Below are 57,671 nucleotides of genomic sequence, written 5' to 3'. Positions count from 1 at the left end.
AGGCGGCTCTCGTCGGTCTGATTGGCGAAGAAGAGACTGAAGCGCTCTGGTCGCCGAGCAGCAAGCATACCGGAAAGTGGTCTTGAGGGCCTGATCCGCCCTCCTCTCCCGGACCCAGGCCGATCGGGCTGCGGCGCAGCCGCGCCGGTGCTTGCTCGAGTGCCGGGGGCAGTCGCGATCGCGCGCAGTAGGCGCGCTAGAATGCGGCCTCTCCGGCGCGACCCCGCCGCGCGACCGCCAACGACCTTCCCGAGGACCCGTCATGTTCTTCACACCCAATCTGGTCGACGAACTCAACACGCTGGCCCGCTTCGATCTCGGCAGCACCCAGCAGGGAATCAAGATCCACAAGACGGCTGACCCGGCGGTGATCGCTGCGACCCGCCGGCTGCATGCCAAGGGATTGCTGACCCAGCCGGATGGCGGTTATCTGACCGGGCTCGGACGCGACGCGGCTGAACATGTCCAGGCGGCGCTGACGATACTCTGCTCGGTCCCCTCGCCCAGCGCTGCTCAGCCGCCCACCTGATCATTGCCCTGCGGCCGGGCCCCTGCTCGACGCGCAGTGTCGGCTCGACGCTGGCCTTGGGGCGTACGCTTCGCCTGAACGAGGAGAATTGAAGGATGGACACCCGTCACTGGCTGTGCAGATTGATCTGCGTGCTCGCGACCAGCGGAATTCTTGCCGGCCCGGCCGGCGCGGCAAACGCGGCAAAGCCTGTAGGGGGTTCGGGCAACGCGCCGGCGTTGCCCAGCCAGGCGGCAGGTGCCCCGGACCAGCCGCTGGCCGGGCGACCGCGGGTCGGCCTCGTCCTTGGCGGCGGCGGCGCGCGCGGCGCGGCGCACATCGGTGTCCTCGAGGTACTCGAGAAGCTGCGCGTGCCGGTCGACTGTGTCGCCGGGACGAGCATGGGTGGGCTCGTCGCCGGCGTCTACGCGGCAGGTCTCTCGCCGGCGACGATGCGCCACGAACTGGCAAGAGCCGACTGGGACGATCTGTTCCAGGACTCCCCGTCGTTTTCCGACCAGAGTTTTCGCAAGAGGGCGCTGGACAAGCGCTTCCTGCCCGCTTCTGAAGCCGGTATCGGGCCGGATGGCGTCAAGTATCAGACCGGCGTGGTCACCGGACAGAAGATCAAGCTTTTCTTCAACCACCTGGTTGGCGACTACCTTGGCGAGCGGCGGATCGAGGAACTGCCGCTGCCGCTGTCGATCATTGCCACTGACATCGTCAATGGTCACCGCGTCGTCTTTCGCGAGGGTGGCCTGTCACGGGCAATGCGCGCGAGCATGTCGGTCCCCGGACTGATGTCGCCGGTCGAGATCGATGGCCAGAAGCTCGTCGATGGCGGCCTCGTCGACAACGTGCCGATCAACGAGGCCCGCGCGCGTTGCCGTGCGGACGTGGTGATCGTGGTGAACGTCGGCTCGCCGCTGCTCAAGGCCAACGAGATCGGCAGCCTGCTCAGCGTTTCGGCGCAGATGGTCAACATCCTGACCGAGCAGAACGTCACCCGCTCGCTGGCGACCCTGACGCCGCGCGACATCTACATCAAGCCCGATCTCGAGGGGATCACCGCCGGCGATTTCAAGCGCACGTCGGAAACCGCCGATCGCGGTGCAGCCGCGACCGAAGCGGTCGCCGAACGGCTGCGTGCGCTGGCGGTCGGCGAAGCCGAGTATGCGGAGTGGACCGCGAAAATCCAGGTCGCCCGGCGGGAGCCGCCGAAGATCGACGCGATCGAGATCAGCGGTCTGAATGTCGTCAACCCGGCGATGGTCGAAAAGCACATTCGGACCCAGCCCGGCGAGCGCGTCGATCCCGAGGCGCTGCGCTCGGATCTGCTCAAGGCCTTCGGCGACGGGTACTACGAAAACGTCGACTACTCGCTCGACACGACGTTGCGCGAGCGGGACATCCTGCGCGTCACGCCGCTCGAGAAGAGCTGGGGAGCCGATTACCTGCGCTTCGGGCTGAATCTGGAGAGCAACTTCAAGTCCGATTCGACCTACAGCCTGCGCGGCGCGTATCACCGGACCTGGCTCAACCGGCTCGGCGGCGAAATGATCTTTCAGGGCGAGATCGGGTCGCAGACCGGTGTCGCCTTCGACTACTACCAGCCGGTCGACGAGAGGCAGCAGTACTTCTTCGAGACGAAAATGAGCTACATGAGCAAGCTCAGCGCGATCTACCAGAACAACCAGAAGCTCGCCGAGTATCGCGTCCTCGACGGCGACGTCAAGGTCGGCGGGGGGATCAACGTCGATCCGCTCGGGCAGCTGCGGGCTGGCTGGCAAGAGAAGTGGTGGAACCCGATTCTCGACACTGGGTCGCCTTTCTGGCCGAGCGTCTCGAAGCGCTACGGCGGCTGGTTCGCGGGCGCCGATTTCGACCAGACCGACCGGCTCTACTTCCCGACCAGCGGCTGGGCCACGACGCTGCGCTACTTCGACTCGCCGGCCAACGACTTCAGCCGCCTCGACGCCGACGGATCGGCGTACTTCAGTCTCGCTGACTGGGTCATTGGCGCGCGGGTGTCGTACCAGGGCTCGCCGATCGGTCATCTGCCGCTCTACGACGCCGGCAGCCTCGGCGGCATCCTCAACATGACCGCTTTCGCTCCGGGACAGCTGCGCGGCGACGACATGCGCTACGGCGGCGTGCGCGCCGAGCGGATCATCGGCCGGCTGCCGCTCGGACTGCGCGGCGACATGCGCATCGGCGTAGCCATCGAAGCGGCGAAGATCGGCCGGCCGTATACGGAAACCGAACTCCACGGGTTGATCAACTCGGCGGCGATCTACCTCGGTGGCGAAACCCCGCTCGGTCCGGTCTATCTCGGCTATGGCCACTCGACGTCCGGGTCGAACGGCGGCTATTCGAATTTCTACCTGTTCCTCGGCACCCCCTGAGCGGCGCCGGCCCGACTGTCCACCCCTGCTCCCGGGTCTTCAGGACGATGGGGCAGGCGGCCGCAGGCCGCCGAGGATCTCGCGGATCACCGCCTCGGCGACGCGGATGCCGTCGACACCCGCCGAGAGAATCCCACCGGCGTATCCGGCGCCCTCCCCGGCCGGATACAGCCCGCGGACATTGACGCTCTGGAAATCGTCGCCGCGGGTGATGCGCAAGGGCGACGAGGTGCGCGTCTCGACTCCGGTGAGGACTGCGTCGGGCAGCGCGAAGCCGCGGATCTGGCGGTCGAAGGCGGGCAGCGCCTCGCGAATCGCGGCGATCGCGTAATCGGGCAGCGCCGCTGACAGGTCGGTCAGGCGCACACCGGGCTGATAAGACGGGATCACCGAGCCGAGCCGGGTCGATGGCCGTCCGGCGAGGAAATCGCCGACGAGTTGCGCCGGCGCTTCGTAGCTCCCGCCGCCGAGTTCGAAGGCTCGCGCCTCGAGCCGCCTCTGCAACTCGATTCCCGCCAGTGGTCCGCCCGGATAGTCGAGTGGCGTGACCCCGACGACGATTCCGGCGTTCGCGTTGCGCTCGTTGCGCGAGTACTGGCTCATCCCGTTGGTCACCACGCGCTCGGCTTCGGAAGTCGCCGCGACGACCGTGCCGCCCGGGCACATGCAGAACGAGTACACCGAGCGCCCGTTGCGGCAGTGATGGACGAGCTTGTAGTCGGCGGCGCCGAGCAGCGGGTGCCCGGCCCAGGCGCCGAAGCGGGCGCGGTCGATCAGCGACTGTGGGTGCTCGATCCGGAAGCCGATCGAGAAAGCTTTCGCCTCGATCGCCACGCCGGCCTGCAGCAAGCTCTCGAAGGTGTCGCGCGCGCTGTGGCCGAGGGCGAGGATCACCTGATCGGCGCGCACTTCGTCTCCCGAGGCGAGCCGGACGCCGCGCACCTGGCCGCCTTCGCTCAGCAGCCCGGTCACGCGCTGCCGGAAGCGAACCTCGCCGCCGAGCCGCTCGATCTCGTGGCGCAGGCGCTCGACGATTCCGACGAGGCGGAAAGTGCCGATGTGCGGTTTCGCGAGCCAGAGAATCTCGGGCGGGGCGCCGGCGCGGACGAACTCCTCGAGCACCTTGTGCCCGTAGTGCCCCGGATCGCTGATCTGACTGTACAGCTTGCCGTCCGAGAAGGTGCCGGCGCCGCCTTCGCCGAACTGGACGTTCGATTCCGGGTCGAGTACTTTGCCGCGCCAGAGCTTCCAGGTGTCCTGCGTGCGCTCGCGCACCGCCTTGCCGCGCTCGAGGACGATCGGCCGGAAGCCACCCTGGGCGAGGATCAGCGCGGCGAAGATTCCGGCCGGGCCGAAGCCGACGACCACCGGCCGTGCGCTCGGGCCAGCCGGTGCCCGGCCGACGGGGTGGTAGCAGAGGTCCGGACTGCGCTGGACGTGGCGGTCACCGACGAGCCTGGCGAGCACGGCGGCCTCGTCGGGCAGTTCGACGTCGACGCCATAAACGAAACAGGGGCTACCGCGTTTGCGCGCGTCGTGGCTGCGCCGAAAGACCCGTAATCCAGAGATTTCCGAGCACGCAACCTGCAGCCGCGCGGCGACCGCTGCCGCGAGTTCGTCGGCTCGATGCTCGATCGGCAGACGGATCTCGCTGACCCGCAACATCGTCCGGTCCGCCCGTTGCCGGTCCGGGTCAGTCCTGGCCGGGCCTACGGCTGCCCATAGCCGGCGAAGCGGTCGCTCACCGCGGCCATTTCTTCAGGTTCGAGGAGCACTGGCGGACCGAGCTGGCACGCACGCCAGTACTGCTCGCAGAGCGCCTCGAGCTCGATCGCCAGGTCGAAAGCGTGACGCAGATCCTGGCCGGCGACGATCATCCCGTGGTTGGCCATCAGGCAGCCACGGCGCTTCTCGATCGCGCGCAGCACCGCGTAGGAAAGCGCCTGGGTGCCGAAGGTCGCGTAGTCGCTGCAGCGGATGTTGTGCCCGCCGAAGCGCGCGACCATGTAGTGGAACGGCGGAATGTCGCGGCGCAGGCAGGAGAGGCTCGTCGCGAACGGCGGATGCGCGTGCACGATCGCCCCGGCGTCAGGGCGCGTCGCGTAGAGGTCACGGTGAACGCGCCATTCCGAAGACGGCTTGCGCACCCCCTCGCAGCTGCCGTCGAAATGCACCGTGCAGATGTCTTCCGGCGTCAGCGTGTCGCAGGCCATTCCGCTCGGGGTAATCAGAAAGTCGCTTCCGGATCCCTCGGGAGCGCGCACGCTGAGGTTGCCGGCGGTTCCCCGGCTGAGGCCGGCAGCCGCCGTCGCGCGCGCGATCTCGATGAGCTTGACAGTCAGTTCAACCACTTGTTTCCTCCGGATAAAGCTCCAACAGGCCCGGTCGGGTCGCCGGACAACAGCCTCGCTCGGTGATCAGGGCACTGATCAGGCCGCCCGGTGTGACGTCGAAAGCCGGGTTGGCCACCGCGACCTCGCCGCCGGTCAGCCGGACCTCGCCGCACTGGCCGCCGGCGGCGAAGCCGCGGACGACGAGCAGTTCGTCGGCCGAACGCTCCTCGATCGGAATCCCCCTCCCGTCCGGGCAGGCGAAGTCGATCGTCGATCGTGGGGCAGCGACCAGGAACGGCACGCCAGCGGCGCGCGCCGCCAGCGCCTTGAGCCAGGTGCCGACCTTGTTGGCGACGTCGCCGTTGGCCGCGACACGATCGGCGCCAACGATCACCGCGTCGATCGTTCCGCGGGCGAGCAGCCAGCCGGCGGCGTTGTCGGCGATCAGCGTATGCGGCACGCCGTGCGCGCCGAGCTCCCAGGCGGTGAGGAGGCCCTGGTTGCGCGGCCGGGTCTCCGAGACCCAGACATGGACCGCGATTCCGGCATCGAAAGCGGCATAGACCGGCGCCAGCGCGGTGCCGTGATCGACGGTCGCCAGCCAGCCGGCGTTGCAATGCGTCAGGATTTCCAGCCGCCCTCCTCCTCGACGGCCGGCGAGCAGCCGATCGAGACCCGCTTCGCCGATTCGCCGGCACTGCTCGACGTCCTCGTCGGCGATCGCCGCCGCCTCGCGCCACGCCGCGTCGGCCCGCTGGTCCTCGGGCAGTCCGGCGACCAGCGCGCGCTGGCGGGCCAGGGCCCACCGCAGGTTGACCGCTGTCGGGCGGGTCGCGGCCAGTGTCGCGAGAGCCGCGGCGAGCATCGCATCGTCGGGGTTCGCGCGCAGCGCGAGCGCCACGCCGTACGCTGCGGCGACGCCGATCAGCGGTGCCCCGCGGACCTGCATGGTGCGGATCGCCTCCGCGACCTCGCCAACGCTGCTCAGCCGGAGCAGACGGAAGGCATGCGGCAGCGCCGTCTGATCGATGATCTCGACGGCGTGGTCCTCGTCGAGCGGACGGATCGACCGCCGCGCCACCCCATGGACTCTCATGGGAATGCATTGTAGCAGCCCGGGCGACGGGCGCTGCCGTGCGCCCGGTCCGGCGATTGACCGGCGTTCACGCAAGACACTATACTCGTTGCGCTGTCGGCACCCAGCGGGACCCAGCGGGACCCAGGCGACCGCCGGGTGGCAGCTCCCCCTGCTGCGTTTCGTCGAGGAGAAGGCCATGGGTTCACTGCGCGAAGGTTCGTCAGGTCCTGAAGTCCGGTCCCTGCAGGAGGCGCTGAGAAAGCGCGGGTTTTCACCGGGGCTCGTCGATGGCGACTTCGGACCCGGCACCGAGGCAGCGCTGATCGCCTTCCAGAGGAGCGAGGGCCTTAGACCCGACGGTCTCGCCGGCCCGCTGACGCTGCGCGCGCTCGGCCTGGTCTCTGGCGGAGGAGCCGCGCCGCCAGCGCCGGGCAGCGGTTTCTGTCTCGCCGAGGTCACCGCGGTCAAGGTGGCCCGGATGTTCCCGGCGACGCCGATGGGCAACATTCGCGACCACCTACCGCACGTGCTCGAGGCGCTCGATCAGGCCGGCATCGGCGACAAGGACATGGTCCTGATGGCCCTGGCGACGATTCGCGCCGAAACTGCCGGATTCGAGCCGATCAGCGAGGGTCGGTCGAAGTTCAACACCTCGCCCGGCGGACATCCCTTCGATCTCTACGACTCGCGCAAGGACCTCGGCAATCGCGGACGGCCCGACGGCGACAGCTTCAAGGGCCGTGGCTTCATCCAGTTGACCGGCCGCGCCAACTACCTGACACACGGCCAAGCGATCGGCCTCGGCAGCCAGCTCGTCGATCGTCCCGAACTGGCCAACGATCCGGACATCGCTGCGCGGCTGCTGGCCAGTTTCCTGAAGAGCAAGGATAGCCGGATACGCCAGGCGCTCGACGACGACGATCTGGCGCAGGCCCGCCGGCTCGTCAATGGCGGTAGCCACGGACTCGAGCAGTTTTCCGAGGCCTTCCGGATCGGTCAGAAGCTGTTCTGAATGCCCGTCGCCCGGCTGACGGACGCCCGTTCGTCGGGCTTCGACGACCAGGCCGCAGCGTGCTGCGCGGAGAGCCCGGATGCGTCCCGGTCCGGCGACGCGCGGCGCGATTCGCGGCGCCGTGTCGGCTGCCCGCGCCCGATCGTCGTCGCGCTGCTCGCCGCGTCGGCTGCCGGGCCGGCCAGCGCCGTCGGGTCGCTATGCACCGCCGGCGAAGTGATCGTCTTTTCCTGCGCGACCAGTCGGAAGCTCGTCTCGGTCTGCGCGTCGCCCGATCTGTCGCCAGGGCGAGGCTACCTGCAGTACCGCTTCGGGCGCGAAGGGGCGCCCGAGATCGTCCTCCCGGCGCAGACCGATCAAGGCCCTTCCGGCGTGCTTGCCGGAACGCTGACCTTTGCTGGCGGTGGCGGCGCGTACCTCCGCTTTGCTGCCGCCGAATACCGCTACGTGGTGTACAGCGCGTGGATTCGCGGCAGCGGCTCCAGGGACGGGGTCGCCGTCGAGAAGGCCGGCGAGCGGGTGAACTCGCTGCGCTGTGCCCGACCCGTGGTGTCCGAACTCGGGCCGGATTTCTTCGCAGCGGCCGGTCTGGCCGCCGACAGCGGCGATTTCAACGTTCCCTGAGCCGGCTGCCGCGCGCACTGCAGGATTCGCGCGACTTGTCAGGAAAGGACCGTAAGCCGCGAATATAAAGCGATTAGCGTTCCCTGAATGAGGCGCCTTCGAGAATCGCCGGAATCGCCGACGTCGAGCACCCCCGACAGCTCGCCCCGTTTCTCGATTTGCAGGCCCAACACGCTGATAAACAATCGGATTCGTGGTCGGTCAGAGGCCATGCACAGGCTTCACCCGACTTCTCGGAAAAACGATCCAAGCCCCGGCTCTACATCGTATTCCGTCATCGCGACGGACCCATGCGGCGAGCGATCCGCCGGTGTCACCGTGGACGAGCGCAGCGAAGATGGCCGACGGGATGCCGCGGCGAGAGGCGGCGGTCGTCGCCGGCGCCGATCGGGCTGATCGACCGGCCGGCTGGCGCACGGCGCCACGGGAACTTTTTCATGACTTTCATCGGGAGCAGCACGCGAAGCGCTCGAGGTGACCAGCAAGCAGCCCCTGGCGCTCGCGCAACCCGGCCGCGTCCCTGCCCTCCCTCACCGCTCGGTCGCCGAGCAGGCGGTGGCGGGACGACGGGGAACGGACGGCACTGGATCAGCGCGCCGTTCCTTTGCCGTGCCGCGCGTAGAGGTCGACCGCCTCGCGCGCGAGATCCTCGGGCGCAGCATCGCGGCCCAGGCAGTTGAACGCCTCGGTGATCGCCGCCTGGAGGGCCAGCGCCTCGGGAGCGTCGCGGCCTGCTGCTGCCGACTGGGCAACGTCGTAAGCAGCCAGACCTTCGGCTGCGAGGCGTGGGCCCAGACCCGAGGCGAGCCAGTCGAGCGAGACCCCGGCAGCGGCGGCCATATCTCGCGCCTTGTCGAGCGGCGGCATCCTGCCGTCCCGCAGATAGGTCCGCAACACCGACTCGGCGAGGCCACAGCGGCGCGCAAACGACGACACCGACTCGCGGCCGATCATCGCCTGCAGGCGCGTCGCGAGTGCCCTGGCTTGCGGCGGTTCGGCGGCCTTCGTCGCGGCGCTCATCTGCCCGTCGTCCTGCGCGTCGGTCGGGTTCTCGCCGCTGCTCCGCTTTTCTTGCGCTGCCTTCATCTCTTCCCGCCTCGCCGGCTTGCGCCGGTCGGCTGCTCAACTGCCGTCTGCGGGTGACCCGGCGTGGACACCCCCGACTCGATCCCTGAGCCGGCGACTCGGGAACGCAGCCGACCCGCTTCGCCGGCCGAAGCGAATCCGCGAAGGCCGATCCGGCCAGCGGTCAGCCCTCCTGGCAAAATTCTCAGCATTCGTTAAATCAGTCGCCTCGGCCACGGCCGCCGGCCGATTTGCGGGTCTCGGACTGATCGAAAACCCCCTGTGGCATCTTGACATATCGCAACATCTTGCGGAAAATTTCAGTCGATAGCATAGCAGGAAAGGTTCTTCGGCGGCGATCGGGCACGTCCCGTGTGACGAGCATCGGCGACCTCCGGTCGCCCTCTTCCGGGAGAGGGCCAGGGCACTGCCCGGTCGAGGAACCTGGAATCCGGCTCTGCGCGCTGCGCGTTCGCCGGGTCTTGTTGTGCCTTTCCGGGGAGGGAAATGGCCATGGACAGTTGCGCAGGAGGAAGCGCCGGCAAGCCGCGCCAGACGACTTTCGCCTCGTCGCCGCTGTTTCGCGCGCTGCGCCGCGTCTACGATGTCCTCGCCAACGGGCGTCGACCACCGACCAGCGATCCCCCGCCGCCCTCGGCGCCGCCGATCGCCGGTCCTCGCGAGCCGCGCTTTCCCTTCGAGCCCCTCGAGCCGCGGGTCCTGCTCTCGGCCGACCCGGTCGCGCTTTCCCCGGACGCCGATTTCCCTCTGGACTCGCCGAGCGAAGTCGTCGCTCAGTCTCTGACCCCCGATTCGACTCCCGGCGTGCTGATCGACAGACGGATCGACGCGATTGCCGCAGATCGTCCGCCGCGCGGCGTGGTCACGCAATCGATCGAGACGGAGGCTGGCGAAGCCGTCGCGATCCGGGTCCTCGAAGGACGTTTCGACGGCGATTCGCCGAACGATCTCCTCGTCGTCGGCCGTTCGGTCGACGGCAGCGCAGTCGCCGGGCTCTGGCTGGCCGACGACCGGCTCTATCGCGAGAGCGCCAAGCTGAGCCTGGGCGTCTGGCAGACCGACGCCCGCTACCTTGCCGGGGACCTCGACGCCGACGGGCAGTCCGACCTCGTCGAGGTCCGGCAGGACGAGACCGGAGCGACGCTCGTTCGTTCGTGGCTGATCGGCGACGGACGGTTCTCGCCAGGCCCTTCGATGACTCTCGGTCCCTGGGATTCGAGCGCCGAGTACCTGCTCGGCGACGTCGCCCCGATGCCGGGCGCCGAGCTTGCCCGCTGGAGCATCGGCACAGCGGATCACGCGGCGCTCGAGATCTACGCTTTCGCCGACGGTCAGCCGACTTCGGCGCGCGGTCTGCTCAGCGGCGGCGCCTGGTCGGACGCGGACCGCGTCGGTCTCACCGACGCCGACGGCGACGACTGCCTCGAGTTCGTGCGCGTGCAGCGACGCGAGATCGCCGGCCGCGACCACGAGTTGCTCGGTCTGCTCGACATCGACTCGCTGTTGCCGACCGAGAGCGTGCTCAGCGACCTCGGCGAGTGGGCGATCGGGAATTGCCTGCTCGGCGCCGATTTCGCCGGCGACGGCCAGTCCGGGCTGCTGCGTATCGTGCCCGGCACAGGCGGCAGTCAGCGGGCCGAAATGTGGCAGCCGGCGGGCGATGCGCTTTCCGGCTACCACCTCGCCGGCTGGAGCGACCTCGGCGACGCGCTGCCGGGAGCGACCTTTCAGGCGACCGACCTCGACGGGGACGGACGCGACGACCTCGCGCGAGTCGGCGAGACCGAGGGCGGTCAGACGGTGTTCGACCGCTGGCTGCTGCGCGGCGACCTCGCGTCCGGGACGCTGCACTACGAAGGCCAGCCGGTGCAGCTTCTGGAAAGCGCGCTCGCCGCTCCGACCCATCGCCTGGTCGACCACGACGGCGACGGACTCGCCGATCTGGTGGCCGTCGGAACGCGGTCGACCGGCGAAATCGGGGTGATGCTCTGGCTGAGCGACGGCGGAAGCTTCACGGCTGCCGGAGAACCCGGGCCGACCGGGGGCGGTGAGCCAGCGCGGGTGACGCAGGTTCTCGGGGGCGACTTCAACGACGACGGGCGCAGCGACCTGCTGCAGATCGTTCGCCAGGCCGATGGCCGGACCGCTGCGCGACAGCTGATCGCCAGCCCGGGGGGTACGTTCACCGACGGTGTCGTCGTCGATCTCGGGAACTGGCAGAGCGACGGCGAGTACTTCGTCGCCGACGTCGACCTCGACGGGCGGAGCGACTTCGTGGCCATCGATCGGCAGCCGGACGGCCATCGCCGGGCGACGACCTGGCTGTCGGCTGCCGTCGCCTCGCCCGTCGGACAACCCGCCGACGGCCGAGGCGACGGGGTGACGCTCGTCGCCGGGGCGCAGAGTGATCTCGGCACCGCGGCCGCCGACCGCCGTCACCTGCTCGCCGACTGCGACGGCGACGGCCAGCCCGACCTCGTCGGTTACTCGCTGGTCGCTGGCAGCCGGGCGGCGTTGACCGCCTGGCACGGCGATCGCGGGCGCTTCGCACCCTCCGCAGCCGACGTGGTTCTCGAAGCAAGCTGCGAAGACTTCACGCCGTTCGCCGCCGACCTCGACGGCGACGGGCGCAGCGAGATCCTGGTCGTCACACGCAACCCGGACTCCGATCCGGACGCCAGCCCGGGAAGCACCCGCCTGGTCGTCCTCTCCGCTCAGAGCGACGGCTCGTGGCAGGCAGTGGCGCAGCGCGATCTCGGCGCCTGGGCCGGCAATCGGCAGTTCCTTGCCAGCGACGCTGACGGCGACGCGCGAAGCGACCTGATGCAGGTCTGGAGCGACGTTGACGGCAGCCTCAAGATCACCGTCTGGCACAGCAACGACGGCGAGACGCTCGACGAGTGGACCAGCAGTGACCTCGGTCCCGATGAACCGGGGCAGCGCTTCCTGAGCGACGATTTCGACGGCGACGGGCGCAGCGATCTGCTGCAGCTTCGGCCTGACGGATCCGGTGGGACGATCGCCCAGTTCTGGCTGGCGACGCTGATCGACCAGCGAGTCCGCTACCTGCCGGCTGCCGGAACGTGGCTCGGCGGGTGGACTGCGGACACGCTCTGGGTTACCGACGATCACAACGGCGACGGGCGCGCCGACCTCGTCGCCGTCCCGCCGGGCGCCAGTGCCTCGCCCGAATGCAGCGTCTGGCTCAGCGACGGCGAACGCTTGCTGAGCCAGCGGGTCGAGGCGCGTGAGATCCGCGTGTTCCCCGCCGACCTCGACGGCGACCTGCGTGAGGACTTGATCGAAGTGCGCAGCGAGACCGACGGATCGGCCACGGTGATCGCCTGGCGATCCACCGGCGCCGCCTACACTCCGGGAAGTGCGGTCGATCTCGGCCCGGCAGACCCGGACACGACGTGGCTCGTCGGCGACGTCGACGGCGATCTGGATAGCGACCTGCTGGTCGTCGGCCGGAATTCCTACGGTGATCGCAGCGCGACGCCGTGGCTCGCCGCCTCGGGATCATTCGTCGCAGGCGACGCGACCGTACTCCCCGACGACGAGGAAGGAAGCCGGTACGCCGAAAGCCGATTCACGCTCGCCGATGTCACCGGTGACGGTCGCGCCGACCTCGTCGTCCAACAGCCTGTCGGCCGGAACTCGACCAGCACGACGGTATGGCGAGCCGACGGCAGCCGCTTCCAGCGCGTCGAGCCGAGCGAGCAGGCGAGCGGCGGGATGTGGGAGAGGACGACGCGGCTGACCGGCGACGTCGATGGCGACGGGACGAGCGACCTGATCGAAGTCTGGCCGAGCAAAGGCGGCCCGGGCGACGAAGCCGATCGTGCTGCGCTCTTGCTGCGCTTTGGCCGCACCGACGGCACGGCCTCGACTCTGACGCAGGACCTGGGCAACTGGCTCGGGGATATGCAGTTCCTTGCCGGCGACGTCGACGGCGACGGTGCGCACGACGTCCTGAGCGTCTCGGTCGATGACCAGGAGGTCGTTCGCGTCACCGTCTGGAGCGGTGGAGCGACCGGCCTCGCCGAATGCGGCACGAGCACGCTGGTCGGCGCCAGCAGCTGGGAACCATTCTTGACCGGCGACGCGAACGGCGACCGATGCAGCGACCTGCTGCAGGTCTCGCGCAGCGACGAGGGGATGATCGTCGCCCGCCTCTGGCTCGCCGAGCCCGGCGCTCAACAGATCGCCTATGAACTGGCCAGCGAGCGGATCGTCGGCCCCTGGCCCGACACCCACGGCGGGATCGAGCATCGCTTCGCCGACCACGACGGCGACGGGCGCGCCGACCTCGTCTCGACCTGGCAGGAGCCGGACGGTCGCCTGACGATCAGCGTCGCGCTTTCCGATGGCAACGGGCTGCCCGGCGAGCGCAGCCGGCGCGAGGATTCGCGCTATGTGGCGATCGACCCCTCCGGCCAGGGCACGGCCAGCTTCGTCGAAATTTGCGTTCCCGCGGGCGGCACGGCGATCGCCCGGCACTGGTCGCTGGCTGTCGATGGCGTCAGCACGGGTGGCCGCGTCGAACTCGGCGAGTGGCATGCAGCTTCGCTGGCCCTTGCCGGGGACCTCGACGCTGACGGCTCGGCCGACCTGATCGAGCTCAGGCAGAGATCCGACGGCCGGGCGATCGCCCGCGAGTGGCTGGCGCGCAGCGAGGGCCTGACCGCCGGCGCGACCAGCGAACTTGGCGACTACCCGGCGAATGCCCTGTGGACGCTGATCGACGTCGACGGAGACGGCCGGGACGAGCTCGTCGTCGCCGCGGAGGCGCCCGACGGTCTGACCCGGCTCGCTTGGTGGTCGGATGATTCCGGAGCGCTGGTCAGCGGAGGCGAACAGGTGCTCGGCGCCTTCGCGGGCAGCGTCGCTTTGACCGGCGCCGATGTCGACGCCGACGGCGATGACGACGTCGTCCTGGTCGTCGAGGACGGCACGGGAGGGCTAAGGGCGAGCAGCTGGCGGTCGTCGATCGACCCGCTCGGCGGACTTGCCTTCCAGGGTGGCGGCGATCATCCGCTTGGCGAAGCCCAGCCCGTTCAGCAGGTGGTCGCTGTCGACCTCGATCTCGACGGTCGCAGCGATCTGCTGCACGTCTGGCGCGGACCCGGCGGCGAAGCGCTCGGCGAGGTCTGGCTGGCCGTAAGTTCCGGCTACTGGTCGGCGGGAAGCGGCGCCCTCGGCCAGTGGATCGACGGCGCACGGTGGCTGGCGAGCGATGGCGCAACCGGCACCGCGCAGCTGGTTCGCGTCGTCGCCGATGACGACGGATGGCTGGCGGTCGACGGCTGGTGCTTCGACTCGGCGAGCACGCTCAACGGCATTCCGCTGCTGCCGGTACTCGCGCAGGGAATTCCGCCCGATCCGCTCGTCGACCGCCCGGCGTGGGGCCCCTATCTGACCCACGAGCCGGAGTCGCTGCACGCCGACCTGACGGTCAGCGATCTGCGCATCGCCGGCGACCCTTCCCCCGGCGAAAGCGTGCGCGTGAGCTGGAGCGTAGGCAACGAGGGCAACCAGGCGATCGCAGGCCAGTGGAGCGAGCGCGTCGAAGTGCTCAACGCGACGACCGGCGAGGTCGTCGTCGACCAGACGCTGGTCGACAGCTCGGGTGGTCTGGCTGGCGGCGGGACGATCGCGCGCTCGTTCTCGTTCGTCTGGCCGGCGGGCGAAGCCGGAGTCGGGCGTTTCCTCTGGCGCGTCGTCGCCGATTCTGACGACAGCATCCGCGAGAGCAACGCGATCGGCAGCGGCGAACGGAACAACGAGGCGCTGCGCTGGACGACGCACGGCCCCGATCTGCGCGTACGCCGCCTACACGCCTCGCCGTTGGCGATCTCGGCGGGCGATCAACTGTTCATCTCGTGGGAGGACTACAACGCCGGCCACAGCAGCGCGCTCGGCGCGTGGAGCGACCGGGTGCAGGTGGTGAACCTCGACAGCGGCGAGACGCTGCTCGATACGCTGGTCGCCGGCGATCCGTCGCAGGTCCTCGCGGCGAGTGCGAGCGTCGAGCGCCACCTCGCGTTGCAGCTTCCGGATGGTCGCCGCGGTGCGGGGCTGCTCGAGGTCCGGGTGACCGCCGACGCCGACGATGGCGATCGAGGAATGGTTCTCGAAGCCAGCGTCAACGACGACGCCGAGAGCAACAATGAGGCCATGCTCCAGGTCTTCTCGGAAGCCGGTCGCTACGCCGACCTGGCCGTGGATGCGTTCTCGGTTCCGGCGAGCGGAGTCGCCGGCGAGCCGATCACCGTCGGGTGGACGGTCAGCAACCGCGGATCGACCGGCAGCGCAGCGGGCTGGGACGACGAAGTCGTGTGGAGCGGCGACGCGCTGATCGGCAATGCCGACGACCGGATTCTCGCGAACATCGAGTACGGCGGTGCGCTGGCCGTCGGCGACAGCTACTCGCAGACGGCGAATGTCGTCCTGCCACCCGGGCAGGCCGGCCGCTTCTTCCTGGCTGTACGCAGCGACGCCGCGGGGCGCGTCGTCGAACCCGACACCCGCGCCGACAACGCCAGCGCCGCGCAGCCGATCGACGTCCGCGAGCCGACGATCGACCTCGAGGTGTCGGCCATCGTCGCTCCGCAACGAGCGCTCAGCGGCGACGAGATCGAGGTCGGCTGGCGGGTGACCAACCACGGCGAAAGCGCGACTCCGGCCGACGGGTGGATCGAGCGCATCGTGCTCTCGACTGACGAACTGCCGAGCGCCGACGACGTGATCCTGGTCGCTTCGCTGCCGCGCGCTGAAGCCCTCGATCGCGGCGACAGCGGCAACGCCCGCGCCCGCGTCACCCTGCCCCGCGATCTTGCCGGGAGCTTTCGCATCGTGGTCATCGCCAACCCCGGCGGCAATCTCGACGAAGCGGGGCGGACGAGCAACAACAGCAGCGCGAGCGCGCCGCTGCAGATCGACCTCTCGCCGGTCGCCGACCTCGTCGCCAGCGAGCTCAACGGCCCGGCGATCGTGCGCCCCGGGCAGACCGCGACGCTGACCTACACACTGGTCAACGCCGGCGGCGCGACGACCGCCGCGGCCTGGCTCGACCGGCTGCTCATCGACCTTGGCCCGCAGCTCGCACTGCTGCGCCTGGCCACGGTCTTCAACAGCGATCCACTGGCCCCCGGCGAACGGCTCACCCGCAGCGTCGACGTCGTCGTCCCGAGTGGCCTGGCCGACGGAGACTACCGCTGGCTGGTCGAAGTCGATGGCGACGACAGCATCGACGAACGTGCCGGCGAGGGCGACAACCGCGCCAGCGCGCCGCTGTTGATCGAGCGCCCCGACCTCGCCGTCGGCTCGGTCAGCTTTCCGGCTGCAGCGAGTTCAGGCGACTCGCTGCATGTCGACTGGCTCGTCGAGAACCACGGCGGCGACGCTCCCGGAGACTGGGTCGACAGCGTCTGGCTGGTCGCCGGAGGCACGCGCCAGCGGCTCGCCGAAGTCGCGCATACGCGCGGCCTGCTCGCTGGCCAGAGCTACCTCGCCAGCGCCGAAGTCCAGCTTCCGCTCGACTGCTCGGGGCCGTACGAGTTGCTGGTGGTCAGCGATTCGGGCGAGCAGGTCGACGATCGCAAGCGCGCCAACAACCAGCGAGCTGACCCGATCGACGTCGAGCTCGCCCCCTACGCCGATCTGGTCGCCGGACCGGTCGTCGCGCCGGCGAGGATCATCGGCGATCCGGCGCGGTTGCCGCTGAGCTGGACGGTCGGCAACCAGGGCAGCGGAACGGGGCGGAGCCACGCATGGACCGAGCAGATCGTGCTCTCGAGCGACGCGCTGCTCGGCAACGACGACGACCGGATCGCCGGCAGCTATCGCTACGACACCTTGCCGGAAGTCGGCGAATCGGTCACGCACAGCGCCGAGATCGTTCTGCCGCCGGGCACTTCGGCGCGCTACGAGGTCTTCGTCGTCGTCGACGCGCTCGCCGAAGTCTTCGAATACACCGGCGAGAGCAACAACGTCGGCCGCTCGCCGCAGGCGCTGGAGGTGATGCCGATCCCCTTCGCCGACCTGCGGGTCGACGAAGTCCAGGTGCCGGACTCCGGGGCGAGCGGCCAGCCGCTGCGCGTCGACTGGCAGGTCAGCAACTGCGGCATCGGGATCACCGACCGCAGCGACTGGGTCGACCAGCTGTGGCTGAGTCGCAACCCGGACGGCAGCGACGTCGTCGCCCGGTTCACCGTCAGCCCGCACGTTGGCCAGATCGCCGCGGGGGCCTCGTACCGCAGGAGCGTCGATCTGATCCTCCCCGATGGGATCGCCGGCGACTTCTACCTCAACGTGCGGACCGGCGGGCCTTACGAGTTCATTCACGACGACGACAATACCGCGACCTCGTCGGTGATCGCGGTGGCGCTTTCCGAATCGGCGGACCTCGTCGTCGAGAGCGTCGCTCTGCCGTCGAGCGCCGACGAAGGGTCGCTGATCGACGTCTCGTGGACCGTGCTCAACCAGGCCGCCGTCGCAGCCAGCGGCGGGTGGACCGACTCGCTCTGGCTCGTGCCGGCTGGCGGAGCCGGACAGTCGATCGCGCTCGGCAGCTTTGCCACCGTCGGGGGGCTTGGCGCGGGCCTGCGCAGCACGCGAACCGAGCAGATCCGCTTGCCGCAGCGGGTCGAAGGTGCCTACCGGCTCAGGGTGCTGACCAACAGCCCCGACGCGAGCTCGGGACGCAGCGTCTATGAGTCCGCCGTGGCGCGTGCGAATGACGCTTTCGATTCGGCCGATCTGCTGCACATCGCGGCCGCCGGGCGGCCCGATCTGCGCGTGACGCGGGTCGGCGTCCCCGAGCGGATCGCTGCCGGCGCGACCGCGCCGGTCAGCTACACGATCACCAATCTCGGCACGACGGCGACCAACGGCGCCTGGACGGAACGGCTCTACCTCTCGCTCGACGCGACGCTGAGCAGCGACGATCGCCTGATCGCGGAGTTCCCCTGCGCCGGTGCTCTGGCCCCCGGAGAGTCATCGACGCAGGGCGAAGCGATTGTCGACGTCCCGCTCGAACTGCGGGGAAACGCCTACGTGATCGTCGTCGCCGACGCCGGCCGAAGCATCGACGAGTACCCCAACGAAGCCAACAACGTCCTCGCTGCGCCGTTGGCGATCGACGCCGCGGCATTTGCCGACCTGGTGACCACTGAACTCGGCGCGCCCGACGAGTCGGTGCACGGAGCGACGATCGAAGTGCGCTGGCGGGTCGCCAACCGCGGCGCCGCGGCGACCCGCGGCCAGGACAGCACGGCGGCCAACTGGACCGACAGCATCTGGCTGGCCCGCGACCGGCGGCGCCCGGGAGCCGCCAAGGGCGACATCCTGCTGACCACCGTCAGCCACAGCGGCGTGCTCGACCCGGGCGGGGACTACCTCGCCACCGCCCGGGTGCGGATTCCCGACGACGTCGCCAGCGGCCAGTACTACCTGACCGTCTGGAGCGACAGCTACGATGTCGTCGTCGAGGATACGCTGGCCACCGAGATCAACCCCGACGACGCCCAGCAGATCGACAACAACAACTACCGTGCCCGGCCGATCGGCATCCTCGGCCCGGCCCCGGCGGACCTCGCCGTCCAGTCGCTCGATGCACAGCCGGCGGCGAGTGCCGGAGGAAGCTTCGCTTACCGCTACACGGTGGTCAACTGCGGCGAACGCGTCAGCGGCGAATGGGTCGACTCGGTCTACCTCAGCGACAGCCCAACGCTCGAGGACGCGCGTGAGCTCTGGCATCTCGCCGATCATCGGCAGACTCGCGCGCTCGACAACGGGGCAAGCTATTCGGTCGACCAGACGGTGACCCTCGCGCCGTCGGTCCGCGGGAGCTACATCGTCGTGCGCAGCGATCTGCTGAATCAGGTCGCCGAGTCCGACGAGCGGAACAACCGCCAGTCTGCTCCGGTTGTGCTGAGCACGACGGCAGCCGACCTGCGGGTCACCGATCTGCGCAGCGGATCGGCTGCCCTCTCGGGAGAGGAGACGACGGTTTCCTGGACAGTCGGCAACTTCGGCGACGCGGTCTGGCCGGCGACCCGGAGCTGGGTCGACTCGCTCTATCTGAGCCGCGACCCGGTGCTGATCCCGGCGCGCGCGATCCATCTCGGCGACTTCGTACACCTCAACGGCAGCGGCCTGCCGGCCGCTGCGAGTTACACCGGCACGGCGACGATCCGTCTACCCGAAGGTGCCGAAGGCGACTACTTCATCCACGTCATCGCCGACGCCGAGAGCGACCTCGCCGGCTTCTCGCAGCCGCGGGCGCGAGTCGAGCTCACTTCGGGTGGAGACAATGCCGGCGCTGCCGGCGACTACTACCGCGCTTCGGTCTGGGAAGCGGCGCGCAACGACAACAACATCGGCAGCGTGCCCCTCGCGATCAGCTACCGCGAGCCCGATCTGCAGATCGACTCGCTGGTCGTCGACACGCCGCTCGTCCAGGCCGGTGCTCCGCTGAACGTCGCGTGGACGGTCACCAACCGTGGCGACCGCGCGACGCGGACCAGCCAGTGGTTCGACGGCCTCTATCTCTCGCGCGACACTTCGCTCGACCAGGGCGACTACCCGCTGCTAAACCGTGGCGGGTCGGCGGGAGCCGCACTCGGCGTGTACAGCGTCGCACTCTCGGGCAGCGACGGTCCCCGCTTCCTGCAGCCCGGCGAATCGTACACGGCGACCGCGACCGTCGACCTGCCGGATGCGATCAGCGGCGACTTCACGCTGATCCTGTGTACCGACACCGCGCTCGGCCGGAATCCGCGGCTCGCCGGCACGATCCGCAGCGAGCTCCCCGGATTGTCGACGCTCGGCAACGCAGCCGGCCGGGTCCTCGAGTTTGGCGGCGAAGGCGACAATCAGGCGACGACTGCGCTGCACGTCGTGCCGAACACCCCCGCCGACCTGCAGGTTGCCGAAGTCGAGGCGCCAGCAGAGGTGCTCTCCGGCCAGCGCTTCGCGGTCGAATGGCGCGTCGTCAACGCCGGCGGCGAGCTCCCGGCGGGCCAGAGCAGCTGGAACGACCTGGTCTACCTGTCGCGCGACCGCTTCCTCGATCTTCGACAGGACAGCTGTCTCGGCTTTCTCGAACATCGCGGTGGCTTGGCCATCGGCGCGAGCTACGATGCGCGGCTCGAGGTCGCGATACCGCCCGATCTCTCCGGGGCGTACGTCGTCTTCGTGGTCGCCGATCCAGCTGGAGTCTGGGGAAGCGGTCCGGCGGGCCATGTGCGCGAGGTCGGTCACGAAGACAACAATGCCCGCGCCGCGCTCGCGCCGACTCTCGTGACGATTCCTCCGCCAGCCGACCTGCTCGCCGACGACACGCTCGTTCCCGCTTCGGGCGAAGTCGGCGAAGCCATCGCGGTCCGCTTCGTGATCCACAACGACTCGGCGAACGCGGCGCGTGGCCGGTGGACCGACGCCGTCTATCTTTCTCGCGATAACCTGTGGGATGCCGGTGACGTGCTGCTCGGCAGGGTTGCGCATGCCGGTGACCTGGCCGGCGGCGAGAGCTACGAGGCGACGCTGACCGCGCGTCTGCCGGCGCTCGCCGAAGGAGACTGGCGGCTGATCGTCCGGCCCGACCTGTACGACGAGGTCTTCGAGGGCGGAGCCACGCGCGACGCCAGCGGCCTTCGGCTTTCTCCCGGTGAGGCGAACAACCGCAGCGCGTCGGCTTCGACGGTTCGCGTCAGCGTTCCGGAACTGCGCGTCGGCGATCCGCTGGCCACCACGCTCGGCTCCGGCGAAGAGCGGCTCTATCGGATCGCCGTCGCCGGCGGTGAGACGCTGCGCGTGCGTCTCGATGCAGCCGCGCCCGGCGCAAGTCACGAGATTGCGCTGCGCTACGGCGCACCACCGTCGGCCGAACTCTTCGACGCCTCCTCCTCGGGCACACTCTCCGCCAGCGAGCAGGCGATCGTCGCCAGCACACGGGCCGGTGACTACTACCTGCTCGTACGCTGCACCCAGGGTTCGGTCGACTCGCCGATCGAACTGCGCGCCGACCTCCTCCCGCTGTCGATCACCCGGATCAGCCCGGACCGGGGAGGCTGCGGCGACGAGACCAAGCGCTGGCTGACCGTCGACATCGAGGGCTCGCACTTCGCGCCGGGCGCGCTCGTCCGACTATCCCGGCCGGGAGTCTTCGAATGCGAACCCGAGCGCTGGCAGGTGCTCGACGCGACGCACATCCGGGCGATCTTCGACACCGGCCGGATGCCGATCGGGCTCTACGATTTGACCGTCGTCAACCCCGACGGACAGCAGGTTTGCGAAGCCAATCGCTTCCTCGTCGAGCGCGCCAGCGGCGCCGGGATGAGCATCGGCATCAGCGGCCCGCGCAGCCTCGACCCGGGCGCAGGTGCCGCGTACGGGGTGACGCTGCACAACCTGGCGAACGTCGATGAGCCGTACGTCCGCTTCGCTTTCGGCGCTCCCGAGATGGGCTACAGCGCCGACCTCCTCGAAGGCCTCGCACTGCCCTACCTGGTCTTCGGCGGACCGTCGGGCGGCGCGCCGGGTGGCCGGACGTTCGACGCGGCCGGGAACACGCTGACCTGGGGAGCGACCCCGACCGATCATGGCGGGCGCAGCGACATTCCGTGGGCCCGACTCGACTCGGTCCTCAACTCCGCCGGCGCCAACCTCGCGCCGGGCTACGCTTTCGACGTCCCGGCGAGCGGCTACGCCGGGACGAGCTTCACGCTGCAGACCTATCCGGGCCTCGCCGAATGGCTGTCGAGGGATTTCGACGGCCTGCGCGAGCGGCTTTACGCGCTGCATCCCGAGTGGCAGGCGGCCGGGTTGCTCGATCACGGCGTGACCGACCTCGATCGTCTCGGCGAAAACCTCGACCAGAGGTTCCTCGATCCCGAGCACCGTCTGACCCCGCTCGAGGCGCTGGCGATGCCCTTCCGCTTCGACGTCGCCGGAGCGGTCACCGCGCTGACCCGTGAAGAGTTCGTCGCCGAGCAGCGGAAGCACGCGCTGCGTCTGCGCGCGGCGATCCTCGACGACCAGACGGCGCCCGCCGCACTCGCCGTGCTGGCCGCCGATGCGCAGCAGTGGCAGGCCGGCTGGCTGGCTGCGCTCGAAGCGGGCGGGATGCTGCGCCCGGCCGGCGAAGCGCCACCGGTGCGCGAGAGCGCGGCGGTGCTGAGCCTCAACGCGACGCTGGCCAGCGGCATCCTGCTCGCTCGCGCGGGCGAGGCGTTCCGCACGCAGGGCGATCTGGTCGACTTCTTTTCGCGCGTGCAGTCGTGGTACGGCGACACCGCGCGCTACGCCGGCGACGAAGCAGCGGCCGGCGCGCCCATCGATTACCACGAGACGCGCCAGAGTTCCGAAGGTGTCGTCGAAGTGCCGGTGCCGCTGCCGATCAGCCCGGGGAGCCTCGATCCCTCGGGCAGTTCGGGGACCCGGCTGGTCGACGTCAACGTCTTCGTCGGCGGCCTTTCCGAACTCGAGTATCTGCGGCACGTCGGCGTCCTCGATGACCAGTTTCGACCGCGTGCCGGGCAGGCGCTCGACCTCGCCCGCCATCTCGGAGCGAGCGCCGATTCGGGCGGGCCGGTCCGCGTCATCGCTCCCGCTGCGCTGCGCGGCGAAGACGGCCTGAGTTACGTTCCCGCGGCGATCGCGCTGCCCTGGAGAATCGCCTTCGCCAATCCGGGAAGCAGCCCGGCTGGCCAGCTGCGCGTCGTCACTCGCTTCGATGAAAATTTCGACTTGCCGTCGTTCCGTCTCGGCGACCTCCGCGTCGGCGACATCGACCTCCACCTCCCGGAAAACCGGACGAGTTTCCACGGAGACTTCGATTTCACGGCCAGCCGTGGCTTCATCCTGCGCGTCAGCGCCGGAATCGACGCCGGCGAGCGTGTCGCGACCTGGCTGTTCCAGGCGATCGACCCCGACACCGGCGAGGTCGTGCACGACCGGACCCGAGGTTTGCTCGTCCCTGAAGCTGCAGAGCAGCCAGAAGGCCGTTCCGCTGACGACCTCGTCCTGGCGCGGGGCAGCGGCCGCGGCTTCGTCAGCTACACGATCGAGGCTGCCGGCGGCCCTGGTCCAGCGAGCGAACTGGCCAGCTCGGCGCGGCTGATCATCGACGGAGCACCACCGATGGCCAGCGAATCGGCGTCGGTTCGCCTCGACGACACGGCACCGCAGACCCGGCTCGGCGTCGACGCGTCGCCGCCGGCGGCGGCCGCTGACCAGGCGCCGACCTATGCGCTGCGCTGGACGGCGACCGACGACCTCTCCGGCGTCGAGTCGGTCACTCTCTACGTCGCCGAGGATGGCGGCGACGTCCACATCTGGAGGCGGGAGCCGGCACCGGGTGCCGGACAGGCGGTGTTCATCGGCGAGCCCGGGCGACGCTACGAATTCTTCGCCGTCGCCACCGACCGGGTGGGCAACCGAGAGATCACGCCTGCCGGGACGGCACCGGTTCCCGACGACGGCAGCCGGCAGCGGATTCTCGACGACCTCGGTGGTGCCGGTGTCGTCAACCAGACCCCGGTCACTCCGCTGGCACCGGCCGACCGCGAATATCCGCCGAGCGCAGTCTTCGCCGAGGCGCTGCGCGGGCTGCCGGGTACGCTGATCAACAACCGCAGCAGCGATCTGACTGCGGTCGCCGCTCCCTTTGCACTGCGCGGCTTTGCTGGCGGCTTCACGGCGAGTGCCAGCGAGATCGGCGTCCAGGCACTCGTAGAGTTGCCCGACGGAAGCATCCTGGCCAGCTCCGGGGCACAACGCAACGAGGTTCATCGCTTCACCCGCGACGGCCTTCCAGCCAGCGTGCATGGCGCTTCACCGCTGTTCGTGCTCGACGCACCGGTGCTCGACATGGCCGTCGATGGCCTGGGCCGCCTCTGGGTGATCAGCGGAGCCGAGCTGCTCGAGATCGACGCCGAAGCCGGCGCGATCGTCGGGCGCGTACAGGCGCCGGGTGGACATCCGCTGACTCACGCGCTGGCCGTCGACCCGCGCACCGGCGAGATCTACGTTTCGTCGGGTGACGGCATCGAGGTTTTCGATCCTGCCGAAGAGCAGCCGGCACGCGCCTGGCGCCACTTCAGCAACCAGCGCGTCGTCGACCTCGCCTTCGCTGCCGACGGTCGGCTCTGGGCTGTGCCGTGGACGGCCGGGCGAATCCTCGCCGCCGATCCCGAGGCGATCACCGAAATCGTCAGCTTCCCGCTGACCGGGCGCCTGGCCGGCCGTGCCGAACTCGAGTATCGCCTGCCCGGAGTCGTCGACAGCATCGCCTTCGGTGCTGCCGGCACCCCGCTCGCCGGCTTGTTGCTGGCCAGCAGCCAGCCCGCCCAGCACCCGGTCCATCCGGCGGACGGTGAACCGGTGCATCAGGGCCGCGTGTGGATGATCGAACTGGCCAGCCGGCGGATCCTGCCGCTGGCCGGCGGCGGTACGCGCAGCGAGGCGATCGTCGCCACCGGCGACGGGCGCCTCCTCGTCGGCCAGACCCGGCACATCGACGAGATCGCCCTGGCCCGAGCGCCGCGAGTTCAGGCACTGACCGTCGCCGACGGCGCATTCGTGCCGCTGCCGCTCAACGAAATCGGCGTCGTCTTCGACCAGCCGATGCGCACTGGGGTACCCGGCGATCGCGGCAGCGTCATCGACCCTGAGCACTTCAGCCTCGTCCGGCTCGACGCGAGTCCGCCGGCCGACCCGCGAATTCGCCCGGTCGCGGTACGCTGGGACGAAGAAACCAACACCGCCTGGCTCGACTTCGCGGGGCTCGGAGTCGGTGACTACCGGATCGAGATCGACGCGCAGCTGGAAAGCGCCAGCGAAATGCGACTGGCGAGCGCCTTCGTCTCATCCTTCACTGCGCTCGAGGACTTCAGCAACCGGGTGCGCATCGACTTCGCGCGCACCCGCGCCGACCGCGCGCACGGCGAGATCAGCTACGAACTGGGCGTGACGAACGTCGGCGACGAGGCGATCGGTGGCCCGCTGCTCCTTCTGCTCGATCCCGGCCGCTACTCCGGAGGACTTGTCGCAGGCGCCGCCGAGGGCGCCGGCGAACACGCCGGCCTGTGGACGATCGACCTCGGACCGGCCCTGCAGGCACTCGGTGGCCGGATCGCTCCGGGCGAGACGATCGCCGGCCCGACGATCACGATCGCGCCGCTCGAAGCGCCAACGCTGCATGCATCGGTAGCCGACCTGGTCGGTTTCGACCCCGGCCACCGCGTCTACGCGGCTCCGCCGGCAAATCGGGCGCCGGCGCTAACGGCTGCACTCGGCGACGACGGGTCCGCACACGCGCGGGTCGGCGAGTCCTGGCATGGCGAGATCGAGGCCGTCGACCCGGACGGCAGCCGTATCTACTGGCAGCTGCTCGAAGCGCCAGCGGGAATGACGCTGACGCCGATCACGTCCGATGCCGGCCTCGCCGGCCACCATGTGCTCGCCGCGCTCGACTGGACACCGGAGGGAAGCGACGCGGCGAGCAGCCCGGTGCTGATCCGCGTCGAGGACAGCCGCGGGGCCTTCGCCCTGTACCGGTTCACGATCGCCGTCGACGGAGGCAACCACCCACCGGTCGTCGAAATGCCACGGTGGCCGACGATCGCCGAGGGCGAGACGCTGATCCTGCCGATCAGCGCAAGCGATGCGGATGGCGAACCGGTGACCGTCGCGTTCTCAGGGCTGCCACCCGGCGCTGTCTTCGACGCGTCGGCGAGCCGGCTGATCTGGACGCCAGGATACGATCAGGCTGGGCTCTGGGAAGGGATCGAGATCGTCGCCAGCGACGGCACGGCGAGCACCCGCGAGAGCCTGTCGATCACCGTCGAGGAGTCGGTGCCGGCGCCGCAGATCCTGCCGATCCGGCCGCAGGCGCTGCGCGAAGGCGAGCCCTTCCGGCTGCGGGTCAGCGGCCGGGTCGCTGGCACGACGGCCGGAATCGGCGACGTCGACGCCCCCGTGCTCGAATACGGCGCGCGCTGGCTGCCTGCCGGCGCGACGCTCGACCCGACGACCGGCTGGCTGAGCTGGACGCCGGGCTACGCGCAGCACGGCCAGCAGGTCGTTCCGCTGCTCCTGACCGCGCGCTGGACGGCGGCTGACGGCTCGGTCAGCGAAAGCGCCAGCGAACGCGACCTGGTCCTCGAGGTCGCCGACGCCGACGCGGCACCGGTTTTTCCGCCGGCCGCGATGTGGACGGTCTACGAAGGTCAGCCGCTGCGGGTCAGCGTCTTCGCGGTCGACCCGGACCACCCCGATCTGACGCCGCCGGTCCGCTGGTGCAGGGGCGCCGCGGCGGTCGGCCTCGGAGAGACGAGCGCGGCGATCCGCTACGAGGTCAACGGCCTGCCGCCTGGCGCAATCTTCGACGCCGAGACCTTCGAGATCGTCTGGACACCGGCTTACGACCAGGCCGGCAATTACCTGATCGAGGTCATGGCGACCGACAGCGGCGACGCGAGCGGCCAGCCGATGACCAGTCACCTCAGCCTGCCGGTCAGCGTCATCGACAGCAACCGGCCACCGGTCCTCGAAGCGATCGGACACACCGTCGTCGGCCGGGGCGAGGTCGTCGACATTCCGGTCGTCGTGCGTGACCCCGACTCGGCCGCGAACGCTTCTCCGCTCCGCCTCGAATTCGCCGAATTGCCGCGCTTCGTCAGCCTCGTTGCCGCTCCGGACGATGCACCCGGGATGGCCTCGACGATCCTTCGCGTCGCTCCCGGAAACGGCGACCGCGGTGACTACCTGATCCGTGTGACGGCGACCGACGGCGGAAACGGCGATCCGGCTGCAGCACTCTCGACAGGCGCAAGCTTCATCGTCAGCGTGCGCAGCACGACCGAAATCCCGCTGATCCGCGCGGCCAGCGAGGTCGTCGGGGTCGTTGGCGAGCCGCTCGTCGTCGCCCTCGAGGCCAGCGACCTGGACCAGGATCCGCTGACCTGGAGTGCTTCCGGCCTGCCCCCCGGCGCGACGCTGAGCGCCGGCGCGCGCTACGGCCAGGCAACCCTCGAGTGGCTGCCTTCGGCCAGCGATCTCGGCAGCCACGAGATCGAGCTGCAGGTCACCGACAGCGGCTTGCCACCCGAGGGCGACCCACTGCCGGCCACCCCGGTCGCCAACACCAGCGCTCACCGTCTGCGCGTCACCGTCCGGACGTCGAACAGCGCACCCGAGCTGATCGGCGTGCAGAGAAACGGACAGACCGTTGCCGACGCAGGCGACGCGCTGCGCATTGCCGGAAGCGAAGGCGAGCCGCTGACCCTCGACCTTTTCGCCAGCGACGCCGATGCGGACCGCGTCTACTGGCAATGGGAGGGGCTGCCGCGCGGCATGTCGGTGCAGGCTTCGACCGGGAACCGGCTGACGCTGCACTGGACTCCCGATCACTTCGCCGCGCAGGACGGCTCTCCAGGGGCCGGCGATCCGGGAACCTGGCGCTTCACGATCCACGGCAGCGACGGCCATGCGCAGTTCGTGCGCCCGGTCGAGCTGATCATCGGCGACACGAACCAGGCCCCGGCGATCGTGCCGCTGCCACTGCAACTCGTCCGCGAGGGCGAGACGCTCGCCTTCTCGCTGATCGCCGGCGATCCCGACGGCGATCCCGTGGCCATCGCCTGGCTGCGTGATGCGCAAACTCCGCCCGACGCCAGCTTCGACGAGGCCACCGGCCGCTTCAGCTGGACACCGGAGCATCAGGTCGTCGACAACCTGAGCAGCGAAAGCCGCGACTTCGCCTTCGCTTTCCGCGCCAGCGACGGCCGATCGAGCGGCACGCAGACCGTCCGTGTGCGGGTCCTCGACGTCAACCGCCTGCCGCAGATCAGCGCCGCCGATCACCGCGTGCTCGCCGGAACGACGCTGTCGCTGCCGCTGATTTCGGGTACCTCGGCCGGTCCGGGGATTGCCGTCTTCGATCCGGACGGTGCCGCGCAGACGCAGGCGCTGCGCGTCGAGTTCAGCGATCTTCCCGAGGGCGCGGCTTACGACCCGCTGACCCGGCGTCTCGAATGGACGCCGACGGTCGCGCAGATCGGCAGCACGCTGGTCACCGCCCGCGTCTACGATGGACCGGGGCCGGCGGGCGCCGGCGACACGCAGCGCTTCGTCCTCCGGGCGGTGGCCAGCGTCGCCGACGACGCGCCCCGGGTGACCATTTCGGCGACTCCGGGACGCCCGGTGACTCCCGGGGAGACGGTCATCGTCAGCGTTCGCGCGAGCGCCGCGAGCGGCATCGCGGCGCTGACCGTCGAGCAGCGCGAACAAACGGGCGCGCCGTGGTCTCCGGTCGCGCTCGACGCCGCCGGGCGTTTCCGGGTCACGCCACGCGAGCCGGGCCTGATCGAGGTGCGCGCGACGGCGACCGACCACGACGGCTTCTCGGCCAGCGAGGCGTACACGCTCGCCGTTCGCGACCCTGCGGACAGCGCGGCGCCCGAACTGGCGTGGAGCGGTCCACTGGCCCGGGCGCTCGGCGACAGCGCGGCGAACTCGCCGATCGCGCTGCATGCGCCGCTGACCCTCGGCGCGACGCTGCGCGACGCCCAACTCGCTGGCTGGCGGCTGCAGATCGCTGCGGCTGGTTCCGAAAGCTGGACGACGCTCTCCGAGCAGACGCTCGGTGCGAGCCGCATCGACCAGGCGATCGACGTCGGGCGCATCGATCCGGCGACGCTGGCCAACGGGCTCTGGCGGCTGCGCCTCAGCGCCTGGGATGTCGCCGGCAGAACCAGCGAGATCGGCGGCCGGCTGCTGATCGACAGCACGGTCAAGGCGCCGCCGCTGGCGCTGGCAACCGACGCGCTGTTCACGCTCGGCGGCCATGCGTTCGCGCTGACCCGGCTGGTTCCCGCGCTGCTCGATGCGGCCGACCAGCAGCACGCGGCCCGCGAGCCCGGGCGCGGCCAGCTCGGCAACTGGACGCTGTCGCTCTTCGACTCGCGGCTCACCAGCGATCAGCCGGGGACCGACGACTCGGGAGCGACGGCCGCGTGGCGCGACGGCGCACGCGTCTGGATCACCGTTCCGGCGAGCCTGGCCGACGCGGACACCGGCCCGCTCGAACTCGCCTTCTCGCTGCGCGCGACGGCCGAGCGCCTCGGCGCCGAACCCGGCGCACCGCTCGTCTGGCACCCGGCGTTCACCGACAGCCAGGGCTGGCGGCTCGAAGCTCAGGCGAGCCCCGCAGGGTCTCGCCCCGACGCGCTCGTCCGTCTCGGCGAACGCCTCTACGAGCAACAAACCGGGCTGCCCTGGGCCCCCGAGTCCTTCACGCTGACCTCGCCCGGCGGCGATCGCACCCTGCTCGACTCGCAGGGGCGAGTCGGACGAGTGGCCTTCGCCGACGGCGCTCAGTGGCTGGTCTCGGATGCCGGCATCGCGGCGATCGGCGCCGACGCTCACCCCGCCGGACGCCTCGACCTGCTGCGCGACAGCCAGGGGCGCGTCGTCCGCGCGACCCATCTCCCGGAAACGCCCGATCCGCCGGAGAGCGTGGTTTACCTCTACGACCAGGCGGGCCGCCTGGTACTCGCTCGTCGTCCCGGGGAGGATGGCGGCGCAGCGGTCGGCTACGCGGCCGATGGCCGTCCGCTCGCCGGGGCGCTGACCGCAGACCTCGGCCCGATCGCCGGGTGGGCCCGCGGCGCCAGCTGGACCGGCGAACTGGCCGGAAGTGCCGTGTTCGGGCTGACGATCCGCGACAGCGAACTGCGCTCGGTCGCCGGTGCGAGCGGCAGCCTGATCGTCCGCGTCGAGAGTCGCACCGACGATCGGGCGACGCTCGAATGCCTCGGCAGAGGCTGCGCGATCGTCGGCAGCGAGCAGTACGGCGAGGTGCGCACGACGCTTCTGCGCATCGAAGAAAGCGGCCGGAAATTGCTGCGACTCGCTGGCCAAGGCCCGGCGAGCGTACGCGTCTCGGTCGCCGGCGACCTCGACGGTGACGGTCGCGTCGACGCTCGCGACTCCGCCCTCTGGCAGGCCCTGGCGGCTGCAGCGGACGATTCGGCCGATCTCGATGGCGACGGAACGGTCGATGCGGCGGACCGCCGGATCGTCGAAGCGAACACCGGCTTCGCCGCCAATCTTCCGCCGATCGCCGGGGCACCTGCGGCAATCCGCGCGCATGGCGGCCTGGCCACGAGTAGCGACCTGTCGACGCTGGCCGAGGACCTCGAAGGCGACCCGGTCTTCTGGCGGGTCGTCGCTTCGCCGAACGGCAGCGCGCGGCTCGCCGCCGACGGCCGGACGCTGGTCTTCACTGCCGATCCGGGCTTTGCGGGAACCGCGCATTTGAAGCTGCAGGCCGACGACGGCTACGCCGCCAGCGCACCGCTCGACCTTTCCGTCGAGGTCAGCGATGCACGCCTGCTGGCCATCCATCTCGCGCCTCCGGCCGAACTGATGACCGGACAGGCGGCGACCATCGAGGCGACGCTCGACTTCGCCGACGAGGCCGGTGTGCCGGTGATCGACCCGGCGTATCTGACGCTTCGCGCCGAGGACCTGACCACGATGGGCTTCGCCGGACCCGCGCCGCTGCTCGTCGACGACGCACTCGACCGGGTGCGCACGACGCGCGAGGGCCCGGCTCTGCTGGCCGTCAGCCGTGTCGACGGTGACGGCCAGCTGGTCCAGGCGGTCACCGCGATCAACGTGCGCAGCGCTGGCCGAGGCGCTGACGCGGCAGCGGCGGAGGTCGAACCGGTGGTCTATCCGGGAACGCTGACGCTCCTGCCCGGGGCGAGCAAACAGTTGCAGGTCCGGGTCATCGACCCGGACAGTGGCGATCGCCGGGATGTCCGCCGGGCGAGCCGGATCGCCTTTGCCGGGGTGCCCGAAGCGCTGGAGACGCTGATCGATCCGGAAACACAGCAGGCGCTGATCGACCCGCTGACCGGCCAGGTGGCCACCGACCCGCTGACCGGCGAAGTGCTCCTCGATCCGGCCAGCGGACAAACGTTGACCGTCGTGTATCCGGCGATCCCCGAGGTCCGCGATGGCACGCGCTACCTGATCAGCGATCCGACGGTCGCCAGCGTCGGCGACGACGGGCTGATCACCGCCAGACGCAGCGGGCAGGCGACGATCTCGGTCGTTCACCTGCTCAATCGTGTCGATCAGTGGGGAAACGTGCATGGCACGGTGATTGGCCAGACCGACGTCAGCCTGGTCGTCGAGGACGCGCAGCTCACCGACTCCGATCCACAGACCAGTGCGCCGGAGGCGATCGCCGTCGCTGCGCACAGCGGCGGGGTCATCCAGGCCGCGACCGGGGAGACGGTGCTGATCGGCGCCGGCGCACTCGCCGAGGACGCGATCGTCTCGATCCAGCGCATCGAGCTCGGTGAGCTGCTCCAGCGCACCGGACTCGACTCCCCCGCACCGGGGCTCGTGCAGCCCCTCGGCGCGTGCCATATCGAGCTCGGCGACCAGCCTTCGCTGGCTCCCGTCCAGCTGACGCTGCCGTTGCAGCAGACGGCCGGCGTACAACCCGGCGACGAGGTCCTGTTCCTGCGCCGCGGACTCGCTCCGTCTGGCGACGGCGAGTTGCGCGACGCCTGGTGGATCGTCGACAACGGCTTCGTCGAAGCCACGGCCAGCGGCTCGCTGGTCGCGCGAACGGCGAGCCCGCCGTACAGCGGGGTGCACGGCTCGGGCGACCTGCTCTGCGCGCGCACGGCGGTCGACGCGCAGACTGGAGCGATCCGGATCAGCGGCTCGCGGATCGACCCCTTGGCCCTGGTCGTGGACCAGATCGCGCTGCCCCTCGGCGGCAATCCGGCGTTCGGCGGCATTGCCGAGGCGCAGGCCGCGGCCGGGCTGATCGGGGCGATCTCGGCGCAGACCGGCCTGCTGGCCGTCGAAATGGGCTTCGGCGGGACCTATCGCGTCGTCCCCTGCGTCCGCGATGTGGCCGGCGGCGACCTGACGCTGACCATCGACCCGGGTGAGGCAGCCGCCGAGAGCGAAGCGAACGCGCCGCGGATCACGCGTGTCGAGGCCCTGTCGTCCGGCCGCCTGCGCATCACCGTCGAGAATCTCCAGGCGGCCGGTGCGGCGCCCGGCTCCCAGCCGCTCGCCCTGCGCGTCTGGATGTCCCCCGATGAGCTGACGATCGACGAACTCGGGCACGCCAGCTCGCCCTCGTGGACCGACGACTCGCTCGCGCAGCACGACCGGCTGCGCGTCTGGCAGAAAGCGATCGACCTCCAGCCGGTCGCCGCCGGACAGACCAGCCTGACATTCGAAATCGACGTTCCCGAACAGACGGCCAGCGGTCTGCATCGCCTGACCGTCCAGCGCATGCTGCAGACCTTCGACGCCGCCAACCCCGGCGCGATGCGCTGGGTGGCCAACGACGATCCGGGCACGGCGACGATCGAAGCCCAGGCCGGATTCAGCGTGGTCAGCGAGCGCGGCGTGCTGCGCGTCTTCCGCGACGGCCGCGAGGTCGTGGAGATCCCCTACCGCGACGCGGCCGGTGACCCCGAAAGCATCGGCGGCAGCAAGGCCGACCAGATCGCCTTCAGTCTCGACAACCGGCTGATGTTCGTCGCCGGGGACCGCGGCGAGATCCAGGTGCTCGATACGGCGACGCTGTGTCTGGCCGGCCGCATCAGCGTCGGCAGCGCGAACGTCTCGAGCCTTGCCGTCTCGGGCCAGTGGCTCTACGTCGCCGAGGGAGGCCACCGGGAAGCGGGTGGTGGTGCGTATCGCCTGCTGCGCGTCAACATCGACGAGAGCTCGCCCGGATTCCTCGAAGTCCAGCAGGTCGTGCTGCCGGCCGAGCTCGCTGGCGAGAACACGCCGTGTGGCTACATCGATCTGGCGGTGAGCGAAGGCGTGCACAGCTACCTGGCGGTGACCGCCAGCCGCCAGGCCCTCGCCGTCTCCGCCGGGCAGAGCCGGACCGAACCGAGCAAGGTCTTCATCGTCGACCTCGACGCGGCCCGCGAAGGCGGCGGGAGGCTCGACGCGCGCGCGGCGAACGCCTTCCGCGAGGTCGCGATTCCCTTCGGGCAGTTCCAGGGCGCCGAGTTCGTCGCCTCGGCGGGCATTCGCGATGACCGCTTGCGCTTCATGTTCAGCGACGCGCTCGAGCCGGATGCCGGTCTGGCGACGGCGACCGTCGCCGTCGCGCCAGGAGGCGGATTCGCCGGCGAAGCCGAGTTCCGCCGCATCACGATGTCCGGGGCTCGCCCGGGCGCGAGTCGTGTCGACGGCACCTATCAGCTGAACATCCAGCGCGCGCGTTCCCCGGTCTTCGTCACCGCGTCCGACGGCAGCGAGTACGCGCTCGTCGCCGACTACTTCTTCGACTTCCTCGATCCGCTGTTCGCCAGCGAGCCTTCCGGCGCCCAGCGCCAGATGGGCGGCAAGGTCGGCGTGGTCAGGGACCCCTTCGGCTCGCGTCCCGAGTACCTCGGTGCGACATCGCCGATCGTCGGCGCCAACATCTCCCGCCTGCTCGTCGATCGCGACGCCGGAACGCTGTCGGCAGACCTTCGCTACTGGCCGACCACCGGCGACCCACCACCGCCCGCCGGCCTGCTCGTCTGGGATCTCGACGCACTGCTCCGGGCCGCCGAAAGCCACGCCTTGTCGCGTCAGACTTCGACGAACCCCCTGCCCTTCGATCGCGACCCGGACACCGGCGAACTCGTCGTCACTCCCGACAAGTATGACCTCGGCGACGGCCGGACGATCACCTCGGGCTGGGTCGTCGGTCTGGCCGGAAGCCCGCTCAGGACGCCCGAGTCGCTGGCCTTCGCCGATCCGGTCGACACCAGCCGCCTGCTGAGGACCGTCGACCCCGATCCGGGTCGGGCAGTGCCCGAGTTCAACTACGGAGACATCGCCCGGATCGACCTGCGCAAGCTGATCCGCGATCAGTATCCGACGACGCTGGCCAACCTGCGGGATTCCGACCTGCGCTTCAACCCGGCCAACGTCGAAGTCAGCGGCGCGGCCACTCTGCTCAAGGATGCCGGCGGCTTCCTTCTGACTGCGCAGCGCGAGGATGAACTCGCCTCGGTCGCCGCGGCCGTCCGGCCGAGCTACTCGGGACTGCAGTCGGTGGGCAGCGACGAAGGCAAGCGAACGTTCAGCGAGAGCGGGATTCTTTTCCTGGTTCCGACGCTCGACGTCGATCGCCTGCGCAGCGGCCGGACGCTGCCCGGCGGGGACGCCGCGAACATCACGCTCTACCTTGGCGGCTACGACTCGCGCAACCCCGAGAGTCGCCTGGCGCTGAAGCTCAAGGTCGTCGACTACGATCGCGCGGCCGACAGTGCATTCTTCGGCGATCGTCCGCTGGACAACCCCGGCTATCACGAGTTCACCCTCACCGGGACGGTCGGCGGAAACAGCAGCGACGACAACCGGCTGCTCGACGTCGCGCGCGTCGAGCAGCGATTGCGCTACCTCGGTTACGGCTTGGCGACGATCCCGGCGATCGGCGAGATCACCGTCAACGGCGTGCTCGATCGCGGCGAACTCGTCGCCTTGCGGCAGTTCGACCAGATCATCCGCAACCTCGGCGACTACGAGGACACGGTCAGCGAGACGACCACCGACCGGCGCGGCCGGCGGCAGACCGTCACCCGGCCAATGCCGCCGATCACCCTGTCCACCGAGGACGTCAGCTGGCTGAACGCCTACAACGCCCCGCACTGGATGGAGTTCTTTCCGGCGAAGAACGGCCAGCTCAGCGGGTGGGAGAACAAGGCAGGGTCGGGCGCGCCGAGCGGGAGCATGGGAACCAGCTGGGTGCACAACCTGATGCTCGCCGGCCAGTACGCCGCGGCGGCCCAGCAGAGGCCGAATCCGCTCTGGTTCCAGAGTGCCGGTTCGCTCGGCAACCGGCTCGGCATCGGCGTCAATACGAGCTATGTTTCGCAAAGGAATCAGGCGCAGATCGATCCCGACGAGTGGTTGCTCGGCCTCTCGTCGGCGACCAGCCTGGACCTCGCAGGGGTCGCTGCCCGGAACTCGGGCAACGGAACGCCGCAGCAGAAGCTGAAATTCATCCTGCAGGAGCGCGACCGGCTAAGTGCCCAGGCCAACGGCCAGTGGAACTACCAGGTCGCCCAGGACCTTGCCGGCCTGCTCGCCAACCCGAATCGGAAGCCTCTGGCGCGAGACCCCCTGCACAACAGTCAGGGGGTCAACGATCAGACTCAAGCGCTGCGGGACTTCCTCGCGACCTACACGGCGACTCGCGCGGACAGCATCGCCGACAACGGCTCGTGGGACGAAATCGTCACCCGCATCGCGGTCTCCCGGACGCCCGAGGAGCAACGGCTGATCCGGAGGGCCTTGCTCGGCGATGGTTCGAAGCAGGGAGGACTGATCGACGCGTCGAGGATCTACGTCGGCGGCCGCGGCGACCGCAATGGCGGCATCGGCGCAGAACTTTCGGCGGAAACGCTCGGCGCGATGATGGGCAATACATCGGGGGTCGACTACGGCGCCTGGGTGCAGCCGTTGAACAGCGCACTGCGCGACTTCGACATCAACACCCCGACCCGGATGACCGCCTTTCTCGCCAACGTTCGCGCCGAAACCGGGGGGCTCGCCCATCTCTTCGAAGGAGCATACGTCAGCCGCGACGAAGGCAGGACGCAGCAGTACTACGACACGCAGTATGGCAGTCACAGGCTCAACCGGGGGTCCAGTAACCCGCACCGTGGTTCGGATTTCCGCGGCCGGGGGCTGTTGCACCTGACCTTCTACGAGAACTACCGGAACGCGAGCAACGGCCTGAACGAAGTCTACGGCGCAGGACGCTATGACCTGACGACCAATTTCGCAGACGTCACCAATGATCCCTTGACCGCAGCGCGCACAGCCGCCTGGTACTGGAGGCGTGAGCGTGGCGCTACCTGGGATCTGAATACGGCTGTCGACAGTGGGGATTTTGCGCGCACGGTGATCAAGATTCACGGCGCGCGTACGGATCAGATCGCGAGGAGGAGAGAGGCCCTTAATGACTATGTGGAGCCAGTTGCCTACGACCGAAATTCGTATGGGAACATCAGCGCGCTCCTCGGCCTCGTGGGCATACAGGCGCAGAACGCGAGGAACTACAACACCCAGTTCGGCTTGCAGGTTAGCCGGCCGCAGTTACAGCCGATTCTCCCTTCACTCGGAAGACGGCTGGAGTCTGGCGAGTGGATCCCTGGTGACAATGGCGGGGACCGGTATCTGGCAGAGCGCGGCCTCCTTTCTTCTCAATCGAATATCGACACACCAGAGGCACTCATCATGTTCCCCATCGCCATGGACTTCAATGATTATCAGCCTCCGCAGGTCGTTCAGGTTGCGCGGGGGTCTCGGAGGAGTGCCGAAGAGGGGCTCTTTGCCACCGCGGGCGTATGCCATCTCAGCCCCCCGTTAGACCAGATAGAGTTGCTCGGGCGACTGGGTGACGCAGCGTATTCTCTCTCTGCAGTGGCTTATAGCCATATCGTAATCGGCAGGAAGCTGCAAAGCGATGACGACTTCTACCGGATCGGCGAATGGTGGGATGCGAAGGCCGAGATAACGGTGGTGCAGCCACCGCGGCACGGCCAACTGATTGGCGAGAAGCTCATCTATCTTCCGAATGACGGCTTCACCGGAGCCGATCGGCTGACAATCGTCGTCCAAGCGACCAATCCGGACGGATCGGGTGAGAGCTACAGGGTCAAGCTAATCTACCACATCCGCGTTATAGATAAGATCAGGGATGCGTTGCGACCGGTCCTTGACAACGAACGTCTATACGAGAAGGCACACCGGAAATTCTGCGACGGTCTGCCGGAACTCTGGCTGATTCCTCCCGGCCGGTCCGAGGCTCCGGGCTCTGCGGACAATGCGCTCGCGATGATCTCGCCCGGCCTGCCCCGCTTCTCCAACCTGCCCGGCGGTGCCCTGGCTGAATCGCTCGGCAGTGGCCCGAACGCGACGATCACCCTCGACGACGACGCTGCCGGACACGGCTGGTTCTTCGACCCGACGCCTTGGGCGAGCGAAGAGTTCCTGCCGACGAGCGACCCGAACGAGTGGATCGCCCGGCCGGGTTCGGCGGCCGAAGGACGGATCGATCTCGGCACCGTCCTGCTCCACGAGTACGCGCACACGCTCGGCGTCGAGCACAGCTCCGACCCGCATCATTACATGGCCGCCACGCTGCTGCCCGGTGTCCGGCGGACGCTCGGCGAGGACGATCGGCTCCTCCTGCTGCGCCTGGCCGGCTATTTCCCCTCGTCGGGCGAGTTCGTCTTCCCGCCCGGCGGGAACGCTACGGCCGCGCCGGGCGCTCCGCCCTCGCCCGACTTGCCACGCGACGGCGGCGCACAGGCCCCGCTGACCGGAGATGCGAGCCGGCAGCGTGCGACGCGCTCGCGCCGGGTTCCCTACACCGAGCACCTCAGCTCCTCGCGCAGCCTCCGATACGAGACTCTCGCCAGCCCGACTCTCGACGATCCGTCATTTGCCGACGGTCTGCGCGCATGGGAGACGCACGGCGAGGTCAGCTTCGCCGATGGGGCGGCGACCCTCCGCGAATCGGCGCCGGGACACACGCGCCTGAGTCAGGTCTTCGCCGTCGGCGAGAACGAGCGCTACCTTTCGTTCTCGATCGCCGATCTGGCTCTCGGCGAGCAGCCCGGTCGTCCGGACGATGCCTTCGAGGTGGCCCTGATCGACGCCAACACCGGTCGCTCGTTGTTCGGCGACATCGGCCTGACGCACAGCGACGCGGCACTCAACCTCCAGGCTGACGGCTCCGAGTACCGGGCTCCCGAGGTCGGCGTGACGACCCGGAGCGACGGCAGCCGCAGATACCGGATCGACCTCTCGGGTGTCACGGCGGGCACGGTCGTGCACCTCTGCTTCGACCTGATCGGCTTTGGCTCGACCGCAGCCGACGATCGAGAGGCGCACAACAGCCGGGTGACCATCCGCGACCTGCGGCTCGACGACGATTCGCTGCACGCCGTCGACGACCTGGCGCTGACCGCGGAGGACACGCCGGTGCACATCGACGCACTGGCCAACGACCTCGCTGGCCGCGAGGCTGCCCCCGACCTGCTCGTCGTCAGCGGTCCCGACCATGGCTCGGTCAGCGTCGACGGCGGCGGCTTCCGCTACACGCCGGCAGCCGACTGGCACGGCGAAGATAGCTTCCGCTACCGGCTCGCTGCGCACGGCCTCGAGTCGGAGCCGGCCGAAGTCCGCGTTCGCGTCGACCCGGTCAATGACGTGCCGCTGGCTGCCGGCGGCGAGGTTCATGGCCTCGAGGACAAAGCGATCGTCCTCGACCTGCCCGCGCTGGGCAGCGATGCCGACGCCGATCCGCTCTCGCTGATCGTCGATGAGCCGCCTGCGCACGGCACCCTGCAGCGCGACGCCACGGCCAGGTGGACTTACACGCCGGACGGCGACTGGAGCGGCGAGGACAGCGTCAGCTACCACTTCACCGACGGCCTGGCGCGGTCGGAGTCGGCGACGCTGCGCCTGCAGCTGGGACCGGTGGCCGACGCGCCGCGGCTCGCATTGAGCGGCGCGCTCGATACGCCGCACAAGATGTTCCGCACCGGCTGGGAGGACTGCCCGAACCCGGACCTCGGCCCGACGCTGCTCGAGCGATCCAGCTACGACGGCTGGTCGGTGGTCAGCGCCCCGACGGCCGGCGCAGATCCAGGACCCGGCTTCGTGTTGTGGAGTTCGGGAGATCGGTTCGGCGCCGGCACGACCTCGCTCCGGCTCCGGGCAGCTCCCGGCAACGGCAAGCACTGGCTCGCACTCGGCGGCGAGGTGGCGGCAGGCACACCAGCGATCGAGCGCACGTTCGACACGGTCGCCGGCGCGCGTTACACGTTGTCGTTCGACGTCGCCGCGCTGGTGGGCTCAGCGGCCGGCTCGACGGCGATTCACGTTCGGGTGGACGGCTGCGACATCGCTGGCGAGGAAACGGGTATCGGCGAACTCGGCTCTGGCGGAGGTGCGAACCCCGACAATTCACTGGCCTGGCAATCGCGGCGTTTCGTCTTCGTCGGCGCCGGCGATTCTCAGACGCTGCGCATCGAATCCGCGGCCGAGCCGCCCGAAGCTGGCGGCCCCGGGACGATGATCGACGACATCGTGCTCGAAGAGTCGTTGCCCGTTGCCGGCATGACCGGGCGGACGATCCGCCTGCCGCTGATCGATGCCGCGCTGCGCGACCGCGACGGTTCGGAAGTGCTCAGCGTCACGCTGACCGGGCTTCCGCCAGATGCGCGCATCGACGATGGCGATCATTCAGTCACCGTGACTGCGCCTGGAGAGGCGATCGCGCTGACCGGCTGGATGCTCGACCGGGTCTCGCTGACCCCTCCCCCCGATACCTTCGGTCCCCTCCGGCTCGACCTCGTCGCGACGGCAACCGAAAGGGGCAACGGGGCGCAGGCCTCGACTCGCGCGACGATGACCATCGAAGTCCCGGAGCCGGTTCCGGCGGCCGGCATCTTCAGGGTCGGCGGCACGCCGGGCGAGTCGACGGCGCTGGTCGTCGACTGGCTCTCGCGCGAGGCCGGCTTCGACAACGAGATCGGCGTCTTCCGCGTCGACGACGCGAGCGGGAGGATCGGCGGGCTCGCTCCCGGAGACGCCGGCTACGCGGCCGCGGCACTGTCGTCCGAGCGGGCGGTCGCGCTACTGCCGAGCGGCTCGGGCGGCGGGGCCAGGGGCGTGACGGATCTTCCCGCGGGGGCCTGGGTTGGCTTCTATCTCGTCCAGGACACGACGACCAGCGAGTGGCGCACGACGAACGCGACGAACCGCGAAGGCGCCGGCCTGCTGGCCTTCTTCTCGGTCGCCGCGGCCAACCCCGACCATTTCGACCATCTGCGCATCGAGCGGAAGAGCGACGGTCGCCTCGGCCTGGCCTGGGAAGACCTCGCCTACGGCGGCGACCGCGACTACAACGATGCCGTGCTCGCGGCCAGCGGACTGCTCACTCCGGCTCTGCCCTCGGCCACCGTCCCGGCGAAGGCGGCGGCGAGCAGGACCGGCAGCGACACGGCGGTCAGGGCCGTCCGGATCGACTGGAGCGGTGGTCAGCCGGCGTGCTTTGCCGACCCGCGGCTCGAGCCGAACGGCTGGCTCGTCGACTTCGTCGGCGGCGCGTCGGCAACGACGCCGGTCGCCGCGCCGGACGGGCCGTGCATCCGCCTGGCCAGTTGAAGACGCGCCCGGCCACCCTCGTGCAGCCGCGCGTGGTCATCGCGCTCGCCCGCGCCCGTGTTTCACGCGGTCACGCGGCAGCGGCAACGTCCGGCGAGCGTCCTCGACAAGCCGGAACCCGCGCGTTATCCTCGTGGCAGTCAACACCACGGGCCTGGGCGGGAGCGGCGCAAGCCGCGTGACGCCGCCGTCAGGCGAATCATCGGGAGCGTCTGATGAACCTGATTATCGAATTCGGGATGGTCGTCGTCATCCTTTTCGCGCTGCTCGCGCTGGTCTTCTTCATGGTCATCCTGGCCCGGAAGTACCCTTTGGGCCGCGACTCCGGCCAGGAAAGGATGTCGACCTCGACCCGGCTGGTCATCGCCCTCTACCTCGGCGTTCTCTCGATCGCCAGCTGCGTGGCGATCGCCGTACTCTGGTCCGCCGAAGCGCAGCTCACGCCCGAACCGAGGCCGAAGCCCGCGTGCAAGGGGGAATCCCCGCAATTGGCCGGGCTCCATCCGAGCCGCGTGGCCGTCGGAACCGTTCCCGCGCCGGTTCTGCTCGTCGGCTGCAACTTCCCCGCTGACACGCTGATCAAGCTCAACGGCGCGAGCCGTCCAGGTCAGCTTCTCGACCAGCAGCACCTTCGGGTCGAACTCAACCGTGGCGATGTCTCTTCGGGCGGGACGATCGTCGTCACGGCATCGACGAAGGCCGGCGACTTCGGCTCGGACTACCTCGACGTCGTTCAGCCGCAGAACTCGGTCAGCCTGTTCGGCTGGGGGCCCTGGTCGATCGGCAACGAGTTGCGCCTGCTGCTGCTCGTCCTTCTCTCGGGCTGCTTCGGCTCGTGCGTCTATGCGCTCAAGTCTATGGCCGACTACCGTGGCCAGCGGACGCTCTACGCGTCGTGGGACCTCTACTACTGGATTCAGCCGATCGAAGGCGCCGGGCTGGCCTTCCTGATGTACCTGGTCATTCGCGGCGGCTTCCTGGCCGGCGGCGGCAGCGATCTGCAATCCGCCAACCTCTTCGGCATCTGCGCGATCACCGCGCTTTCCGGCGCGTTTTCGGACGTCGCCTTCCTGAAGCTGCGCGAGATCTTCCAGGCCTGGTTCAAGCCGCAGGACGATCGCGGCGGCAAGATGGTTTCGCTGAGGATCACCACGACCAGCCTCGACCCGGCGACCGTCGGCGTCCCGTACGTCGCGGAGCTCAAAGCCGACGGCGGCAGCAGCTCGCTGCAGTGGGCGGTGACCCCTGCCCTGCCCTCGGGACTGACGCTCGACCCGGCCAGCGGGCAGATCGGCGGCACACCGACGGCTGCCACGAAGGCGACGCTCAAGTTCACGGTGACCGATACCGGGTCGCCGGGTAGCCCGTCGGCGAGCCAGGAGATCGAGATCGAAGTCACCGTCGCTCCCCTGGCGATCAGCACCGCGAGCCTGCCGGATGGAGTCGTCGGTAGCGAATACTCGGCTCAGCTCGAAGCCGAGGGTGGCGAAGGAGCGCGAACCTGGTCGATCACCCCGAACCTGCCCGCAGGTCTGGCGCTCGATCCAGCGACCGGGCGGATCAGCGGCACGCCGACGGCGGTCGCCGAACTGACGCTGAAGTGCACCGTCAGCGATTCAGGAACACCCGTCGCGCGGAGCGCCGAGCGGGAAATCGAGCTGAACCTCTCCGCCTAAAAAAAGGGGACAGACCACGTTTTCCTGGCTGCGCTTTCCTTCATGTCCGCCGTCAAGCACGAGTCGACACGACGAGACAGGGCGAAAGAACGCAAAAACCGTGGTCTGTCCCCATTTTTCCCATTTTTCCCAAGTGACTGGCGGTCAGCGTCCAGCGGAAGGGGTTTCTTTCAATCGCGAGCGAATAGCCGCGACAAACGCGAGCAGGTCAGTGAGGCGATCGGTTACCAGTTCCGCGACGATTGCCGGCTTCAGATGCTGGTAACCATGGACGACGACGTTCCGGAAGCCGATCATGCGCTGGATGACGATCGACAGTTCCGGTTTGAGCCAGCCATGCGCGCAGAGCAACGCGAACAGGTCGCGGTTGCTCTCCGGTTCCCCGAGACGGCTGGCGGATACGATGTGCGAGGCGACATCCTGCGCGGCCTGGATGGCGATCTGGAGCGTGTGCGCGGCGAAGCGCTCCTCGCGGATGTCCACCACGATGCGTTCCGGCTGACAGAGATCGCGCAGTTCGCGGACACAGGTCTCGATGAAGGCGAGCTTCTTTTCGAGGAGTTCGGTGTCGGTCACTCGATCAGCCCCCCGTTGGCTGCCGGTACTGCCGCAGGTAAGGCAGGAGGTCGAAATACTCGTTGCGCGCGCGCACCTCAAAACGGATTCGCTGCGAACGATCTCGTTCGCAGACCAGCACGCCGTCGCGCAGGACGCGATGGATCAGATCGACCGGGGCACGGTTGAGGACGACGAGATCGACGCGGTGGCCGATCGCTGCCTCGAGGTCCGCGGCCAGGTCGAGGCCCATCCCGGCCAGAGTCTCCGGAGGATCGGCGGCGTAGAGGACACCGACGTCGACGTCGCTGCTCGCCGCAGCCGTGCCGCGAGCCTGGCTGCCGAAGAGATAGACACATACGACCTCTCCATACCGGCTGGCGAAGAACCGGCGCAAAGACTCGATCAGTGCAGCTGGCGGCATCGTAGGAGGCAGGAGGAGGACGAGCATCGGCGGGAGGAAACCGAGCCGAGTATAGATGCCCGTTGCAGGCACGGTCAATTTTAAAAAAACGTGGTCTGTCCCCATTTTCCCCGGGCGAAAGAACGCAAAAAACGTGGTCTGTCCCCATTTTCTCCTTTTCTCTTTTCTCCTCTTCTTTGAAGGAGGTTGCCGTTGCCGACTGCGTTACGCGTGATGCGTGCCGACATCACGACTCTGGCTGTCGAGGCGATCGTCAATGCGGCGAACTCGTCGCTGCTCGGCGGTGGTGGGGTCGATGGGGCGATCCACCGCGCGGCCGGGCCGGAGCTGCTCCGCGAATGTCGCCTTCTCGGCGGTTGTCCGACCGGCGGCGCGCGCCTGACGAAAGGCTATCGCCTGCCCGCGCGCTACGTGATCCACGCCGTCGGGCCGGTCTGGCGCGGCGGCGGCAGTGGCGAGGCCGAACTCCTGGCCGCGTGCTACCGCAACTCGATCGCGCTCGCCGAGGCGCACGGCGTTTCGACTCTGGCCTTTCCGGGCATCAGCACGGGAATCTTCGGCTATCCTGTGGAAGAAGCCGCGCGAGTCGCGATTTCCGCCGTTCGATCGGCGACGGCCGACTCGCAGACGCTGCGCGAAGTGATCTTCTGCTGCTTCTCGGCCGGCGATCTGCGCGTCTACGAGACGCTGCTCGCCGGGTCCGCGGACTGATTCAGCAGCTGGCCCCGGGTGGGCAGCTGGCCACGGCGGCCGGCGCCGGCGTCATTGGACGGCCTTCGCCGGCCCAACCGCGAATCCCTTCGCTGACGTTGTAGACCTTCTGATAGTCGCCCTGCTCGGCGAGGATCCGGCTTGCCGCGCGCGTCCGGTTGCCGCTGCGGCAGATGACGATCACCGGCTGATTCGCCGGGGCGACGCCGCCCATCTTCTGCAACCAGGCCGGCGCATCGGCTCGTCCGCGTTCGTCGAAAAGCGTGATCAGCCGGCTTCCGGGGACGACGCCGGTCTGCTTCCATTCGGCTTCGGTGCGGATATCGACGAGGGGAACTCCGGCGGCGAGCAGGCGCGCCAGTTCGGCGTTGCCGATGTCGACGACTTCGGCGCGCAGCGCAGCGGCGAACAACAGGGCGAACAGCGGAACGAGCAACCGGGCGATCATCGGTCGGGACTCCCACGGCGAAGAAGACGCGATCTTACACCGCCCCTCAGCCGATGGACACGCACGAAGCGCAGCCGCCGCCGGCAAACTCGGCGGCGCATGTCGGAAGAATACGCCGCGGATCTTCTCACCCCGCCGATCGCGCGCTAGTATGCCGTACTCCTGGGGACAGCGCCCGCGCCCCGGACTCGTTACGAAGAAAGGAGACCTTCGTCTTGAAGCCCACCGATATCGGCGCGCCCGACTACTTCCACAAGGTCGTCGACTGCCAGTGGGCGTGTCCGGCGCACACGCCCGTTCCCGAGTACATCCGCCTGATCGCCGCCGGCCGCTACAGCGACGCGTACATGGTCAACTGGGTGTCGAATGTCTTCCCCGGGATCCTCGGGCGAACCTGCGACCGGCCGTGCGAACCGGCGTGCCGGCGCAGCCGCGTCGAGGACGAGACGCCCGACGGGCGCGAGCGCAGGGAACCGGTGGCCATCTGCCGGCTGAAGCGCGTCGCCGCCGACTACAAGCAGGACGTGCGCGGGCGGATGCCGAAGCCGGCGGCGCAGAAGAACGGGCGGCGGATCGCCTGCGTCGGCGCCGGGCCGGCATCGCTGACCGTCGCGCGCGACCTCGCGCCGCTCGGCTACGAAGTGGTCGTCTACGACGGCGACAGGCTCGCGGGCGGAATGATGCGCACGCAGATCCCGAAGTTCCGTCTGCCCGAACAGGTCATCGACGAGGAGACGGGTTACATCCTCGACCTCGGCGTCGACTTCCGCGGCGGACAGTACGTGCGCTCGCTGCGCGAACTGCTCGCCGAGGGCTACGACGCGGTCTTCGTCGGCTGCGGCGCGCCGCGCGGTCAGGACCTCGACATCCCTGGCCGCAAGGAGGCCGCGAAGTCGATCCACCTGGGTATCGACTGGCTGGCCAACGTCGCCTTCGGGCACGTCAAGTCGATCGGCAAGCGGGTGATCGTCCTCGGGGGCGGCAACACGGCGATGGACTGCTGCCGCTCGGCGCGGCGGCTCGGTGGGCAGGACGTCAAGGTCATCGTCCGCTCGACCTTCGAGCAGATGAAGGCCAGCGCGTGGGAGAAGGAGGACGCGATGCACGAGGGCATCCCGATCCTCAACAACCTCGTGCCCAAGGCTTTTACGCACAACAGCGGCCGGCTCACCGGGGTGACCTTCGAGAAGGTCCGCTCGATCTACGACGAGCGCGGGCGGCGGACGCTGGTTCCCTCGGGCGAGCCGCCGATCCATTACCCGTGCGACGAGGTGCTCGTCGCCGTCGGCCAGGAGAACGCCTTCCCGTGGATCGAGCGCGATCTCGGCATCGAGTTCGACAAATGGGGGCTGCCCAAGCTCGACGAGCGGACGATGCAGTCGACGCTGCCCAACGTCTTCTTCGGCGGCGACGCGGCGTTCGGCCCGAAGAACATCATCTGGGCAGTCGCCCATGGCCACGAGGCCGCCGTGTCGATCGACCGGATGCTCAACGGCGAGGACATGGCCGCGCGTCCGGCACCGGCGACGAGTCTCGTCTCGCAGAAGATGGGCATCCACGCCTGGCGTTACGACAACGCGGTCTCGGTCGACCGCCGCCTGCGCGTGCCGCTGCGCGACCTCAACGCCGCGCTGAAGAACATCCGCGTCGAGGTCGAGCTCGGTTTCGACCCGCAGCTCGCCTTCAAGGAAGCGCAGCGCTGCCTGAACTGCGACGTGCAGACGGTGTTCGCCGGGAAGCTGTGCATCGAGTGCGACGCGTGCATGGACATCTGCCCGATGGACTGCATCAGCTTCACGAGCAATGGCGAAGAAGAGGAACTGCGCCCGCGCCTGCGCGCCCCGGCGCTGAACACGAGCCAGGACCTCTACGTCTCGGACACGCTGAAGACCGGCCGGGTGATGGTCAAGGACGAGGACGTCTGCCTGCACTGCGGCCTTTGTGCCGAACGCTGCCCGACCGGCGCCTGGGACATGCAGAAGTTCCTGCTGGTCATGACCCACGCCGGACCGGCGTGCCGCGACGCCGTCGCGACGCCCGCGCAGGCCGCCGCCTGAGAGAGGAGGACGCATGCAGAAGATCGAGGCAGTCAACGATTTCGTCATCAAGTTCGCGAACATCAACGGCTCGGGGTCGGCGTCGGCCAACGAACTCCTCGCCCGGGCGATCCTGCGCATGGGCGTTCCGGTCTCGCCGCGGAACATCTTTCCGTCGAACATCCAGGGGCTGCCGACCTGGTTCGAGGTGCGCGTCACCGAGCACGGCTACCTCGGCCGGCGCGGCGGCGTCGACCTGATGGTGGCGATGAACCCGCAGAGCTGGGACCAGGACGTCCGCGAGATCGACCCCGGTGGCTACCTGTTCTACGACAGCTCGAAGCCGCTGCCGCGCTCGAAGTTCCGCGACGACATCCACCTGCTGGCGATGCCGCTGACCGAGATCTGCAACGAGACGTACAGCGACGCGCGCGAACGGCAGCTGTTCAGGAACATCATCTACGTCGGCGCGCTCGCCTGGCTGCTCGACGTCGATCCGGCGGAGATCGAGAAGCTCTTCGGCGAGCAGTTTCGCGGCAAGGAGAAGCTGCTCGACTCGAACATCCAGGCGCTGGCGCTCGGCCGCGAGTACGCGCGCGAGCACCTCAAGCCGATCGCGCTGAAGGTCGAACGCCGCGACCGCGTCGGCGAGCGGATTTTCGTCGACGGCAACAGCGCCGCGGCGCTCGGCTGCATCTACGGCGGCGCGATGGTCTGCGCCTGGTATCCGATCACCCCGTCGTCTTCGGTCGCCGAAGCCTTCGAGCGCTACGCGCAGAAGCTGCGCATCGACCCGGCGACCGGCGCGCGACGCTACACGATCGTCCAGGCCGAGGACGAACTCGCCTCGATCGGCATGGTCATCGGCGCCGGCTGGAACGGCGCGCGAGCGTTCACCGCGACCTCCGGGCCGGGGATCTCGCTGATGTCCGAATTCATCGGGCTCGCCTACTTCGCCGAGATCCCGGCGGTGCTGATCAACGTCCAGCGCGGCGGGCCGTCGACGGGAATGCCGACGCGCACGCAGCAGGCCGACCTGATCGCCTGCGCCTACGCGTCGCACGGCGACACGCGGCATGTCCTCCTGTTCCCCGAGGATCCCTACGAGTGCTTCGAGATGTCGGCGCAGGCGCTCGACCTCGCCGAACGCCTGCAGACGCCGGTGTTCGTGATGACCGACCTCGACATCGGCATGAACCAGCGGCTGTGCCGGCCTTTCGCCTGGGACGACAGCCGCGAGTACGACCGCGGCAAGGTGATGACCCGCGAGGCGCTCGACTCCGGCGCCGACTTCGGCCGCTACCTCGACGTCGACGGCGACGGCATCCCCTATCGCACCTACCCGGGTACGCATCCGACGAAAGGCGGCTACTTCACCCGCGGGACGACCAAGAACGCCTACGCCGTGTACTCCGAAGCCGGCGCCGACTACGTGTACAACGTGCAGCGCCTGAAGAAGAAATTCGAGACGGCGAAGTCGCTCGTGCCGCTGCCGGTGCTCACCGCCGCACGGTACCCGGCGCGCTTCGCGGCGATCTTCTACGGGTCGACGAGCCCGGCGATGCACGAGGCGCTCGACGCACTCGCCGACCAGGGGATCTACATCAACGCGCTGCGCGTCTGCGCGTTCCCGTTCCAGGACGAGATCGCCGAGTTCGTCGCCGCGCACTCGAAGGTTTTCGTGCTCGAGCAGAACTGCGACGGGCAACTGGCGACGATGCTGGTCAATGAAGCCGGAGTCAACCCGGCGAGCCTGATTTCGATCCGCCACTACGACGGCACCCCGATCACCGCCCGCTTCATCACCCAGGAAATCGCCGAGCGCGTCTCACGGCTCAACGTGCGCCCGCTCAGAGAGGACATGGTCGCCTGAGATGACCTACATCGCCAAACCCCGACTGCACCACCCGACCCTGGCCAAGAACCGCGTCGGCTATACGCGCCGCGACTACGAAGGCAAGATCTCGACGCTCTGCGCCGGCTGCGGCCACGATTCGATCTCGGCGGCGATCATCCAGGCGTGCTGGGAACTCGACGTCGAGCCGCATCGCGTCGCCAAGCTCTCGGGGATCGGCTGCTCGTCGAAGACGCCCGACTACTTCCTCGGCAACTCGCACGGCTTCAACACCGTGCACGGGCGAATGCCCTCGGTGCTCACCGGCGCGTACCTGGCCAACCGCGAGCTGATCTACCTCGGCGTCTCGGGCGACGGCGACTCGGCGTCGATCGGCCTCGGCCAGTTCGCCCACGTCATGCGCCGCGGCGTCAACATGACCTATCTCGTCGAGAACAACGGCGTCTATGGCCTGACCAAGGGCCAGTTCTCGGCGACCGCCGACAAGGGATCGAAGTCCAAGAAGGGGCAGGTCAACGCCGACGCGCCGATCGACCTGGTCAGCCTCGCGCTGGTCATGGGCGCGACCTTCGTCGCGCGCGGCTTCTCGGGCGACAAGGCGCAGCTCGTGCCGCTGCTCCGCGCGGCGATCGCCCACCAGGGCGCCGCGGTGATCGACATCCTCTCGCCGTGCATCGCCTTCAACAACCATGCCGGCAGCACCAAGAGTTACGACTACGTCCGCGCGCACAACGAGGCGGTCAACCGCCTCGACTTCCTGACCCCGCGCGACGAGATCACCGCCGAGTACGGCGAGGGCCAGTTGATCGAGGTGCGCCAGCACGACGGCTCGATCGTCCGGCTGCGCAAGCTGCACGCCGACTACGACCCGACCGACCGGATCCGCGCGATGGCCTACGTCCAGGAGCACGCGCGGCTCGGCGAACTGGTCACCGGGCTGCTCTATGTCGATCCCGAAGCCTGCGACCTGCACGCGCAGATGAACACCGTCGAGGCGCCGCTGAACCGTCTCGGCGCCGCCGAACTGTGCCCCGGGTCGGCGGCACTCGAGAAGATCAACGCCGCGCTGCGCTGACCGTCGTGCTGGCCGCTGCGCCGCTGCCGCGCAAGCGGCCGGCAGCGCGTACCGGCCCGGGGTGATCGCCCGTATAATCGCGCATCCGTTTCCCGACCCGCGCGATCGTGCCCGACCGTCTCGCCGTACTTGCCCAGTACCTGCTGCCCAAGCTCGCGCTGACCACCGTCGCCGGAAAGTTCGCGGACAGCGAAGCCGGGGCGCTGACCACTGCGGCGATCCGCTGGTTCGTTCGCCGCTACGGCGTCGACCTCGCCGAAGCGGTCGATCCCGACCCGGCGAGCTACCGGACGTTCAACGAATTCTTCACCCGCCCGCTGCGCGCCGGCGCGCGCCCGCTCGCCGACAGCGACTTCGTCTGCCCGGTCGATGGCGCGATCAGCCAGTTCGGGCCGATCGAGATCGACCAGATCTTCCAGGCCAAGGGGCACCGCTACTCGACGACCGCGCTCGTCGGCGGCGACGCGGAACTCGCCGATCGCTTCGTCGACGGCGACTTCGCGACGCTCTACCTGAGTCCGCGCGACTACCACCGGATCCACATGCCGGCCAGCGGCCGTCTGCGGCGCATGATCCACGTGCCCGGAGCGCTCTTCTCGGTCAACCCGGTGACGGCGCGCGGCGTTCCCGACCTCTTCGCGCGCAACGAGCGCGTCGTCTGCGTCTTCGAAGGCGACTGCGGCTGCTTCGTCCTGGTTCTCGTCGGCGCGACGATCGTCGGCAGCATGGCCACCGTCTGGCACGGAACGATCAACCCGCCGCGCCGCGGCGAGATTCGCGAATGGCGCTACGACGAGCGGCCCGTGCTCCTCGAACGTGGCGACGAGATGGGCCGCTTCCAGCTCGGCTCGACGGTCGTCCTGCTCTTCCCGAAACGGACGATCGCCTTCAACCCCGACTGGTCGCCGGAGCGCCCGATCCGCATGGGCGAAGCGATGGGCAGGCGTATCGGCTGAACCGCCGCCCGGCGGGAACGCTCAGCCGCCGATCACCGCGAGCGGATCGCGATGATCGTAGCCGAGGGCCTCGGCGACCTCGCGGCAGGTGACCTGACCGTACGCGACGTTCAGACCGTTGCGCAGGTGCGCGTCCTCGTGCAACGCCTGCCGCCAGCCCTGGTCGGCGATCTGCAGAGCGAAGGGCAGTGTCGCGTTGTTCAGCGCGTAGGTCGAGGTTCGCGGAACGCTGCCGGGCATGTTCGCCACACAGTAATGGACGACGTGGCCGACGAGATAGGTCGGGTCGGTGTGCGTCGTCGCGTGCGCCGTCTCGCTGCACCCGCCCTGGTCGATGGCCACGTCGACGATCACCGAGCCCGGCTTCATCGCCTCGACCATCTGCCGGGTGATCAGTTTCGGCGCCGCCGCGCCGGGGATCAGCACGCCGCCGATGACCAGGTCGGCGCGCAGCACGTGATGCTCGACGTTGTCGCGGTTCGAATAGACCGTGATCACCCGCGCGCCGAACTGCGCCTCGATCCGTCGCAGAACGTCGAGGCTGCGATCGATGATCACCACCTGGGCGCCGCTGCCGGCGGCCATCTGCGCGGCGTTCGTGCCCACGACCCCGCCGCCGAGAATGACGATCTTCGCCGGCGGCACGCCGGCGACTCCGCCGAGCAGGATGCCCATTCCACCGTGCGCCTTTTCCAGGCAGTGCGCACCGGCCTGCACCGACAGCCGGCCGGCGACTTCCGACATCGGCGCGAGCAGCGGCAATCCGCCGCCCGGCTGGGTGACCGTCTCGTAGGCGATGCACACCGCGCCGCTGCGCACGAGGTCGGCGCACTGTTCGGGGTCGGGCGCGAGATGCAGGTAGGTGTACAGGACCTGCCCCTCGCGCAGCATCGCCCGCTCGCCGGCCTGTGGCTCCTTGACCTTGACGATCATCTCCGCCGTCGCAAAAATCTCCTCGGCGCTCCCGACGATGATCGCTCCGGCCTTCTCATAGACCTCGTCGGTCGCGCCGATACCCCGCCCGGCGCCGGCTTCGACGCTCACCCGATGGCCGTGGGCGACCATCTCGCGGACCGACGACGGAGTCAGTCCGACGCGGTATTCATGGTTCTTGATCTCCCTGGGTACGCCGACGTGCATTGCGGTCTCCTTCGAGCGTTGATCGGGGTGCCTATCTTAGGCGATTTGCGGGGCTCGTGCGCTGTGGCCTGTGACCGGCGGCCACTACCGACAGTCACTTTTCGTTTATACTCGAGCGCAACTGACGCAACCCGGCTCATTCGAGCCGTCAGCAGGCTGGGCGAAGAATCAGCGGGCTGCGCCGGACGACCCAACCGGTCCTCTGCCCGGCCGCTTCGCGTGGCAGCAAGGCCCAGGTACGATTCGCCTCCGTCTTTTGCCCTTGGGAGGGGCACAAGCATGAGTCTCGACCAGGATCGTCCCCTCGACGACGGCCCGCGTCCGCCCGGCGGAAACCCTGGCCTGTCGTCCGCCGGCGCCGCGATTGCCGCGGACCTCGCCAGCTTCCGGCCGGACATGCTGCGCTTCGCGCTGCTCCATTTGCGCGAGGTGGCGATGGCCGAAGACGCCGTCCAGGAAGCGACGCTCGCCGCGCTGCAGGGGGCCGAGCGCTTCGCTGGCAGAGCGAGCCTCAAGACCTGGGTGTTCTCGATCCTGCGCAACAAGATCATCGACCTGATCCGGCAAAGGGTGCGCGAACCGGTTTTCGAGGAGCCCGAAGAGGAAATCGGCGAGGCCGAGTTCGACGAGCTCTATGCCGGCAACGGCCACTGGCTCGACGAAAGGCGTCCGAGCGACTGGGGCGATCCTGAAAGAGCCCTTGAAAACAAGCGCTTCTGGCTCGTCTTCGAGGCCTGCCTCGAACACCTTCCGGCAGCCAGTGCGCGTGTCTTCATGATGCGCGAGCTGCTCGGGCTGAGCACGGCCGAGATTTGCGCCGAGCTGTCGATGACCAGCTCGAACTGCTGGGTCGTCCTGCATCGGGCGCGGATGGCGCTGCGCCTGTGCCTCGACCGTCAATGGTTCGCCGGAGGGCGAGACGAATGATGAACTGCAAGCGCGCGGCCCGACTGATGTCCGACGAGCTCGACCGCGACCTCTCCGGCGGCGAGCGCTTCGGCCTTCGCCTGCACCTGCTGCTCTGCGCCGGCTGTCGCACCTACCGCCGGCAGATGGCCTTCCTGCGTCAAGCCTGCGGCCGGCTTGCCCCGGGTGGCGACGGCGCCGGCCGGCCGCCCGCTTCTCCTCCGCGGTCGGCCCACAGCGGCAACTGAGAGGTTGCGAACAAATCGTCACGAGCAGGCCGATATGCCAGGCGCGAGCGAGCGAACGACGAGACATATCAGATAGATAGGCGAGGGCGAAGGCGGGGTTTCGCGCAGCACGCTGCGCGCCGCCGTAGCCGGCCGGCTGTGCAAAGCCGGCCGTGGAGTGCGCGAGTGAGCAACGCCGCAGATTGGCCGCGCAGTAGATTTACTCACAACCTCTGAGCCAACCCCCGGCGGCGGCGACTGGCCCCGTATGCGCTCAGCCGCCGACGACCCCACCGTCGACGCGGCGGATGACCACGGTCGCCGAGCGCGGCCGGCCGCCGGTCACCTCCGGAAACTGGTTCGCCGGCCACGCCGACCCGCCGAGCGGCCGCGCCGGATCGGAACGGCTGCCGGGCAGCTCCCCGGGGTGCTGGACATTGACGAACACGTTGCGACCGTCGGGCGTTCCGGTCAGCCCGGTCATCTCGCAGCCCCTCGGACCGGTCAGGAAGCGCCTGATCCGGCGGCTCGTGACGTCGGCGACGAGCACCTGGTTGTTGCCGATCCGCGCGTAGTCTCCGCCGTCGCCCGAACTCGACGGTGCGTCGGTCTGGATCCACAACCGGCCGTCGCGGTCGAACCAGAGTCCGTCGGGGCTGCCGAAAGCGTCGCCGCGGATGTTGCCGCGCTGCTTCGGATCGGCGTGCCCGGGGTCGCCGCAGAGCACGAAAACGTCCCACGAGAAGGCCATCGCCGCGGCGTCGCCGCCGTCCTCGCGCCAGCGGACGATGTGTCCGAAGACGTTGCCCGGCCGCGGATTGGCAGCGTCGGTATCGACCCGCTGGCGGTTGTGGGTCAGGCTGCAATAGACCTCGCCGCTCTGCGGATGGACGGCGATCCACTCCGGACGATCCATCTTCGTCGCGCCGACATGGTCGGCGGCCAGCCGAGCGTGGATCAGGACCTCCGCCTGGCTGGCGAAGCCGTTTGCCGCATCGAGACCGTTCTCGCCGTGGCGCAGCGCGACCCAGCGACCGTGCCCACCGGCCGCGAAACGCGCCACGTAGAGCGTACCGTCCTCGAGCAGGCGACCGTCTGCGGGTCGCCTGGCCGCAGAGCGTCGCTGCCGGGCATCGAAGCGCTCGCGCGAGACGTACTTGTAAATGTACTCGAAGGCCTCGTCGTCGCCCATATACACGACCACTCGGCCGTCGCGCGCCAGCCGCACCGTCGCCCCTTCGTGCTTGAAGCGGCCGAGCGCCGTATGCTTGACTGGCATCTTCCCGGGATTCCAGGGGTCGATTTCGATCACCCAGCCGAAGCGGTTGGGCTCGTTCGGCTCGCCGGCGACGGCGAAGCGCGGATCGTGCTCGTGCCACCGGTACACCGCCCGCTCGCGGATGCCGTAACGCCGCTGCCCGGCCGTTGGCCGCTCGCTGCCCAGGAAGTAGACGTTGAAGTTCTCCTCGCAGCTCAGGTAGGTTCCCCACGGCGTCACGCCCATCGCGCAGTTGGCCAGCGTGCCGAGGACGCGCTCGCCGCGCGGATCCTCGTGCGTGCGCAGCAACTCGTCGCCGGCGGCCGGACCGTCGATGTGCAGAGGCGTGCGGGCGGTGATCCGCCGCGCATACGGCGACGGACGGACGACCCGCCAGCGGGCCTCGCGCCCCTCTCCCGTCAGGTCGATCTCGACGATCGACACGCCGTGTGCGCATTGCGACTTCAGCGTCTTCTCGGCTGTCCACCCGGCGCGGCCGTCGGGGTGCAGCAGACCCTCGTCGGTGTATTCATGGTTCACGCAGAGCAGGCCATGGCTCGACGAAGCCCGGCCGCGCTCGACGAACGGGAAGAAATGCATCCCGTCGTGATGCATCCCCGCCTGCTCGGCCTGCTCGGCGGCGCTGTTCGACGCGTCGGCGCGGAACACCGGGCCGTCCGAGACCGGGTCGCCCCAGGCGTAGAGCAGTTCAAGCGAATAGCCCTCGGGAACATGGACGAGGTCGTCGGTCGACGCGGCAACCGCCTCGAAAGTCGCCGCGAAACCCGCGGGTAGCCGCTCCTTCCCCGCCGCCCGCGCGGGCAGACCGAGGAACGGCAGCACGCCCCCGGCGAGCCCCATCTGGAGCAACCGCCGCCGCGTCAGGCCGCCGCGCGGGATCGGCACGAGCAGGTCGTTGAGGTGCCGATTGCCGCTCTCGTTGACCGGAGAGGCGTCAGTTCCGCGAGGTTCTTCGTCCATCGATGGCCACTGTCCAAGAGATGCCCAAGGTCGCGGCGGGTCCGCGAATGCTCATTCGAATGACGCTCCCCGCTGCCTCGCGCCGCGCTCGTCGATCGGTCGAAGCGGCGGGACTCCTCCGCCAAGGCCCGGTTCGGGTGTCGACAAATTTTACATCGAGACCCATCGAGGAATTCGTCGATATCATTAAATTAATTATATAGCTGTTTGGCACGCCGTTTGCTTGAGGTTCCGAGGTTTGCTTTCCTCGAATCGAGCATTGTGAGCAGAAAAGATCAATTCATATGAGAAGGAGTACCGACATGTTGCGTGTTCCCTTTAGAAGACTCGCGGTCAGCTCGGCGATCCTCTGCGCGCTTTCTGCCTCGGCGGTCCATGCGGGCGCGGTCCACGACGCCAACCTTTTCACAAACACCGCGAACCTCCAGAACGACGGTTCGACCGGTGCAGTGAACATCGGCTTTTCTGCCAACTTTTTCGGTAGCACCTACACGCAGCTGTACGTAAACGAAAACGGCAACGTCAGCTTCTTGGGGCCGCTGTCGACGTGGTCGCCTTTCAGTCTACTCACCACCTCGATCCCAATGATCGCTCCGTTTTTTGCCGACGTCGATACGAGCAACGCGGCATCCGCCGGGGTGACCTACGGGAGCGGCACGGTGAACGGACGTAACGTCTTTGGCGTGAACTGGGTTTCTACCGACGGGACCACGGGGGTTGGCTACTGGAACTCCAAAGTCGACAAGCGCAACAAGTTCCAGTTGATCCTCACCGACCGCTCCGACGTCGCGGCGGGTGACTTCGACATCGAGTTCAACTACGACCAGATCCTGTGGGAAACCGGCGATGCGAGCGGCGGCATCAATGGGCTCGGTGGCAACCCCTCGGCGCGCGCCGGGTGGTCGAACGGTTCGCCTGTCCACTCCTCCGAACTCGCTGGCTCTGCCATCAACGGCGCGTTCATCGACGGCGGTCCCAACGCGCTGATCAGCAACTCGCTCAACTCGCAGGTCGCCGGCCAGTACATCTTCCAGGTTCGCAACCGCGCGGTGGTGACTGTCCCCGAGCCGGCGAGCATCGCTCTCCTCGGTCTGGCGCTCGCCGGCCTGGGTGCCGCACGCCGCCGCAAAGTCTGATTAAAAACGGGGACAGACCCCATTTTTCTGGGAAGAAAAATGGGGTCTGTCCCCGTTTTTTTTTTGTGGGTCAAGCCCGTAGCCGTGCCACCCGGCGCGACAAAAGTCACGGCCCGCTCAGGAGTGCGCGCTAGAATCGACTTGTCAGGACGCGGCGCCAGGCGCCAGTGGAGAAGCCGATGAAAGCCCAATTCAAGGTCCACAAGGCGGTGTTTCCCGTCGCCGGTCTCGGAACGCGATTCCTGCCGGCAACCAAGGCCAGCCCGAAGGAAATGCTCGCCGTCGTGGACAAGCCGCTGATCCAGTACGCCGTCGAGGAAGCGTACGCGGCCGGAATCCGCGAGATGATCTTCGTCACGGGCCGCAACAAGCGTGCGATCGAAGACCACTTCGACACCGCCTACGAGCTCGAGGCCGAGCTCGTCACATCGGGCAAGGACGAGCTGATGGCCCTCCTCCGCTCGATCAAGCCCGACGACATGGACTGCGTGTACGTTCGCCAGCCGAGAGCGCTGGGTCTCGGCCACGCCGTCCTGTGCGCCGAACGTCTGGTCCGCGACGAGCCCTTCGCGGTGCTGCTCGCCGACGACCTGATGATCGGCGACCCACCGATCATGCAACAGATGACCGGTCTGTTCGGCAAGCACCAGTGCAGCATTCTCGCCGTACAGGAGGTCCCGAGGAATCAGACCAACCGCTATGGCATCGTCAAGGGTCAGGCGATTTCGTCCGATCTGGTGAACATCGAGGGCCTGATCGAGAAGCCGCACCCATCGGTCGCCCCGTCGAACCTCGCCGTGGCTGGGCGCTACATCCTGACGCCGGCGATTTTCGACCGGATACGCGAGCAGCCGCGTGGCGCCGGCGGCGAGATCCAGCTCACCGACGGCATCGCCGGCCTGCTCGGCAACGAGCCCGTCCTGGCCTATCGCTATCACGGCCGACGCTACGACTGCGGCAGCAAGCTCGGCCTGCTCCAGGCGAGTGTCGTCCTTGGCGAGACCCACCCCGAACTCGGGCGCGAGTTTGCCGCCTGGCTCAAGGATCGCCAGAAGCTCTCGCAGGCGTACATCGAAGACAGCCTGTACTGGCGGCAGTACGACCGGCAATAGAAAAAAAAAAACGGGGACAGACCCCATTTTCTCGCGGAGAAAATGGGGTCTGTCCCCGTTTTTTCTCCCTGGATCTGTTGCGTTACCGCCTGCGGATCTGGGAACAATGGCTGAACGCCGGGAATTCAGGTCGCTTGCCGGTGGTCGTACCGGTCGTGGTCTATCATGGCACGGCGAAATGGCACGTCAGCCGACAGTTCGCCGATGAAGTCGAGAACTGCCCGGCGCTGCGCGCCTATGTACCGGCCTGCGTCTATCAGCTGATCGACCTCAGCGAATACCCGGACGACCAACTGCGCGGCGCCGTCCTGCTGCACACGGCGCTGCTGACCCTGAAGTACATCTTCCGTGAAGAGCTGCGCCAGCGTGTGCCCGAGATTCTGGCCCTTCTGCGCGATCTGGAGCAGAGTTCGAACGGGTTGGACTACATCCGCACGCTTTTGCGCTACCTCGCGCAAGCGGCGAAAATCGACCGCTTGAGCCCGGACGAGTTGTCCCGGGCGGTGACCCAAACGTTGAGTTCTGGAGGTGAACTGATGCTGACGATTGCTGAGCAATGGGAACAACAGGCGATGGAACGAGGCATTCAGAAAGGGATCGAGCAAGGAATCGAGCAAGGAATCGAGCGAGGAATCGAGCGAGGGATCGAGCGAGGGATCGAGCAAGGCGAGGCACGGCTGCTGAAGCAGTTGCTGACCTGGCGCTTCGGATCGTTGCCGGCCTGGGTCGAGAGCCGCCTCACAGGCGCTGATCCGGCCCGCCTGGAAGCATGGGCGAAGCGCGCGAACCCGGGGTCAGGTCTTGACATTTGCTTCCCTCTCGCCCACCTGCGGTGCGTGTCAAGATAGTTGTCGCCTGAGTTCATGCTGCCAAAGGCATACTTC

The 57,671-nt window shown here is 68.7% G+C and carries 25 protein-coding genes; 16 read left to right on the top strand and 9 right to left on the bottom strand.

Annotation, left to right across the window (positions count from 1 at the left end):
* Positions 1 to 262: 262 nt before the first annotated feature.
* Together NFW05_RS17200 and NFW05_RS17195 are read left to right on the top strand one after the other, a co-directional pair.
* The gene (locus NFW05_RS17200; protein WP_295309816.1) at positions 263 to 529 is read left to right on the top strand and encodes a TIGR02647 family protein; all 267 of its coding nucleotides are present in this window, start codon (positions 263 to 265) and stop codon (positions 527 to 529) included.
* Between the two features lie 95 nt (positions 530 to 624).
* Entirely contained in the window at positions 625 to 2,913 is a 2,289-nt protein-coding gene (locus NFW05_RS17195; protein ID WP_295309815.1) for a patatin-like phospholipase family protein, read from the top strand.
* Positions 2,914 to 2,952: 39 nt separating this feature from the next.
* On the opposite strand, the gene NFW05_RS17190 is transcribed toward NFW05_RS17195, so the two are convergent.
* Genes NFW05_RS17190 through mtnA form a run of 3 tightly spaced genes read right to left on the bottom strand, consistent with a single transcriptional unit; the run spans position 2,953 to position 6,342 of the window.
* Positions 2,953 to 4,578, bottom strand: coding sequence for an NAD(P)/FAD-dependent oxidoreductase (locus NFW05_RS17190; protein ID WP_295309813.1), 1,626 nt, complete (start codon positions 4,576 to 4,578; stop codon positions 2,953 to 2,955).
* 44 nt (positions 4,579 to 4,622) lie between these two features.
* Positions 4,623 to 5,264 (bottom strand): class II aldolase/adducin family protein, encoded by a 642-nt coding sequence (locus NFW05_RS17185; RefSeq protein WP_295309811.1) that lies wholly within the window; start codon positions 5,262 to 5,264, stop codon positions 4,623 to 4,625.
* Entirely contained in the window at positions 5,257 to 6,342 is a 1,086-nt protein-coding gene (gene mtnA / locus NFW05_RS17180) for an S-methyl-5-thioribose-1-phosphate isomerase (protein WP_295309809.1), read from the bottom strand. The genes NFW05_RS17185 and mtnA overlap by 8 nt, the downstream gene beginning before the upstream one ends.
* Before the next feature lie 178 nt (positions 6,343 to 6,520).
* Between mtnA and NFW05_RS17175 the strand changes: the two genes are divergently transcribed.
* Positions 6,521 to 7,336, top strand: coding sequence for a peptidoglycan-binding protein (locus NFW05_RS17175; protein WP_295309808.1), 816 nt, complete (start codon positions 6,521 to 6,523; stop codon positions 7,334 to 7,336).
* A complete protein-coding gene (locus tag NFW05_RS17170; protein ID WP_295309806.1) occupies positions 7,337 to 7,960 on the top strand; it encodes a hypothetical protein in 624 nt (207 codons plus the stop codon). It begins immediately after the preceding gene.
* Between the two features lie 588 nt (positions 7,961 to 8,548).
* On the opposite strand, the gene NFW05_RS17165 is transcribed toward NFW05_RS17170, so the two are convergent.
* The gene (locus NFW05_RS17165) at positions 8,549 to 9,046 is read right to left on the bottom strand and encodes a hypothetical protein (RefSeq protein WP_295309804.1); all 498 of its coding nucleotides are present in this window, start codon (positions 9,044 to 9,046) and stop codon (positions 8,549 to 8,551) included.
* 492 nt (positions 9,047 to 9,538) lie between these two features.
* On the opposite strand from NFW05_RS17165, the gene NFW05_RS17160 reads away from it, so the two are divergent.
* Together NFW05_RS17160 and NFW05_RS17155 are read left to right on the top strand one after the other, a co-directional pair.
* Positions 9,539 to 40,291 carry a CARDB domain-containing protein gene (locus NFW05_RS17160; RefSeq protein ID WP_295309802.1) on the top strand — a complete coding sequence of 10,251 codons (30,753 nt, stop codon included), beginning with the start codon at positions 9,539 to 9,541 and terminating at the stop codon, positions 40,289 to 40,291.
* 215 nt (positions 40,292 to 40,506) lie between these two features.
* Positions 40,507 to 41,967, top strand: a complete 1,461-nt coding sequence (locus tag NFW05_RS17155) for an Ig domain-containing protein (protein ID WP_295309800.1) — start codon at positions 40,507 to 40,509, stop codon at positions 41,965 to 41,967.
* Positions 41,968 to 42,111: 144 nt separating this feature from the next.
* Here NFW05_RS17155 and NFW05_RS17150 read toward each other — a convergent pair whose 3' ends face one another.
* Together NFW05_RS17150 and NFW05_RS17145 are read right to left on the bottom strand one after the other, a co-directional pair.
* The gene (locus NFW05_RS17150) at positions 42,112 to 42,543 is read right to left on the bottom strand and encodes a DUF86 domain-containing protein (protein ID WP_295309799.1); all 432 of its coding nucleotides are present in this window, start codon (positions 42,541 to 42,543) and stop codon (positions 42,112 to 42,114) included.
* A gap of 4 nt (positions 42,544 to 42,547) precedes the next feature.
* A complete protein-coding gene (locus tag NFW05_RS17145; RefSeq protein ID WP_295309797.1) occupies positions 42,548 to 42,946 on the bottom strand; it encodes a nucleotidyltransferase domain-containing protein in 399 nt (132 codons plus the stop codon).
* Positions 42,947 to 43,138: 192 nt separating this feature from the next.
* Here NFW05_RS17145 and NFW05_RS17140 point away from each other — a divergent pair, with 192 nt between their 5' ends.
* A complete protein-coding gene (locus NFW05_RS17140; RefSeq protein WP_295309796.1) occupies positions 43,139 to 43,657 on the top strand; it encodes an O-acetyl-ADP-ribose deacetylase in 519 nt (172 codons plus the stop codon).
* A gap of 1 nt (position 43,658) precedes the next feature.
* On the opposite strand, the gene NFW05_RS17135 is transcribed toward NFW05_RS17140, so the two are convergent.
* Complete coding sequence (locus NFW05_RS17135; RefSeq protein WP_295309794.1) at positions 43,659 to 44,105, bottom strand: rhodanese-like domain-containing protein; 447 nt, start codon at positions 44,103 to 44,105, stop codon at positions 43,659 to 43,661.
* Positions 44,106 to 44,320: 215 nt separating this feature from the next.
* Here NFW05_RS17135 and NFW05_RS17130 point away from each other — a divergent pair, with 215 nt between their 5' ends.
* The 4 genes from NFW05_RS17130 (at position 44,321) to asd (ending at position 50,027) form a co-directional block, all read left to right on the top strand.
* A complete protein-coding gene (locus NFW05_RS17130) occupies positions 44,321 to 46,162 on the top strand; it encodes an FAD-dependent oxidoreductase (RefSeq protein WP_295309792.1) in 1,842 nt (613 codons plus the stop codon).
* Between the two features lie 13 nt (positions 46,163 to 46,175).
* On the top strand, positions 46,176 to 48,014 hold the full coding sequence (locus NFW05_RS17125) for a 2-oxoacid:acceptor oxidoreductase subunit alpha (RefSeq protein WP_295309790.1): 1,839 nt from the start codon (positions 46,176 to 46,178) through the stop codon (positions 48,012 to 48,014).
* A gap of 1 nt (position 48,015) precedes the next feature.
* Positions 48,016 to 49,071 (top strand): 2-oxoacid:ferredoxin oxidoreductase subunit beta, encoded by a 1,056-nt coding sequence (locus NFW05_RS17120; protein WP_295309789.1) that lies wholly within the window; start codon positions 48,016 to 48,018, stop codon positions 49,069 to 49,071.
* Positions 49,072 to 49,178: 107 nt separating this feature from the next.
* Complete coding sequence (gene asd / locus NFW05_RS17115) at positions 49,179 to 50,027, top strand: archaetidylserine decarboxylase (RefSeq protein WP_295309787.1); 849 nt, start codon at positions 49,179 to 49,181, stop codon at positions 50,025 to 50,027.
* Positions 50,028 to 50,048: 21 nt separating this feature from the next.
* Here asd and ald read toward each other — a convergent pair whose 3' ends face one another.
* Positions 50,049 to 51,167 carry an alanine dehydrogenase gene (gene ald, locus NFW05_RS17110; protein WP_295309785.1) on the bottom strand — a complete coding sequence of 373 codons (1,119 nt, stop codon included), beginning with the start codon at positions 51,165 to 51,167 and terminating at the stop codon, positions 50,049 to 50,051.
* Positions 51,168 to 51,446: 279 nt separating this feature from the next.
* On the opposite strand from ald, the gene NFW05_RS17105 reads away from it, so the two are divergent.
* Both NFW05_RS17105 and NFW05_RS17100 read left to right on the top strand, forming a co-directional pair.
* Complete coding sequence (locus NFW05_RS17105) at positions 51,447 to 52,094, top strand: sigma-70 family RNA polymerase sigma factor (RefSeq protein ID WP_295309783.1); 648 nt, start codon at positions 51,447 to 51,449, stop codon at positions 52,092 to 52,094.
* On the top strand, positions 52,091 to 52,321 hold the full coding sequence (locus tag NFW05_RS17100; RefSeq protein ID WP_295309782.1) for a zf-HC2 domain-containing protein: 231 nt from the start codon (positions 52,091 to 52,093) through the stop codon (positions 52,319 to 52,321). Before NFW05_RS17105 ends, NFW05_RS17100 begins: the two co-directional genes overlap by 4 nt.
* 253 nt (positions 52,322 to 52,574) lie before the next feature.
* Here NFW05_RS17100 and NFW05_RS17095 read toward each other — a convergent pair whose 3' ends face one another.
* Positions 52,575 to 54,539 (bottom strand): PhoX family phosphatase, encoded by a 1,965-nt coding sequence (locus NFW05_RS17095; protein ID WP_295309780.1) that lies wholly within the window; start codon positions 54,537 to 54,539, stop codon positions 52,575 to 52,577.
* 302 nt (positions 54,540 to 54,841) lie between these two features.
* Between NFW05_RS17095 and NFW05_RS17090 the strand changes: the two genes are divergently transcribed.
* The 3 genes from NFW05_RS17090 (at position 54,842) to NFW05_RS17080 (ending at position 57,635) form a co-directional block, all read left to right on the top strand.
* Complete coding sequence (locus NFW05_RS17090) at positions 54,842 to 55,675, top strand: nidogen-like domain-containing protein (RefSeq protein ID WP_295309778.1); 834 nt, start codon at positions 54,842 to 54,844, stop codon at positions 55,673 to 55,675.
* Positions 55,676 to 55,854: 179 nt separating this feature from the next.
* On the top strand, positions 55,855 to 56,787 hold the full coding sequence (gene galU, locus NFW05_RS17085; protein ID WP_295309777.1) for a UTP--glucose-1-phosphate uridylyltransferase GalU: 933 nt from the start codon (positions 55,855 to 55,857) through the stop codon (positions 56,785 to 56,787).
* 77 nt (positions 56,788 to 56,864) lie between these two features.
* Positions 56,865 to 57,635, top strand: a complete 771-nt coding sequence (locus tag NFW05_RS17080) for an Rpn family recombination-promoting nuclease/putative transposase (protein WP_295309775.1) — start codon at positions 56,865 to 56,867, stop codon at positions 57,633 to 57,635.
* Positions 57,636 to 57,671 lie beyond the last annotated feature (36 nt).

Origin of the sequence: Accumulibacter sp. (genome assembly GCF_023806625.1) — a bacterium.
Taxonomy (GTDB): domain Bacteria; phylum Pseudomonadota; class Gammaproteobacteria; order Burkholderiales; family Rhodocyclaceae; genus Accumulibacter.
The sequence above is the reverse complement of the archived record's forward strand: the minus strand, read 5'-3'. Positions and strand labels throughout refer to the sequence as shown.

Bases quoted from the DNA above. Each gene is read 5' to 3' on its own strand.
- NFW05_RS17200 (WP_295309816.1), top strand. From the start codon at position 263: ATGTTCTTCACACCCAATCTGGTCGACGAACTCAACACGCTGGCCCGC.
- NFW05_RS17195 (WP_295309815.1), top strand. From the start codon at position 625: ATGGACACCCGTCACTGGCTGTGCAGATTGATCTGCGTGCTCGCGACC.
- NFW05_RS17190 (WP_295309813.1), bottom strand. From the start codon at position 4,578: ATGTTGCGGGTCAGCGAGATCCGTCTGCCGATCGAGCATCGAGCCGAC.
- mtnA (WP_295309809.1), bottom strand. From the start codon at position 6,342: ATGAGAGTCCATGGGGTGGCGCGGCGGTCGATCCGTCCGCTCGACGAG.
- NFW05_RS17175 (WP_295309808.1), top strand. From the start codon at position 6,521: ATGGGTTCACTGCGCGAAGGTTCGTCAGGTCCTGAAGTCCGGTCCCTG.
- NFW05_RS17170 (WP_295309806.1), top strand. From the start codon at position 7,337: ATGCCCGTCGCCCGGCTGACGGACGCCCGTTCGTCGGGCTTCGACGAC.
- NFW05_RS17165 (WP_295309804.1), bottom strand. From the start codon at position 9,046: ATGAAGGCAGCGCAAGAAAAGCGGAGCAGCGGCGAGAACCCGACCGAC.
- NFW05_RS17160 (WP_295309802.1), top strand. From the start codon at position 9,539: ATGGACAGTTGCGCAGGAGGAAGCGCCGGCAAGCCGCGCCAGACGACT.
- NFW05_RS17155 (WP_295309800.1), top strand. From the start codon at position 40,507: ATGAACCTGATTATCGAATTCGGGATGGTCGTCGTCATCCTTTTCGCG.
- NFW05_RS17145 (WP_295309797.1), bottom strand. From the start codon at position 42,946: ATGCCGCCAGCTGCACTGATCGAGTCTTTGCGCCGGTTCTTCGCCAGC.
- NFW05_RS17135 (WP_295309794.1), bottom strand. From the start codon at position 44,105: ATGATCGCCCGGTTGCTCGTTCCGCTGTTCGCCCTGTTGTTCGCCGCT.
- NFW05_RS17125 (WP_295309790.1), top strand. From the start codon at position 46,176: ATGCAGAAGATCGAGGCAGTCAACGATTTCGTCATCAAGTTCGCGAAC.
- NFW05_RS17120 (WP_295309789.1), top strand. From the start codon at position 48,016: ATGACCTACATCGCCAAACCCCGACTGCACCACCCGACCCTGGCCAAG.
- ald (WP_295309785.1), bottom strand. From the start codon at position 51,167: ATGCACGTCGGCGTACCCAGGGAGATCAAGAACCATGAATACCGCGTC.
- NFW05_RS17105 (WP_295309783.1), top strand. From the start codon at position 51,447: ATGAGTCTCGACCAGGATCGTCCCCTCGACGACGGCCCGCGTCCGCCC.
- NFW05_RS17100 (WP_295309782.1), top strand. From the start codon at position 52,091: ATGATGAACTGCAAGCGCGCGGCCCGACTGATGTCCGACGAGCTCGAC.
- NFW05_RS17095 (WP_295309780.1), bottom strand. From the start codon at position 54,539: ATGGACGAAGAACCTCGCGGAACTGACGCCTCTCCGGTCAACGAGAGC.
- NFW05_RS17090 (WP_295309778.1), top strand. From the start codon at position 54,842: ATGTTGCGTGTTCCCTTTAGAAGACTCGCGGTCAGCTCGGCGATCCTC.
- galU (WP_295309777.1), top strand. From the start codon at position 55,855: ATGAAAGCCCAATTCAAGGTCCACAAGGCGGTGTTTCCCGTCGCCGGT.